The organism is Propionimicrobium sp. PCR01-08-3, from assembly GCF_030286045.1.
Lineage (GTDB): Bacteria > Actinomycetota > Actinomycetes > Propionibacteriales > Propionibacteriaceae > Brooklawnia.
This window is the reverse complement of record NZ_CP127390.1, coordinates 2,928,978-2,984,838: the sequence shown is the minus strand read 5'-3', so window position 1 is coordinate 2,984,838 and position 55,861 is coordinate 2,928,978. Positions and strand designations below refer to the sequence as shown.

General features: G+C 63.8%; 56 protein-coding genes (2 of these 56 only partly in view). 37 read left to right on the top strand and 19 right to left on the bottom strand.

Annotated elements, in window-relative coordinates; translation table 11 throughout:
- Both QQ658_RS13850 and QQ658_RS13845 read left to right on the top strand, forming a co-directional pair.
- Positions 1–780: the 3' portion of a zinc-binding dehydrogenase gene (locus QQ658_RS13850; RefSeq protein WP_286027123.1), read on the top strand. 96 nt of this gene lie to the left of the window's left edge; the window shows 780 of its 876 coding nt (coding positions 97–876); its start codon lies off the left edge, out of view; the stop codon is at positions 778–780.
- Between the two features lie 248 nt (positions 781–1,028).
- Positions 1,029–1,586 (top strand): YceI family protein, encoded by a 558-nt coding sequence (locus tag QQ658_RS13845; protein ID WP_286025424.1) that lies wholly within the window; start codon positions 1,029–1,031, stop codon positions 1,584–1,586.
- Positions 1,587–1,976: 390 nt separating this feature from the next.
- On the opposite strand, the gene QQ658_RS13840 is transcribed toward QQ658_RS13845, so the two are convergent.
- Positions 1,977–2,696, bottom strand: a complete 720-nt coding sequence (locus QQ658_RS13840) for a Fic/DOC family protein (protein WP_286025423.1) — start codon at positions 2,694–2,696, stop codon at positions 1,977–1,979.
- A 2-nt stretch (positions 2,697–2,698) separates the two neighbouring features.
- Positions 2,699–2,899 (bottom strand): hypothetical protein, encoded by a 201-nt coding sequence (locus QQ658_RS13835; RefSeq protein ID WP_286025422.1) that lies wholly within the window; start codon positions 2,897–2,899, stop codon positions 2,699–2,701.
- Positions 2,900–3,072: 173 nt separating this feature from the next.
- Here QQ658_RS13835 and QQ658_RS13830 point away from each other — a divergent pair, with 173 nt between their 5' ends.
- On the top strand, positions 3,073–3,423 hold the full coding sequence (locus QQ658_RS13830) for a metallopeptidase family protein (protein ID WP_286025421.1): 351 nt from the start codon (positions 3,073–3,075) through the stop codon (positions 3,421–3,423).
- A 221-nt stretch (positions 3,424–3,644) separates the two neighbouring features.
- Here QQ658_RS13830 and QQ658_RS13825 read toward each other — a convergent pair whose 3' ends face one another.
- Positions 3,645–5,066, bottom strand: coding sequence for a sodium:proton antiporter (locus QQ658_RS13825; protein ID WP_286025420.1), 1,422 nt, complete (start codon positions 5,064–5,066; stop codon positions 3,645–3,647).
- Positions 5,067–5,324: 258 nt separating this feature from the next.
- Here QQ658_RS13825 and QQ658_RS13820 point away from each other — a divergent pair, with 258 nt between their 5' ends.
- The 10 genes from QQ658_RS13820 to QQ658_RS13775 all read left to right on the top strand — a co-directional run bounded on the left by QQ658_RS13820 (position 5,325) and on the right by QQ658_RS13775 (position 14,889).
- Positions 5,325–6,020 carry a hypothetical protein gene (locus tag QQ658_RS13820; RefSeq protein WP_286025419.1) on the top strand — a complete coding sequence of 232 codons (696 nt, stop codon included), beginning with the start codon at positions 5,325–5,327 and terminating at the stop codon, positions 6,018–6,020.
- 171 nt (positions 6,021–6,191) lie between these two features.
- Complete coding sequence (locus QQ658_RS13815; RefSeq protein ID WP_286025418.1) at positions 6,192–6,878, top strand: SAF domain-containing protein; 687 nt, start codon at positions 6,192–6,194, stop codon at positions 6,876–6,878.
- On the top strand, positions 6,878–7,693 hold the full coding sequence (locus tag QQ658_RS13810) for a CpaE/TadZ family protein (RefSeq protein ID WP_286025417.1): 816 nt from the start codon (positions 6,878–6,880) through the stop codon (positions 7,691–7,693). Before QQ658_RS13815 ends, QQ658_RS13810 begins: the two co-directional genes overlap by 1 nt.
- Positions 7,680–9,140 carry a TadA family conjugal transfer-associated ATPase gene (locus QQ658_RS13805; protein ID WP_502928967.1) on the top strand — a complete coding sequence of 487 codons (1,461 nt, stop codon included), beginning with the start codon at positions 7,680–7,682 and terminating at the stop codon, positions 9,138–9,140. The genes QQ658_RS13810 and QQ658_RS13805 overlap by 14 nt, the downstream gene beginning before the upstream one ends.
- Positions 9,137–10,015, top strand: coding sequence for a type II secretion system F family protein (locus tag QQ658_RS13800; RefSeq protein ID WP_286025416.1), 879 nt, complete (start codon positions 9,137–9,139; stop codon positions 10,013–10,015). Before QQ658_RS13805 ends, QQ658_RS13800 begins: the two co-directional genes overlap by 4 nt.
- Positions 10,008–10,919, top strand: a complete 912-nt coding sequence (locus QQ658_RS13795) for a type II secretion system F family protein (protein ID WP_286025415.1) — start codon at positions 10,008–10,010, stop codon at positions 10,917–10,919. Before QQ658_RS13800 ends, QQ658_RS13795 begins: the two co-directional genes overlap by 8 nt.
- Positions 10,920–11,014: 95 nt before the next feature.
- The gene (locus QQ658_RS13790; RefSeq protein WP_286025414.1) at positions 11,015–11,308 is read left to right on the top strand and encodes a hypothetical protein; all 294 of its coding nucleotides are present in this window, start codon (positions 11,015–11,017) and stop codon (positions 11,306–11,308) included.
- Positions 11,309–11,333: 25 nt separating this feature from the next.
- Entirely contained in the window at positions 11,334–11,669 is a 336-nt protein-coding gene (locus QQ658_RS13785) for a TadE/TadG family type IV pilus assembly protein (protein WP_286025413.1), read from the top strand.
- A complete protein-coding gene (locus QQ658_RS13780; protein WP_286025412.1) occupies positions 11,666–12,109 on the top strand; it encodes a TadE/TadG family type IV pilus assembly protein in 444 nt (147 codons plus the stop codon). The genes QQ658_RS13785 and QQ658_RS13780 overlap by 4 nt, the downstream gene beginning before the upstream one ends.
- Entirely contained in the window at positions 12,106–14,889 is a 2,784-nt protein-coding gene (locus tag QQ658_RS13775; protein ID WP_286025411.1) for a LysM peptidoglycan-binding domain-containing protein, read from the top strand. The genes QQ658_RS13780 and QQ658_RS13775 overlap by 4 nt, the downstream gene beginning before the upstream one ends.
- On the opposite strand, the gene QQ658_RS13770 is transcribed toward QQ658_RS13775, so the two are convergent.
- A complete protein-coding gene (locus QQ658_RS13770; protein ID WP_286025410.1) occupies positions 14,876–16,285 on the bottom strand; it encodes an MFS transporter in 1,410 nt (469 codons plus the stop codon). The two genes, QQ658_RS13775 and QQ658_RS13770, sit on opposite strands and share 14 nt — an antisense overlap.
- Positions 16,286–16,416: 131 nt before the next feature.
- Here QQ658_RS13770 and QQ658_RS13765 point away from each other — a divergent pair, with 131 nt between their 5' ends.
- The 7 genes from QQ658_RS13765 to QQ658_RS13735 all read left to right on the top strand — a co-directional run bounded on the left by QQ658_RS13765 (position 16,417) and on the right by QQ658_RS13735 (position 24,014).
- Positions 16,417–16,866, top strand: a complete 450-nt coding sequence (locus QQ658_RS13765) for a hypothetical protein (RefSeq protein ID WP_286025409.1) — start codon at positions 16,417–16,419, stop codon at positions 16,864–16,866.
- 659 nt (positions 16,867–17,525) lie between these two features.
- Complete coding sequence (locus tag QQ658_RS13760) at positions 17,526–18,563, top strand: TRAP transporter substrate-binding protein (protein WP_286025408.1); 1,038 nt, start codon at positions 17,526–17,528, stop codon at positions 18,561–18,563.
- Positions 18,564–19,000: 437 nt separating this feature from the next.
- Positions 19,001–20,035 carry a TRAP transporter substrate-binding protein gene (locus QQ658_RS13755; RefSeq protein WP_286025407.1) on the top strand — a complete coding sequence of 345 codons (1,035 nt, stop codon included), beginning with the start codon at positions 19,001–19,003 and terminating at the stop codon, positions 20,033–20,035.
- A 179-nt stretch (positions 20,036–20,214) separates the two neighbouring features.
- Positions 20,215–20,748: a TRAP transporter small permease gene (locus QQ658_RS13750; RefSeq protein WP_286025406.1), complete on the top strand. Its 534-nt coding sequence runs from the start codon at positions 20,215–20,217 to the stop codon at positions 20,746–20,748.
- 2 nt (positions 20,749–20,750) lie between these two features.
- Positions 20,751–22,067 carry a TRAP transporter large permease gene (locus tag QQ658_RS13745; protein ID WP_286025405.1) on the top strand — a complete coding sequence of 439 codons (1,317 nt, stop codon included), beginning with the start codon at positions 20,751–20,753 and terminating at the stop codon, positions 22,065–22,067.
- A gap of 102 nt (positions 22,068–22,169) precedes the next feature.
- Positions 22,170–23,189: an L-idonate 5-dehydrogenase gene (locus QQ658_RS13740; protein ID WP_286025404.1), complete on the top strand. Its 1,020-nt coding sequence runs from the start codon at positions 22,170–22,172 to the stop codon at positions 23,187–23,189.
- A gap of 42 nt (positions 23,190–23,231) precedes the next feature.
- The gene (locus QQ658_RS13735) at positions 23,232–24,014 is read left to right on the top strand and encodes an IclR family transcriptional regulator (RefSeq protein ID WP_286025403.1); all 783 of its coding nucleotides are present in this window, start codon (positions 23,232–23,234) and stop codon (positions 24,012–24,014) included.
- On the opposite strand, the gene QQ658_RS13730 is transcribed toward QQ658_RS13735, so the two are convergent.
- Complete coding sequence (locus QQ658_RS13730; RefSeq protein WP_286025402.1) at positions 24,011–24,766, bottom strand: SDR family oxidoreductase; 756 nt, start codon at positions 24,764–24,766, stop codon at positions 24,011–24,013. The two genes, QQ658_RS13735 and QQ658_RS13730, sit on opposite strands and share 4 nt — an antisense overlap.
- Positions 24,767–24,846: 80 nt before the next feature.
- Here QQ658_RS13730 and QQ658_RS13725 point away from each other — a divergent pair, with 80 nt between their 5' ends.
- On the top strand, positions 24,847–25,728 hold the full coding sequence (locus tag QQ658_RS13725; protein ID WP_286025401.1) for an NAD(P)-dependent oxidoreductase: 882 nt from the start codon (positions 24,847–24,849) through the stop codon (positions 25,726–25,728).
- Between the two features lie 189 nt (positions 25,729–25,917).
- Here QQ658_RS13725 and QQ658_RS13720 read toward each other — a convergent pair whose 3' ends face one another.
- Together QQ658_RS13720 and QQ658_RS13715 are read right to left on the bottom strand one after the other, a co-directional pair.
- Positions 25,918–26,577, bottom strand: a complete 660-nt coding sequence (locus QQ658_RS13720) for a response regulator (protein ID WP_286025400.1) — start codon at positions 26,575–26,577, stop codon at positions 25,918–25,920.
- 129 nt (positions 26,578–26,706) lie between these two features.
- A complete protein-coding gene (locus QQ658_RS13715) occupies positions 26,707–28,029 on the bottom strand; it encodes a sensor histidine kinase (RefSeq protein ID WP_286025399.1) in 1,323 nt (440 codons plus the stop codon).
- A 159-nt stretch (positions 28,030–28,188) separates the two neighbouring features.
- On the opposite strand from QQ658_RS13715, the gene QQ658_RS13710 reads away from it, so the two are divergent.
- On the top strand, positions 28,189–30,015 hold the full coding sequence (locus QQ658_RS13710; protein ID WP_286025398.1) for a hypothetical protein: 1,827 nt from the start codon (positions 28,189–28,191) through the stop codon (positions 30,013–30,015).
- A gap of 10 nt (positions 30,016–30,025) precedes the next feature.
- On the opposite strand, the gene QQ658_RS13705 is transcribed toward QQ658_RS13710, so the two are convergent.
- Complete coding sequence (locus tag QQ658_RS13705) at positions 30,026–30,154, bottom strand: DLW-39 family protein (RefSeq protein ID WP_286025397.1); 129 nt, start codon at positions 30,152–30,154, stop codon at positions 30,026–30,028.
- 221 nt (positions 30,155–30,375) lie between these two features.
- Between QQ658_RS13705 and QQ658_RS13700 the strand changes: the two genes are divergently transcribed.
- On the top strand, positions 30,376–30,825 hold the full coding sequence (locus tag QQ658_RS13700; protein WP_286025396.1) for an HIT family protein: 450 nt from the start codon (positions 30,376–30,378) through the stop codon (positions 30,823–30,825).
- Positions 30,826–30,827: 2 nt separating this feature from the next.
- Here QQ658_RS13700 and QQ658_RS13695 read toward each other — a convergent pair whose 3' ends face one another.
- The 3 genes from QQ658_RS13695 to QQ658_RS13685 all read right to left on the bottom strand — a co-directional run bounded on the left by QQ658_RS13695 (position 30,828) and on the right by QQ658_RS13685 (position 33,021).
- Positions 30,828–31,460 (bottom strand): ABC-2 transporter permease, encoded by a 633-nt coding sequence (locus QQ658_RS13695; RefSeq protein WP_286025395.1) that lies wholly within the window; start codon positions 31,458–31,460, stop codon positions 30,828–30,830.
- Complete coding sequence (locus QQ658_RS13690) at positions 31,457–32,401, bottom strand: ATP-binding cassette domain-containing protein (RefSeq protein WP_286025394.1); 945 nt, start codon at positions 32,399–32,401, stop codon at positions 31,457–31,459. The genes QQ658_RS13695 and QQ658_RS13690 overlap by 4 nt, the downstream gene beginning before the upstream one ends.
- A 146-nt stretch (positions 32,402–32,547) precedes the next feature.
- Positions 32,548–33,021, bottom strand: a complete 474-nt coding sequence (locus QQ658_RS13685) for a GntR family transcriptional regulator (RefSeq protein ID WP_286025393.1) — start codon at positions 33,019–33,021, stop codon at positions 32,548–32,550.
- A 243-nt stretch (positions 33,022–33,264) separates the two neighbouring features.
- On the opposite strand from QQ658_RS13685, the gene QQ658_RS13680 reads away from it, so the two are divergent.
- The 6 genes from QQ658_RS13680 to hydA all read left to right on the top strand — a co-directional run bounded on the left by QQ658_RS13680 (position 33,265) and on the right by hydA (position 39,729).
- Positions 33,265–33,924: an MASE1 domain-containing protein gene (locus QQ658_RS13680; protein ID WP_286025392.1), complete on the top strand. Its 660-nt coding sequence runs from the start codon at positions 33,265–33,267 to the stop codon at positions 33,922–33,924.
- Positions 33,925–34,046: 122 nt separating this feature from the next.
- Positions 34,047–34,973 carry an energy-coupling factor transporter transmembrane component T family protein gene (locus QQ658_RS13675; protein ID WP_286025391.1) on the top strand — a complete coding sequence of 309 codons (927 nt, stop codon included), beginning with the start codon at positions 34,047–34,049 and terminating at the stop codon, positions 34,971–34,973.
- A complete protein-coding gene (locus QQ658_RS13670; RefSeq protein ID WP_286025390.1) occupies positions 34,970–35,842 on the top strand; it encodes an energy-coupling factor ABC transporter ATP-binding protein in 873 nt (290 codons plus the stop codon). The genes QQ658_RS13675 and QQ658_RS13670 overlap by 4 nt, the downstream gene beginning before the upstream one ends.
- 59 nt (positions 35,843–35,901) lie before the next feature.
- On the top strand, positions 35,902–36,744 hold the full coding sequence (locus tag QQ658_RS13665; RefSeq protein ID WP_286025389.1) for an energy-coupling factor ABC transporter ATP-binding protein: 843 nt from the start codon (positions 35,902–35,904) through the stop codon (positions 36,742–36,744).
- Position 36,745: 1 nt separating this feature from the next.
- A complete protein-coding gene (locus QQ658_RS13660; protein ID WP_286025388.1) occupies positions 36,746–38,332 on the top strand; it encodes an N-acyl-D-amino-acid deacylase family protein in 1,587 nt (528 codons plus the stop codon).
- Entirely contained in the window at positions 38,329–39,729 is a 1,401-nt protein-coding gene (hydA, locus tag QQ658_RS13655; RefSeq protein ID WP_286025387.1) for a dihydropyrimidinase, read from the top strand. Before QQ658_RS13660 ends, hydA begins: the two co-directional genes overlap by 4 nt.
- Positions 39,730–39,902: 173 nt before the next feature.
- Here hydA and QQ658_RS13650 read toward each other — a convergent pair whose 3' ends face one another.
- Entirely contained in the window at positions 39,903–40,667 is a 765-nt protein-coding gene (locus tag QQ658_RS13650) for a GntR family transcriptional regulator (protein WP_286025386.1), read from the bottom strand.
- Between the two features lie 250 nt (positions 40,668–40,917).
- Here QQ658_RS13650 and QQ658_RS13645 point away from each other — a divergent pair, with 250 nt between their 5' ends.
- Genes QQ658_RS13645 through QQ658_RS13635 form a run of 3 tightly spaced genes read left to right on the top strand, consistent with a single transcriptional unit; the run spans position 40,918 to position 44,162 of the window.
- A complete protein-coding gene (locus tag QQ658_RS13645; protein ID WP_286025385.1) occupies positions 40,918–42,114 on the top strand; it encodes a diaminopropionate ammonia-lyase in 1,197 nt (398 codons plus the stop codon).
- Positions 42,115–42,117: 3 nt separating this feature from the next.
- The gene (locus QQ658_RS13640; protein ID WP_286025384.1) at positions 42,118–43,395 is read left to right on the top strand and encodes a M20 family metallo-hydrolase; all 1,278 of its coding nucleotides are present in this window, start codon (positions 42,118–42,120) and stop codon (positions 43,393–43,395) included.
- Complete coding sequence (locus QQ658_RS13635) at positions 43,392–44,162, top strand: aspartate/glutamate racemase family protein (RefSeq protein ID WP_286025383.1); 771 nt, start codon at positions 43,392–43,394, stop codon at positions 44,160–44,162. Before QQ658_RS13640 ends, QQ658_RS13635 begins: the two co-directional genes overlap by 4 nt.
- Before the next feature lie 11 nt (positions 44,163–44,173).
- Here QQ658_RS13635 and QQ658_RS13630 read toward each other — a convergent pair whose 3' ends face one another.
- The 5 genes from QQ658_RS13630 to QQ658_RS13610 all read right to left on the bottom strand — a co-directional run bounded on the left by QQ658_RS13630 (position 44,174) and on the right by QQ658_RS13610 (position 48,226).
- Positions 44,174–44,779: a response regulator transcription factor gene (locus QQ658_RS13630; RefSeq protein WP_286025382.1), complete on the bottom strand. Its 606-nt coding sequence runs from the start codon at positions 44,777–44,779 to the stop codon at positions 44,174–44,176.
- A gap of 14 nt (positions 44,780–44,793) precedes the next feature.
- On the bottom strand, positions 44,794–45,906 hold the full coding sequence (locus QQ658_RS13625; protein WP_286025381.1) for a sensor histidine kinase: 1,113 nt from the start codon (positions 45,904–45,906) through the stop codon (positions 44,794–44,796).
- 37 nt (positions 45,907–45,943) lie between these two features.
- Entirely contained in the window at positions 45,944–46,702 is a 759-nt protein-coding gene (locus QQ658_RS13620; RefSeq protein ID WP_286025380.1) for an ABC transporter permease, read from the bottom strand.
- A 1-nt stretch (position 46,703) separates the two neighbouring features.
- A complete protein-coding gene (locus QQ658_RS13615) occupies positions 46,704–47,795 on the bottom strand; it encodes an ABC transporter ATP-binding protein (protein WP_286025379.1) in 1,092 nt (363 codons plus the stop codon).
- 125 nt (positions 47,796–47,920) lie between these two features.
- On the bottom strand, positions 47,921–48,226 hold the full coding sequence (locus QQ658_RS13610; protein ID WP_286025378.1) for a helix-turn-helix domain-containing protein: 306 nt from the start codon (positions 48,224–48,226) through the stop codon (positions 47,921–47,923).
- A 130-nt stretch (positions 48,227–48,356) separates the two neighbouring features.
- Here QQ658_RS13610 and QQ658_RS13605 point away from each other — a divergent pair, with 130 nt between their 5' ends.
- Entirely contained in the window at positions 48,357–48,593 is a 237-nt protein-coding gene (locus QQ658_RS13605) for a FitA-like ribbon-helix-helix domain-containing protein (protein ID WP_286025377.1), read from the top strand.
- Positions 48,594–48,702: 109 nt separating this feature from the next.
- Here QQ658_RS13605 and QQ658_RS13600 read toward each other — a convergent pair whose 3' ends face one another.
- Positions 48,703–49,575, bottom strand: a complete 873-nt coding sequence (locus tag QQ658_RS13600; protein WP_286025376.1) for an HAD family hydrolase — start codon at positions 49,573–49,575, stop codon at positions 48,703–48,705.
- Positions 49,576–49,803: 228 nt separating this feature from the next.
- On the opposite strand from QQ658_RS13600, the gene QQ658_RS13595 reads away from it, so the two are divergent.
- From QQ658_RS13595 to QQ658_RS13580, 4 genes are all read left to right on the top strand, one after another.
- On the top strand, positions 49,804–50,049 hold the full coding sequence (locus QQ658_RS13595) for an AbrB/MazE/SpoVT family DNA-binding domain-containing protein (RefSeq protein ID WP_286025375.1): 246 nt from the start codon (positions 49,804–49,806) through the stop codon (positions 50,047–50,049).
- The gene (locus QQ658_RS13590) at positions 50,046–50,438 is read left to right on the top strand and encodes a type II toxin-antitoxin system VapC family toxin (RefSeq protein WP_286025374.1); all 393 of its coding nucleotides are present in this window, start codon (positions 50,046–50,048) and stop codon (positions 50,436–50,438) included. The genes QQ658_RS13595 and QQ658_RS13590 overlap by 4 nt, the downstream gene beginning before the upstream one ends.
- A gap of 46 nt (positions 50,439–50,484) precedes the next feature.
- The gene (locus QQ658_RS13585) at positions 50,485–51,222 is read left to right on the top strand and encodes a 5'-methylthioadenosine/adenosylhomocysteine nucleosidase (protein WP_286025373.1); all 738 of its coding nucleotides are present in this window, start codon (positions 50,485–50,487) and stop codon (positions 51,220–51,222) included.
- A 159-nt stretch (positions 51,223–51,381) separates the two neighbouring features.
- A complete protein-coding gene (locus QQ658_RS13580) occupies positions 51,382–52,167 on the top strand; it encodes a hypothetical protein (protein ID WP_286025372.1) in 786 nt (261 codons plus the stop codon).
- A gap of 124 nt (positions 52,168–52,291) precedes the next feature.
- On the opposite strand, the gene QQ658_RS13575 is transcribed toward QQ658_RS13580, so the two are convergent.
- Positions 52,292–55,861, bottom strand: the 3' portion of a protein-coding gene (locus QQ658_RS13575) for a DEAD/DEAH box helicase (RefSeq protein WP_286025371.1). 393 nt of this gene lie beyond the right edge of the window; the window shows 3,570 of its 3,963 coding nt (coding positions 394–3,963); its start codon lies off the right edge, out of view; it ends in the stop codon at positions 52,292–52,294.

Below are 55,861 nucleotides of genomic sequence, written 5' to 3'. Positions count from 1 at the left end.
GTCACGGGTAATCCGTATTACAACTGCGGCCACTGCTATTCATGTGCGCGGGGCTTCGTGAACTGCTGTACCTCGAATCAGACCCTGGGTGCGCAGCGTGACGGCATCTTCCGCGAGTACTTCGCGATGCCTGTCGAACGTATCTATTCAGGAAAGGGGCTGGACGCCCAGGTTCTTGCGGCGATCGAGCCGTTCTGCATCAGCTACCACGGTGTTCAGCGAGCGAGAGTGCAATCAGGCGAGCACGTGCTGGTCATTGGTGCCGGTCCGATCGGGCTGATGGCGTTGCTGGCGGCCAAGCTCAAGGGCGCCGAGGTGACGATCGCGGACATCACTCAGCCCAGGCTTGACAAGGCACTCGAGCTGGGCGCCGACCACATCATCAACTCCGGCGTCCAAGATTTCGATGAGGCTTGTAAAGAACTGACCGGTGGCAACGGCTTCGATGCCGCGTTCGAGTGCGCCGGGCGTCCGAACACCTTCTTGAACTGCATGGAGGCGGTGGCATTCCGCGGACGCGTGGTGATGATCGGCATCGGCAAGCAGAACCTGGATTTCGCTTACGCCATGATTCAGACCAAGGAACTCGACATCTTCGGCTCGCGCAATGCGCTGAAGAACGACTTCCTCGAGCTCATCGACCACGTAGATCAGGGCAGGGTCGATCTGAGCAAACTGATCACCCGGGTGGCCGACATCGATGAGGCGCCCGAGGCATTCCGCGAAGCGTCCGAAGAGCCGGAAAAGGTCATCAAGACGTTGGTGGCTTTCAACGAATAACGAAACATCGGGTTCGACCTGGTGAAAGTTCAAGCGACACAAGAAGACACGGGTGGGGACTTCGCGAACAGGCTCGGCTATTGCAGCCGACCAGGCCTAGTGGCAGATCAGCTAGCACCGGAACGCGTCCGATCGCATCGCCAGCCTGGCAGAAATTTTGCAGAGCGGAAATAGTTTAGGGTTCAACTAGGTTGTGTCTATCGTGAGCGCTACGGAAACGCCGCAGGCGCCCGAGAGGAGAGATCATCATGGTAGACGCCGCAGCTTTGACCGGTAACTGGACGCTGGACCCCGCACATAGCCGCCTGGGCTTCTCGGCCCGTCACGCGATGGTGACGAAGGTCCGCGGAAACTTCGATAGCTTCGAAGGAACCGCTTACACCGACGCCACGAATCCCGGCAATTCGCACGTCGAGGTCACCATTCAGGCCGACTCGATCAACACCAACAACGAGGCGCGCGATCAGCACCTGCGCACCAACGACTTCCTGGAGATCGAAAAGTACCCCACCGTCACCTTCAAGTCGACCGGCGTCGAGAAGCTGGACGATGAGCACGTTCGCATCACCGGTGACCTGACCATCAAGGCCACCACGAAGCAGGTCAGCATCGACTTCGAATTCGGTGGCGTTGCTCAGGACCCGTTCGGTAACACCCGGATGGGCTTCGAGGGCTCGACCTCGATCAACCGCCAGGATTACGGTGTGGCATTCAACGCCGCGCTGGAGACCGGAGGCGTTCTGGTCAGCGATAACGTCAACATCGACATCGAGATCTCGGCTATCAAGGTTCCCGACGCCGAGTGAGGTGTTTCCACTCGTAGCCGATGCTGCGAGCTATTCACAGACTTTGGCCCGGATCTGTCGATGGGTGGGTGTCACAAAGCACCGACCATGATCGCCGGAGCCGGGCGCACGGGTAGGCCATCGAAGCTGTATTGCCGGTAGCGTGATCTCGGCAGCTTATGCAGCTGATGGAGACCAGCCCGAAGCGTCAGTTCCCGCGTCCCCCGCCTTATTTGGCGAGGTCGGACGCGGGAACTTTTGCGTTTGCTGCCCCGAACCGCGGCAGAGCGCGGGGCAGATGGCCGTTGCCGGTTCCCCCGCCGGACGCCATGCGGAACAGCACTTTGAGAAAACCGGCCAGGGGTGCTCCGTGTTACCTTCTTCTGGTCTGGGTCTGGTAGTCGCGGCGCCTTAATCGGCGCCGTTGGGCCCGCGATAGAAAGGCGCGATCGCCTTTCCCAGCACAGCGCTGAGGCGCTCATTATTACCGGTCGCCTGGCTGTAGAACCGTGCAAACACAAACTCATCACGCAGCGGTCCGCCCATGATGAAGTGGGCGGCGTCGATCTGATAGCCGGCCTGCTCCGCGAGCTGGCCGAAGAACACAAACTGGGATCGGGTGTTTCCCTCACGGAAGCTGTGAATGACGTTCAGTTCGCCCCAACTCTCCGCCAGCTCGGCGACAAACTCATCTTGATTCAGTCCGCGCAGCAGATCGTGGTCAGCGAGCCGCTGATACTCTGCCTCAGCCGCGGCGATCATCGTTTCGTCGCCTGGATAGTACCCGTACACGGCCGGTTCAGGATCGCTCGGATCGAGCACATTCGGTCCGCTCTTCGTCATCCGGTCTGGCCAGACCGGCCCGACGCGTGGCTGTCCAGCCCACTCGTACACGTCCTGAAAGATATAGGCGTGGACCGCCTTCATGTGTTCGTAATCGAACCGGCCGGCGATCGGGTGCGCCCACAGGTCGATCAGCCGAGCCCTCGTGTGATACTCCTCCAGAGCCGTGAGCTTGTCCTGGTCGGTTTCTCCGTAGGGTTTGCCAGGCTCGGTGAACTTGTTCCTCAGCACGGACGTACCTGGGATGAAGTAGTCATCCCAGGTACGGAAAGTGTTCTTGCGTGCCATCCTCAGCGGCCGAGGATGTGCTTCCGGCCCAGCTCACGTGCCACGTCACCGGAGATCTCGCCACGCGCCTGGCGGGCGAACAGTTCGTTGAGGTACGGATCAGCGATCTCGTGACCGGCTAACGCCAGCGCCGCATTGGCGAATGCCATGGCCTCGTCTGCGTCGGTCGATAACGAGCGAGCTGCGGCTGTCGCGTGAGTCATCATCGCTCTCCCTTCGTACGGCTGGTCCGATCTTATCGGACGAGTCTCGAACACGGTCTAACGGTAGTCTTTGCAGCCGCTGCCGGATGCAGTGCCGAGCAGCAGCTTGAGAACGCCGGACGGTTGTCCACCGCGTCTCGGGAGCCTATGTACCGACGCTCTACACTCGGGGCATGCCCGTACAGCTGAACTCGTCCGAGTTCGAACGGTGCGTCGACGAGGCGCTCGACTCCATTCCGGACGAGTTGCTCTCGCTGATCGACAATTGCGTCGTGCTGGTCGAAGATGAGCCGCCGGACGGCGAGGAGCTCTTCGGCTACTACGACGGCATTCCACTCACCGAACGCGGATTCGACTACGGTGGCGTGCTACCCGACCGGATCGTGATCTTCCGGGGCCCGCACGAGCGGAACTGCGGCTCCCTCGAGGACGTCGTCCGCGAAATCCACGTCACAGTGGTGCACGAAATCGCCCACCACTTCGGCATCGACGACGACGCGCTGGACGAACTCGGTTACCGGTGAGTGATGCTCTGCGATTCTGCAGATCCGCTCTCCGTTCTTGATGGACGCTCGCCCTCGTGCAGGCCGCTCGCCCAAAGTAAGTTCGCTTCCGTTGCGACAGCGGCAATCTTGCTCGGCGCGAGCGTCTGGAATCTGCGGCGAGCGCGGCGCCCGAAGACCCTGACCGGAGCATGCGAAACCGGCCGCTGCCGCCCGTGGGGCGCCCACGCCCGAGCGTCCGATCAGAGCTCGGTGATGACGTGGCGGTGTTTGTGCCAGATCACGGCGGCTTCGATGATCAGGGCGCCGGTGATGGCTGCTCCGATCGTTTTGCCCCACCAAGGCTCCACAAAGAACAGGCAGACCATCGCCGCGAGGGTCGGGATCAGGTACCGGACGGTCCACACGATGTAGCCGCCGAACGAGGGCATCTCGACCCCGCGTGACTCGGCGACCGATTTCACCATGAAGTTCGGGCCGTTACCGATGTAGGTGATCGCGCCACAGGTGACCGCACCCAGCGAGATGGTCTCCAACCACACCCAGGGCACGCCGGCCACCCGGGCCATTTCGGGCAGCACCGCGGGATCGGCGCCCAGGGTGTGGGCCATCTCGAAGAAGGTCGCATAGGTGGGCGCGTTGTCCAAGAAAGCCGACAGCACGCCGGTGAACACGAAGAACGTGATCGTGGTGAGAGGCATCCTGTCGGCGACCTGCGACAAAAACTCCAGCGCGGGGATCATGGTCAGGAAAATACCGATGAACAGCACCGCGACCTCGCGGATCGGCCCCCAATGGAACTGGTTGTACTCGAAGCGGATCCTCTTCGAACTGGTCAGATACGATCCGGCAGCCGCGATCAAGAACACGATCTCCCGCCACGGAACAAAGTCATGCCAGGCCGCATGGCCTTCTTCGATCAACTCCAGGTCCATCGAGGGAACCAACGCGACCGCCACGATCACCAGCGCGAACCAGCCGATATTGACCAAACCCATCAGCTTCACCGGCACGGTCTCGGTGTCATCATGCACCAGATCAGCGATGTCTTCGGCGGCGTACGCCCGGGTATCGAGCGCAAAAAAGATCATCAACAACATCGCGTTGATGAACGCCCACATCGGCAGCAGATGGAACGTCCAAGTGAACGGCACTCCCCGCAGGAAACCCATGAACAGCGGCGGATCACCCAACGGAGTCAACAAGCCACCATTGTTCGCCACGATCAGAATCGTGAAAATAACCGTGTGGACTTTGTTCTTACGCTCCGAGTTGATGTTCAACAACGGACGGATCAGCAACATCGCGGCACCGGTCGTCCCGACAAACGACGCGACCACCGCCCCGATCGCCAACACGATCGTGTTGTTCTTCGGAGTGGCACGAATATCGCCCGCCAGGAACAGCCCACCAGAGACCACGAACAACGCGAACAACAACAAAATGAACTGGACGTACTCGAATACCGCATGCCCGACCCGCGCCCAACTCAACAAGAACCCGATCCACACCGCGACCGGCACACCCAAAACCCCGGCAATCCCGAGCTGAAACTTCCAATTCTCCCAATGCCGCGCCGTCGCCGGTATCAACGGCATCAACGCGATACACAACAACATCACAGCGAACGGCACAATCCCCCACCAAGGGACAACTGCCTCCATACGTACTCCCCCATGAGATGAGGGCAGGTCACCCTCGGCCAAGGCGCGATCAAGAGTCGGATCAACCCGAACGATGCGAGCGCCTACATCCTAGGGCCTCCCGATCTGTCGTCCTACGGCAGGGTTGTGGATAACTTCTCTGAGATCGGTGGGTTATCCACATAGTTGTGCACAATGGCTTAGTCACAGGGATGTTGCCCGGCCCCGTGGTTGTGGTCAGCGGATTGCAGCCGGCCGATTCGGCCTAGGCTGAGATCCATGAATCACCCGGACCAGTCAAGTGAATGGACGGCACGGGATCAGACTTTGCTGAGAACTGCGCAGATCATGTACGCCCTGGGGCGCGGTGAGTACGACCGAATCGATCCGCTGTCCGTGAGCTTTGCGGTCGGGGGAAGCTACCCCGATAACAAGATCGTTCTCAACGCCCCGTTCACGCTGTATTCATTCGAAGCGACCGGAGACGGCAGCTATCAACACAATTCGGGCTTCTTTTTCGCAACCGGTGGTGTCGGGCTGGCGCTGACCGGTGCCTACATGGTGGGCAGAGCCATTGGAAATGCCAATCGCCGCAATGCTGCGGCGCAGGCAGCCACTCCCACCTGGCATCCGATCGACACCGGATTCATCTTCGTCAATCAATATGGCTTCTATCTGCGGACGCCGGTGAACCTGCTGTGGTGGAACTGGGCATCGATCGCCGAGGCACAAATGATCGCCCCGCGGCAGTTTGCAATGCTCGGCGATGCCGGCAATCGCGGACGCGTCAACTATGTCATCGACTCGGACGCGGCCGAGTTGGTCTTTGCCTTGTGGGCGAGTGCGCAAGTGCCCCAGCACGCACAGCTGCGTCAACGCATTTGGCTGATACCTGCCTGGTTCGAAAAGTACCGCGCCATCTTCGGCACCCGGTCGTTCAACTTCATGTCGGCCGAGAGGGAACTGCCGCGATAGACGCAATCGGTCACGTCGAGAGGCGGGCTGGCCCAGTCGAAGACGACGAGACCGCAGACCAGGCGCCAACTCACCAACGAGCCGAGTTATCCACAGATTTTTTCTAGGCCTAGTCAAAGGGGAGTGCTGTAGCATAGGGTGCTTTTCACCGCGACCCCACACCCTGCCGCGGTGAAAGGGACAACGATGCTCCGGCTAGGATCTCGTCCCTCGGCATCGTTGCCGGCGGACTTACCTGAGGCGCCGACGCGCCCGGCCGCGGTTCAGTTGCGCGCCCGTCGCAGCAACCGCCTGGTCGTCCTCGGTGTCCTGTGCGCCTGCCTGGGTGCCCTCATCATGGCCTGGGTGTGGACCAGCACCCAGCAGTCCCAAACCGTCGTGGTGATGGCCGCCGATGTGGCCAGGGGTGAACAGATCGAGGCGTCCGATCTCGGTAGCACGACACTCGGCCGGGCCGACGGAGTCATGGTGATACCCGCAGAGCAGGCCTCGGAGTTGGTTGGCAAGCATGCACTGGTGGATCTTCCCGCGGGTTCACTGCCGGGCCCGCAATCGGCTGGGCAGCATGTCGTGCAGCCGGGCATGGCGCACGTCGGGTTGAGACTCACCGCGGGCCGATTGCCCACACAGCCGATGCCCGCCGGCACCAAGGTTTGGCTGGTAGCCGTCCCCAGCGCCGTGAACGGGGAAACCGAGCCGGGCAGCCAGTATGCGGCGATCATCGTGAGCGCGGTTCAGCAATCCAGCGATGGCGCTGCTTGGCTCGTCGACGTCGAGGTGGACGAATCGTCGGCCGGTGAAGTCGCAGCGTTGGCCGCGGTCGACCAGATCGCGCTGGTGCGCCGAGGTGAGGCGTGATGCTGATCATCTGTGCCTCGGCCGGTGGATCTCCCGGTGTCACGACCACTGCTCTCGGGCTGGCCCTCACCTGGCCACGAGATGTGCTGCTCGCCGACTGCGATCCGCATCCGAATCAGGCGGTACTGGCCGGCTATCTACGGGGAATATCCAGCGGCGGCCGCGGGCTGGGTACCTTGACCGAGAACTATCGGGCGGGCACCGCGCACGCTCTCGACGCCCTCCTCGAACAGACCATTGCTTTGGACGCCTCCGCGTCCATCTCCCGGCGCTTCCTGCCCGGTTTCACCCATCCGCGTCAAGCACCGCTTTTCGTCGGCTATTGGGATCAGCTGGGCGCTCAACTCGACGATCTGCAGGCGTCCGGGACCGATGTGATTCTCGATGTCGGACGCCTGGATGCTGCCGGGCTCGCCACCGGGCTCATCGAACGAGCACGATTGATTCTGCTCGTCACGCACTCGAATCTGCCGGCATTGGCGATGCTGAAACTTGCTCTGCCCGACCTCGTGCAGGCGATCTCGCCCGGCTCCGCAAAGCTTGCCCTGCTGGTTGCCGGTGCCGGACGGCCCTACTCGGCGTCCGAGATCGCCACTCAACTCGGGTTGCCGCTGCTCGCCGAGCTGCCCTGGGATCCGGCAACCGCCGGGGTGCTCAGCGACGGCGATCTACCCGGCCGCAAACTCACCGAGCAGCCTTTGTGGCGGGCATTCCGGAGCTTGTCAATGCAACTGAACGGGCAAACCGAAGCCCGAAGACTGCAGCCGAGTGGCCGGCATCGAACCGGACCGGGCGGCGGCGATGAATATGCGTAATCCGCTTCCCGCCGCTGCCGGACCACCGCCGCTGGAACTTGCCGACGCGCTGGTGGCGCTCGGCCCGCCGAACGACCGGCCCCCGCTATCGCCCCAGATCAGCTCCGGAAGCAGACGCGGCGCCAGGCGAGCGGAGAAACACGAACCGGTGGACTGGCAGCTGGTCGTCCAACTGCGGCGGCAGGCGTCCGAGATCATCGCAGAAAACTCGCAGCATTGGTCGACCGAGCATGGCCACACCATGTCGGGTGAGGATCGCCGCATGATGGGGCGGTCGGTGATCGGCACGCTCGTGCGTGACTACGCCGGAAATCTGAGTCAATCGGGTGACCAGCTGTGGGAGCTGTCGACCGAGCACGCGTATGCGCAGGCAGTGGAGAACGCGATATTCGGCTACGGACGCCTGCAACCGCTGTTCGAGATACCCACCGCCGAGAACGTTGAGATCCATGGCTGGGAATCGGTGGTCGTGCAGCATTCGGACGGCCATCGCGAGGACTTGGCGCCGGTGGCCGACAGCGATGCCGAGCTCGTCGAGGCCATCCGTTTCCTGGGATCGAGCGCCGGTCCGGCCCGCGCGTTCGATGATGCTCATCCCACGATGACCTTGGCCCTTGGGGATCGTTTCCGGCTGCATGCCATCGGATTCGGATTGAGCTATCGTCCCTCGGTCGTGATCCGTCAGCATCTGCTGACCGATGTGACGCTCGGCCAACTCGCCGACACGGGCATGATGCCGGGCGAGGTCGCCGATTTCTTGGATGCCAGTGTGCTGGCCCGCAAGTCGATGGTGATCTCCGGCGATCAGGGAGCGGGGAAGACGACGCTGCTACGGGCTCTGGTCGCGTCGGTTCCCGAGAGCGAACGCATCGGCACACTGGAAACCGATTATGAATTGCTGACCCACCTGCTCCCCGGGCGCCGCAACATGCTGGCGTTGCAGGCAAAGACCGGATTGGGCGAATACCACGATGGACGCAACGTCGGCGAGTACACGATCGCCGACCTCATTCCGGAGGCTCTGCGGCAGAATCTCTCGCGGCTGATCGTCGGTGAGGTCCGTGGCGGTGAGGCGGGCGCCATGTTCGAGGCCATGCAGGCCGGCGCGGGCACGATGTCGACCACCCACTCGCATTCCGCAGCGTCCACCATGGACAGGCTGGCTGCGCGAGTAGCTCAGGGCGGCGTCCTCGGTGTGAACGAGGCCTACCGGCAAATCGCGCTCAATCTGCACCTGCTCATTCACGTCACGCTGACCGACGACACCTGGCGCGGCGGCGTCCGCAAGCGTTTCATCAGCGAGATACGCGAGCTCATCGGAGCGGTCGAAAACGATCGTCCGGTCACCCACCTGGCCTACCAGGCCGATGCCCAAGGCCATCCGCTCCGTTGGCAGCCCAGCGCAGAGCTCCTCGCCGAACTGCGGGGCTTCCGGAGGCGGCCATGAGCACCGGCTATGTCGCGTTGGCCGCAGCGATGATCGTCGGTGGCATCTTCATGACGATTCGAGGGCTGCGTCCGGGGGCGGTCAACGAGTCCGGCTCTGGGGGATGGCGCAACCGTACGAGAACGCGCTGGCGGGGCGTTCCCACCCGACTGCGCTGGAGGCTGGCAGGCGGGCTGGCCGCCGGGATCGTCGTGCTGGCCTTCACCGGGTTCATTCCTGCGCTGGTGCTGGTGCCTGCCCTGGTCGTGATCCTGCCCGAACTGCTGCGAGCCCAACCACAACCCGAGATCGAGATCATGGAGGCTCTCGACCGCTGGATCCGGGTGTTGACTGCCTCGGTGCGCACCGGCAAATCTGTCAATCAAGCTCTGCGATCGACGCAGCATCAGGCTCCCGCCCTGCTCGCCGATCCCCTGGCTGGCCTGATCAGGCGGCTGGACGACAGGTGGGCGCTGCGCGACGGTCTTCAGCAGATGGCCGACGATCTCGATTCGGCAGACGCGGACGCCGTGCTGGCCGCACTCGTGCTGGTCGGCGAGCGCGGCGGCGTCGGCGCGACCGGCACCTTGCAGGCACTCAGCGACAGCCTCCAAGACCGCCTCCGGGCGGCCCGCGAGATCGCGACCGAACGGGCCAAACCGCAGTTCGTGGTGCGCCAGGTGAGCGTGATCACCCTGGCGGCGGTCGGTCTCGGCATGGTCTTCGCGCCCGACTACTTCCGCCCGTTCTCGACTCCGCTGGGCCAGGTACTGCTGCTCGTGTTGGGCGGCTGCTATCTCGGCTCTCTGTATGTCTTGCGCAAGATCGCCATCCCGCCACGCCGGGAACGCATCCTGGTCAGGCGAGCCGGCCAGGAGGTGATGGCCGATGCCTGATCCGTTGTTCGCCGGCGCCTTGGCCGGTGCCGCGCTGGCCGCAGTGGGAATCTGGGTGGTGACCTGCGCGGTGCTGCCGCGTCCGATTCGATTGGACGATGCACTCGCCCTCCTGGACGCACCTCAGCCGGGCAACCTCGGTGACCCCGGTCCACGGCTGGTGGACGATGCCACCTCGAAACTCGAACTGTTCGGTGCCTGGTGCTACCAGCACGCCCGGCTACCGCTGCCGGCCAGAACCGCTCGCGCTCTCGTGCTGCAGGGCCGGACCGTTGGCGACTACTTCTGCAACAAGCTCATTCTGGCCGGCGCGGGACTGGTCATGCCGTGGCTGCTGGCGCTGGCGTTGCGGCCCCTGACCGGCGCCATCACCATGATGCCGATGGCGTTCGGTCTCATCGCTGCCGTACTCGGCTGGTTCTGGCCCGACCTTGCGATGAGATCGCACCAAAACCAGACCAACGCCGACGCGGCGGAAGCGGTCAACACCTACTTCGATCTGGTCATCTTGGAAAGACTGGCGAATCTATCGGCAACACAATCGCTGGAATCCGCCGCGGTCCTGTCCGATACCCCCGTATTCGTTCGTATAGCAGGAGCCCTAGAGCAAGCAAGACTTGAACAGAGACCACCGTGGAACGATCTCTACCGACTGTCACGTGAACTCGAACTGCCGGCCATCGCCGACATGGCCGACGTCATGCGGCTCGACGATCAGGGAGCGGCGCTGGCCGATGTGCTCGGTTCCAGGGCGAAGGAACTGCGGGACGCGCATCTGACCGACGAACGCACCCGTGCCCACCAGACGAGCGAGCGAATGACCTTGTGGATGTCGATACCGGTGATCATCTTCGCACTCATATTCCTGGTGCCGCCCCTCCTCACCATCTCGGGGGCGCCATGACGAACCAGATTTGCGGCCCGCGCACTGCGTCCGGGCCCGTCGACAGCCGAATCACCGATCAGCAGGCACCGACTCCCGGCAGAAAGGGAAATCCGATGAACGATATTCAACCTTCGATCTCCGCAGACGACGCCTCCAGCGCGACTGCCGACCGGTCCGGGTCACTACTACCCGAGGCACCGGCGCTCGCCGGCGGGCCGCAACGCATCATGCATCGGACGCTCGGCACAGCCCTGGTGCTGCGTAATGCGATGCGGCAGGGCAATCAACGCGGCTTGTCGCAATCGACCGAAAACGCCGTGCTGCTCACCGGAGCAGTCGCAATCGCGCTGACAGTCATCGGATTGGTGGGAAATTATGTGGCCACGAAGCTCGGGGAACTCGCGTGATCCGAGGCCGGGTACCGAGCGCGGAATGACCGGCTCGGTGCAGTTGGCGATGCTCATGCCCCTGGTGCTGGCGGTGATCTTCGCCATCATTCAGGCCAGCATCTGGTTTGCCGGGCGCTCGTGCGCGCAGCAGGCGGCCATGGCCGGTGCCGAGCGCGCCGCCTATGCGTCCGGGCTTGCGGACGATGCCTACCAGGTCAGTGCCGAGGTCGCCGAACGTGGCGGATTGCAGCAGGTCGATATCGGCTTCGCTCAGCTGGCCGACACGATTCAGGTGAACATCGTAGCCAGCGTGCCGGCATTGTTGCCGGGGCCGTGGTCAACGGTCGAAGCCTCCGCTGCCCGGGTAAAGGAGGCATGATGCGCCCGAACCCGCACCCTGCCGACCAACGCGGCGCCGCAGTCGTCGAGGTGGCCTTGATCGTGCCCCTGCTGGTGGTGCTCGTGCTCGGTCTCGCCGGAGCCTGGCGAATCGGATGGGCCCGAACCCAGCTGCATGAGGCCGCTGCTGCCGGCGCCCGGGCAGCGACACTGGCCACCTCGGCCCCGGCCGCCGTCGAACAGGCGGTCAGCACCATCGAATTTGATCTGGCAACGGTAAACGTAGCGTGCTCCGACCTTGTGGTCGACGTGGATACCGCTGCATTCCTCAACCCACCCGGACAACACGGATCGGTCATCGTCCGACTCGGCTGCCGGCTCGACTTGGCAGATGTCATGGTTCCCGGGCTGCCCGGTTCACTGTGGCTGGACGCCGAAGCAAGCGAGGCTCTCGACGTATTGAGGGAGCGCACACCATGAAAAAGATCATGAAAGGCATAGCGGCCCTCCTGGTGGTGCTGGCCGTCGTCGCGGGCGGCGCCTGGACCCTCGTCCGATTCGGCAGGCCGGAGGCGTTGTGGACGACCAGCTGGAGCCAAATCGTCACGACGCCCGACGACGGCAGCCTGCTGTTGGCCATCATTACTCTGGTCGGCTGGATCGCCTGGGGGATGGCGGTTGCCTCGTTCGCAGGTGAATGCCTTGCCGCCGTCACCGGTGGCCGCCGCCGATTGAGGTTCCCCGGCTGGCAGGTGTTGGCTCCGGCCAGTGCAATCCTCATCACCGCGATCATCGCCATGACGGCCGGCAATGCCGTCGATGTGGGAGCTACCAAGACCCACGCGCAACCCCCGCTGCCACCCGAGCCGCCCCAGATGACCACGGTGAACGCCCACGACAAGCAAGCCGATGAGGAGCAGCAATCCCCCGTCATGGCCACCCATCTGGTGCAACCCGGCGATGATCTGTGGTCGTTGGCCGAGCGCTACTACCACGACGGAACGCTGTGGCGCCAGATAGCCGAAGCAAACGATTCGCAGTTGCTCATCTCCACCGATCACCTCGAACCCGGCATGCTGCTGGTAATCCCGGATCTTGGGGTCCTCGAGGACGATCAGCCCGGCGAGCACGTCGTCGTCGGGCCGGGCCAGACACTCAGCGACCTGGCAGACGAACACCTCGGCGATCCCGGCCGCTGGCCCGAGATCGCAGCGCTCAACCCGCAGATCATCGATCCCGATCTCATCCATGCGAACGATGTGCTGAAGCTGCCGGCCTCGGATGCCGATGCCTGGACCGCGGAGCCGGTTGTGCCACAAGCCGAGCCCGAACTGGAATGGGAACTCTGCCCCATCCCAGCAGATACCGATCCCGGCCCGTCCGCGGCGGCGAGTACCAACCGCACGCCCGGGCCGGTATCCGACCACTCGCACCAGAGGTTCGTTGAGACGAACACCGTCGAGATTAACGCTGCTCAGACCAGCCCGTTTGTGGCATTGGGTGCTTTGGTGACCAGCACCTTGGCGGCGGCTTTCACGGCGCACCGACGCAGGCAGCGAGTCAAGCGTCCGCTCAGTACCGTGCTGCCTTCCTTGGGCTCAGTGGCGCGCGCCGCCGGTATCGAACTCGCTCACCTCGCCGAGGCCAACCCACCGGCAGCGAAGCCCGATCTGACGGCACTGCCCGGCCAGCTCATCGAGAGCGCAGACGAGCCCGACGATCCGGAGGCGAGTCCGGGAATGGTCCCGATACACCGTGACAGCACCGATACGGATCCGACCGACGGCGCGACGATCATGCCGCTGCCGGAAGACCCGGTCGGCAGCGCGACCGAGATTCCGTTGGGAACACTGGCCGACTCGGCCGCCCGCGAGCAACTGTGGTGCGATGTGGAGCTTGAGCAGGTCACCTGGCTGAGGGGCCCGGCCGCTGCCTGTCAAGCGATGGCTGCGGCCATGGCGGTCGAGCTCAGTGCCTCTCCGCTCAGCCAGGTCGTCGTGGCGGGTGCGGAGTTCGCGTGGCTGGCCAGCATCGACGAACCACATATCGAGAGCTATCCCGACAGCCGGTCTGCCGTGGAGTGGCTGGACACGTTGGCGAACCAGCGGGCCGGCAACCGTGGTGACGAGGTCTCGTTGATGCAGTTGCGCGACGATCCGCTCCGGTCGGAGGCCTGGGCGCCCGTGGTGGTCATTCTCGATGAGGCCCCCGCCCGGATGCCCCGTCGGCTGGCCGGCCTCGGATTGTCGATGGTCATCTGCTGCGCCGAAACCGAACCGCCGGAGGGCTCCGTGGTCATTCAGGTGGACGACGGCCGGGCCGAATATCTGCCGACCGGCGAACAATTCCGGCCATATCAAGTGAAACCCCCGGTCCGCGAAGCATTACAGGAGCTCTTCGAGGTGGCGACGAGTACGGATTATCCACTGGCCCCATGGTGGGCCACATATGAGCCGGCAGGCCTGCCGATCGTCCTGCCTACGATTCCCCGGCCCGAATCGGCAAAGGGAGGCACGATGGCAGTCCTGCCCGAGCATCCTGTGGTGCGAATCTTGGGCACGATCGAATTGGTTGGCGCTCGCGGTGCGCCACCGTCGCGCGCGATCAAGCAATGCATCGAATACTGCGCCTGGTTGCTGGAGCACCCCGGTGGGACATCATTGTCGATGTCGAAGGACCTGATGGTCGCCGAGCCCACCCGCCGCTCCAATATGAGCCGGTTGCGAGGCTGGCTGGGCGCCGATGCGAACGGCGCCGCCTATCTTCCCGAGGCCTACTCGGGACATATTTGCCTGCATCCCGGCATCACGTCCGATTGGGAAGAACTTCAGACCTTGGTCAGCGGAGGCGTGAACAGGGTTGCCAACGCCTCGTTGGTGCAGGCTCTTTCGCTGGTGCGAGGGGAACCACTGGCGGACGCAGCACCCGGGCAGTGGTACTGGGCCGAACAATTGCGGCACGACATCGCGGCGATGATCAGCGACATCGCGGTGGTGCTGTCACGCCGGGCGATGCAGGCCGGCGATCTGGATTCCGCACAATGGGCGATCGACCAGGCGGTGCTGGCCGGCGCCGACGACGAGTTGCTGGCGGCCGCGCGAATCCGGCTCGCACATCTGCAGGGCGATGACGCGTCGGCCGACCAGTTGATCCTGCAGCTCACCAGGTCTGCCCGTAGCCTGGGCGTCGATCTCGAGGACGAGACCGTGGCACTGCTGCAGGAGGTGGCAGAAGGGCGGGTTCGTCTCAGGCACGCCTGACAGTGCCCTTCTGGTAGTCGTCCTTGTCGCTGCTGACCAGGGCGAAAACTGCCGCGCAGACCGCGAACAGTATTGCCAACCCGACGAAGAACGGAACCCGGTGCCCGTCGAAGGGCAACAGGGCCGCGGCAATCACCGCGCCCACGACATAGCCGAGATTGTTGATGATGTCGTAGATGACCATCACGCGGCCGCGCAACTCGTCGACGATATGGGCCTGCACCACGGTGTCCGCGCAGATCTTGACCGACTGCAGGCACAAACCGAGCACGAACCCGGAGACGAGCAAACTGGGCCGGGTCAGCAGACTGCCCGGAACCAGCTGAACCACCGCCGCCACCGCGAATGCTGCGATCAAAGTTCGGCGCACGCCTATGCGTCCGGACGCAGGAGTGGCGACTGCACCGGATAGCGCAAACCCTGCCCCAGAAACCAAGAACCAACTACCCATCTGCACCATCACGGACTCCAGGTCGGCGTCCGACCCGAAGTAATGCCGGTAGAGCACGATGATGGCCGTCATCAGCGCGCCATAGCCGAGCCGTGCGAAGAACACCATGATCATCGAAACCGCGGCGGGCACCTGTTGGCGGATCTCGCGTCCGGCATCGGCCAATTCGGCGAACACCTTTGCCCAGGTGCTTGCCGTCGTGCCGCCTGCGGGACCGAGTTGGCCGCGCTTGAATCCGAGAGCGGTGCCGGCTGCCGCGGTGAAGAGCAGCGAAGCCAGCAGGAAGACCAAGCCATCGGCCCACTGGGTGGCCAGCAACCGTCCCGACGCCAGCCGGGCAAGGCCGGCGAACGCGCCGCCGATGATTCCGGACAGCGGTCCGAGAACGGGCATCAGGGCAGCCGCGTCGAGATATTCGTCGTCGTCGACGGTGAGCGGCATGCCGGCGCTGAGCCCGGCGATCTGCAGCCGGTTGAGGCTCAGCGCGACAAGCAGCAGGACCATCAAGAGTGCCTGCCAGCTCGCCCCGGTGCGTCCGGTCACCACCAGCACGGTCATGCCGGCGGCGAGCGTCATCCTGGTGAGGTCGCTGATCACCACGACGCGGCGCCTGTCATGTCGGTCGAGGATGGGGCTGACAAATGGTCCGACGACCGAGAAGGGCAGCATGACCAGGGCGATGACTGCGGCGACGGCCCACGCATTGGGCTGGGATTGCGGGCTGAAAAGCAGGTATGTCGCCATCCCGACCTGGACGACCGCGTCCCCGCCTTGGGAAAAGGTGCGGACGATCACCAGTCGCCGGAAGCCGGGGTGGCGAAGCAGCCGCTTCAGGCGACGCAGGGTGTACATGACGACCCATCGTAGGTCAGGGTCGATTGCCGCGGGCCGGTCGGGCGGCTCTCCGGAACCGGGCACATATTCCTGTTCCGGCGAGTCGACCACGTTCGGCTGCTTTCGCGCGCCGGCGGCTGTGTCATGAAGCCGAACTGGAAGTCGCCCTCGCGGCCGGGGTGAATGAACTTCTACCTGGCCCATGGTTGGTGGCAACAGGGTATGGTCGAAGAGTGCCCGAGATGAGTCACGATGATGTGACCGCCCCTCCACCTCGCCGAGATACTCATCGCCGTGAACAGGCGTTACTACGCGAGGCGATGGCTGCTGCCGCCGCACAACGAGAGGCGGGAGAGGCTCAAAGACTCATCGATCAATTCATCGCGGACGCAAGAAGCAGCGGCATCGAGCCGGAACCCTTGCGCATGCATCTATCGGGCGGCGGCACGGCCCGTACCGACAAACTCGGCTGGTACATCAAGATCGATCAGACCGTGGCCATCGGCAATGACGGCGGGTACTACCTGCTGTCGATGCCCGGCGGCCTGCGCGAGCGCCTTTCTGGGGTGAAACTCAAGCCGAACCAGCCCAGCATGCAGGTGAACAAAGGCGGACGCGACGGTGAATCCGGTGAGCTTGCCGACTTCCTGACCAGGAGACTGGCCGATTCCGGTTATGACGAACCCAGATGAGTCCGCCAGCGACCGCCGCGGCTACCCGCAGACAAAGTATGGGAACCGCGGGTGAGAGCCCGAATATGCACCAGACTCCGCCGACGGTGGCAGATCAAGCGATTGGCTTAGCACTAGGGGGCTGATAGTCACCCCTACCAACCCCCTAGGCTATCTGGGAGATGAATATAGCTTCGTGCGACGATGATGCAGAAATCGGGTGGCTGAGGTTGCCGGATAGTTGCAGCATGGTTATCAAACCGTGACGTGATTCGGGTGGCTCACCCGGACCGGCCGGACCCCAAAAAACGAACGCCCCGAAGACCGCCGGACGCAGACGAAGCACCGAGTGGAGCCGCATGGGGCGCACAGAACGTACCGCTGAGGCGACCAGAAGAGAAGCCCGGGCGGAGGCGCCTGAAGGGCTCCTGATAGCCGATGCAGCGTGAGTGCGGCGAACCCGGCGAGATAACGATTCGATCAACCAGGTTGCCGTGTTGCCAGCTTTGGTTGACCGCTTGATTAGCACGTTCATACACTCCAAACATCGAGTGAGTTCGTGTCTGGATCGCGGAACTCATGGTAGAGACATTGACCATCGGCCTCGAAGCCGAGCGCCCGAACGGTAAATCCGGCCAGGTCGCAGTGTCACTGGAAGAACAGTTCCAAGGAGGAACAACATGAAGTTGTCCAAGGTGATTTTGACCGGCGCCGTCGGCCTGATGTCACTGAGCCTCGCCGCCTGCGGTGGCGGCGATGGTGACGGCGGCGGCAACGCCGGACAGACCGTTTTCAAGCTGGCTTTCAACCAGACCGAGGAGCACCCGCAGTACGCCGCCGGTGTCGCGCTGGGCGAGAAGCTCGAAGAGGCCACCGACGGCCGCTACTCGGTGAAGGTCTACCCGAACGAGCAGCTGGGTAGCCAGGCCGACGTTTTGCAGAACGTCTCGGACGGCACCGTCGAACTGACCTGGACCGGCGCTCCGACGCTGGAGAGCTACAACCCCGATTTCGTGGTCTTCAACCTGCCGTACATGTTCGATTCGACCGAAGCGCAGAATGCCGTGCTGTCGAATACCGACGCACTGCAAGACCTGTACACCTCGATGGAGGAGTCCAAGTCGTTCACCGTGCTGACCGGTGTGAATGCCGGCACCCGCAACATCTACAACAGCAAGCACCCGATCACCACTCCTGCCGACCTGCAGGGTCTGAAGATCCGCGTGCAGCAGTCCGACTCGCAGGTGCAGATGATCGAGGACATGGGCGCCATCTCGTCCCCGATGAGCAACGGTGATGTCTACTCCGCGCTGCAGACCGGTGTGCTTGACGGTGCCGAGAACAACGAGGTGACCTGGGATGCTCTGAAGCAGAGCGAGGTCGCGAAGTACTACTCCTACACCCGTCACCTGATGCTCCCCGACTACCTGATCATGAGCACCAAGGCGCTCGACAAGATGAGCGAAGAGGATCAGGCCGCGCTGCTCGAGATCATCCCCGAGGTTCAGCAGATCGCCAATGACGGATTCGCCGACTTCACTCAGAAGTCGATCGATCACGCCACCGAGATCGGCGCAGAGTTCAACGACGATGTCGACATCGACGCGTTCAAGGCCACCGTCCAGCCGTTGGTCGAGGCCACCGTCGCCGAGAGCGAGACTCGTCAGGAGCTCTACCAGCTGGTTCAGGACGCCAACGCCGCGAATCCAGCCAAGTAGCCAGACGCTCATCCAACCGGTTCGGATGTGCTGGTAGTTGAGTTGAGACAGAGGGCTTGGGTCCCCGAATATGGGGATTCAAGCCCTCTGTGGCGTCCGGCATGCCGGACGTCCGGGAAATACCGCACGGTGAGCGGGTCCGCAGATGTATTTCGCTTGACAAAAGCACCGGCATCCGGCTTTCGCCGGCATAGTTCGGGTGCGACAATTCATGCCTGTCAGATCACGATTTGGTGCTAATTGTTGCCAGGTTGCCACGACGTCTTGACCCTGAATATTCCCGCTTCTTAGACTCCTTTTCGTCGGGCTGAACTGTGTTTGGTTTGACGAACACCGTCAAGATTGTCCACACGAGACTGACGAAGGTCCGTGAGTGTTCGGGTGGCAGTCATCTCCGCAAGGTTGCATTGCTTGTTCTCCAAGAAAGGACTTCAACAATGAAGTTGTCCAAGGTACTACTGACCGGCACGGTCGGGCTTCTGTCGCTCGGCCTGGCCGCATGTGGTGGCGGCTCGGGCGAGGGTGGCGGTGGTGGCAGCCAAACCGTCTTCAAACTGGCCTTCAACCAAACCGAAGAGCATCCGCAATACAAGGCGGCCGTGTCCCTCAGTGAAAAGCTCGAAGAGGCGACCGATGGCCGCTATTCGATCAAGGTGTACCCGAACGAGCAGCTGGGCACCCAGTCCGACGTCGTTCAGAACCTCTCCGACGGCACCGTCGAGATGATGTACATCGGAGGCCCGGTGATGGAGGGATTCAACTCCGACTTCATCGTCTACAACCTGCCGTACATGTTCGACACCTACGAAGCCCAGCAGCAGATCTTCAACGACGACGAGCTCAACGCCGATCTGTTCGCCTCGCTCGAAGACTCCAAGAACATTGACGTGCTGACTGCGCTCTACGCGGGTGTTCGCAATATCTACAACTCCAAGCAGCCGATCCAGACTCCCGAAGATCTGCAGGGTTTGAAGATCCGGGTGCAGCAGTCCGATTCGCAGGTGCAGATGATCGAGGCCATGGGCGGTATCGCTTCCCCGATGGGTCAGGGCGATGTCTACTCTGCCTTGCAGACCGGCGTGCTCGACGGTGCCGAGAACAACACGACCGTCTTCCATCAGCTGAAGCACGACGAGGTCTCGAAGTACTACTCGTACACCAAGCACCTGATGATTCCCGACTATCTGCTGATCAACTCCGATGTGCTGGCCGGTATGGACGATGCCGATCGCGAGGCCTTCCTCGCCCTGATCCCCGAGACTCGCGAAGAGGCCAACTCCGGGTTCTTGGAGTTCGAGGACGAATCCCGCACCGAGGCCGAGGGCATCGGGGCAGAGTTCAACGAGGATGTCGACACCGCCGCTTTCAAGGAACTCACGCAACCGGTAGTGGACGCGGCCGTTGCCGAGAACGACGTCCGCAAGACCCTCTACGACGCCATCCAGGCAGCCAACGAGGCCAACCCGGCATAGGTCAAATTTCCCGCCGAAATATGGGAAATAAATAACGTGTTCCGCGGGGCCGGGCAGGGCCGAATCGCCCCGCCCCGCGGCTCACAAGTGAAGATTCCGGACCCGATTCAGTGACGGATCTGATTCGGTCGCCTGCGGGCAGTCTTCGAAAGTAACCGACAATCAAAAAGGCTCACGGCATGAAAGCATTAAATGCATTTCAACGCGTGATGGACGTGATACTGAGATGGATCTGTATCTTGTTGTTCGCGGCGTTGGTCATCCTGGTGGTGTACCAGGTGGTTATCCGATCGTTCGGCGGCGGTAACGCTTGGACCGAGGCATTGGCCCGGATCGTCTTCATCTGGCAGGGCATCATCGGTGCCGCTTATGTCATCGGTGAGAATGACGATGTGGCGATCGACTTCCTGGTCCGGAAGTTCCCGGCCGCGGTCGTCAAGCTGTTCGAGGTGCTCGCTCATTCCATCGTGGCCGGCTTCGCCATTTGGGTCATGATCTGGGGCGGCTGGGAACTGGCGTCGTCCGCATTCGATCAGACCGTCGAGTTGTTGCCGTTCTCTCAGGGTCAGATCTATCTGATTCTGCCGGTCGCCGGCCTCCTCATCACGATCTACTGCCTCTTGCATATCGTCACCACGATCACTGGTGAGGTGAAGGAGATCGTTCCCGAGGAAGAGATCGATATCGCAACGTTGCAGGAAGAGGGCATCTGATTATGGGTGATGCAGGACTTGTTGCTCTCATCCTTGTGGTGGGCATGTTCGGCTTGATGGCTATCGGCGTGTCGGTGTCGGTTTCGATCGGTTTGCCGTCGGCTATTTGTTTGGTGATCCTGATGGGTCACGAGTCCGGAATCTTTACTTCTGCTCAAAAGATCTATAACGGCGTCGACTCGTTCGCATTGTTGGCTATTCCACTGTTCGTGCTCGCCGGAGCGATCATGAACCAGGGCGGTATCGCGTCCCGGCTGATCGATTTCGCCAAGGCGATCGTCGGCCCGATGCCGGGCGCGCTCGCGCAAACCAACTGCGTGACCAACATGTTGTTCTCGACCATTTCTGGTTCGTCGCTCGCCTGCGCGTCCGCAGTCGGCGCGATCATGAGCCCCGAGATGGAAAAAGATGGCTACGACATGCGTTTCGCTGCTGCGGTCAACATCGCCTCGGCCCCGGCCGGCATGATGATTCCGCCGTCGAACACGGTGATCGTGTACGCGCTGGTATCGCAGGCGTCGGTCGGCGCGCTGTTCCTGGCCGGCTACATTCCGGGCATCTTGTGGATTCTGACCTGTATGGTGCTGGTGCACATTTACGCGCGTAAGCGTCCCGAGCTGAAGGGCAAGGGCTTCCCCCCATTCAAGGACGGCCTGAAGGCGTTCTTGCGGGCACTGCCCAGCCTGGGCCTGATCGTCGTGGTCATCGGTGGTATCACCATCGGCGTGTTCACCGCGACCGAGGGTGCCGGCATCGCCGTGGTCTACGCGTTGGTGTTGTCGCTGATCTACCGCACGGTGCGCGTCCAGGACATCCCGCAGCTGCTGCTGACCGCTACCCGTACCGCATCGGTCGTGGTGTTCTTGATCGCCTTGTCGTCGATCATGAGCTACGCGATGGTGTTCGCGAACATCCCCGTGCTGATCGCGGACTGGCTGACCGGATTCACCTCGTCCAAGATCGTGTTCTTGCTGATCATGGCGATCATTCTGCTGATCATCGGTATCCCGCTGGACGCCACCCCGGCCGTGTTGATCTTCACTCCGATCTTCCTGCCGATCGCCGTCGAGTACGGTGTGCACCCGGTTCACCTGGGCATGATGATGATGTTCAACATGGGCTTGGCGATCATCTCGCCGCCATCGGCGCCGGTGCTGTTCGTCGGTGCCCGAGTGGCAGGCAAGAAGGTCGAAGACGTCATCGGCCCGCTGATGCCGTTCTTCATCGCCCTGATCGTGATGCTGCTGGTCGTCCAGTACGTTCCGGCGCTGTCGCTGTGGCTGCCAACCGCGGCCGGCATGATCGTCGCCCCGGCGTAACCTGGCCCTGTGATAAGCCCGGATCCATCAATGAGGACACGCACACCGCGTTCCCCCGGTGGATCCGGGCTTTCGATCTAACCCCAATCAAGGAGGACGGCGATGAAGGCCGTATACATCAAAGGTAAAGAAGATCTCGAGATCGCGGACGTGCCGGTACCCGAGCCGGGTCCCGATCAGGTTCGGCTCAAGGTGGCCTATGTGGGCATCTGCGGGTCGGATCTGCATTACTACTTCAACGGCGCCAACGGCACCTTCGTGGTGCGCGAACCGCTGATTCCCGGACACGAGATGTCCGGCTACATCGATCTGGATCCTCAGGGCGAATGGAAGCAGGGCACTCCGGTGACCGTGCATCCGGCCACCTTCGGCCCCGATGTGCCCGGCATGGAGAACCTGCGTCACCTTCGCCCGGGCGGCTCCTACCTGGGCAGCGCGTCCACCTGGCCGCACACCCAGGGCGCGATGGCCCAGTACATGCTGGTCGGACGCGACATGGTGCGCGTGCTCCCGGATTCCGTCTCGGTCAAGAACGCGGCACTGGCCGAGCCACTCGGAGTGGTGCTGCACGGCATCAACATGGCCGGTGACCTGACCGGCAAGAACGTGCTGGTGTCGGGTTCGGGCCCGATCGGTTTGCTGGCCGCCTTCGCCGCCAAGCATCGCGGTGCCAGCAAGGTCACCTCGTCCGATGTGCTGGACGGGCCGCTCGCCCGCGCCAAGCAGGTCGGTGCAGACGAAGTCATCAATGTGGCCAAGGACGCCCTGCCGGAGAACACCTACGACGTGATCCTGGAATGCTCCGCCGCCGCTCCCGCGGTCAACGGCTGCATGAAGGCGATCAAGCCGCGCGGCACCCTCGCCCAGATCGGTATGTTCCCCGGCACTCCGGTGTCGGTGGAGCTGGCGGCTCTCGGGCAGAAGGAGATCACCTGGGTCGGTACCTTCCGCTTCGACAACGAGGTGGACGAAGCCATCGAGATGATCGCCGCTGCCCCGTCGGTGGCCGACGTCGTCACGCATGTGTTGCCCGTCGACCAGGCAACCGAGGCCTTCACAACGGGCAAGAACTCGGAGATCTCCGGCAAGGTGCTGGTCGCGCTGGACGGCGCACAGGCATGATCGTCCATCGCGCCGGACGATCACGAGAGTGAAGCCGCCGCGATGCGCGCCTCCTCGATAGAAGTCCCACCGCGCGGGTCGCCATCGGTGACCCGCGCGGTGGCGGTTCTGAACTTGATCGCCGGCCGGCCGGGAGGATGGTCACTGACCCAGATCTCCTCCAGCCTCGGGTTGGCGAAGTCGTCCGTGCTGACCATCCTCACTTCGCTGGAAGCAGCCGGCATGGTCAGCCGGACCGACAACTTTTACGAACTGGACATCGGCGTCCTGACCCCGGCAGGAGGGTTTCTGCGCGGGACCGATTCGATCAGCCAGTTCAAGCGGGAAGTGGCGGCCGCGCCCCTGCTGTCGGGCGAGTTGGCCCATCTGGCGGTGCTCGCCGGATCGGATGTGACCTATATCGCCCGCCATGTCGGACGCGAACCTTTGCCGGTCACCGCCGGGGTGGGAGACCGGTTTCCGGCGTCCATCACGGCTGTGGGGGTGGCATTGCTCGCCCAGCTGAGCAACGAGACGATCGCCCGGCTGTACCGCGGGCCCGACCCGATGCCGCGGTGGTCGGCCAAGTCGACCCGTGACCTGCCAGGGCTGCTCGACAAGCTGGCCCGCACCCGCGAGCAGGGCTATTCGGTGGACGACGGCGAGACCTATCACAACGTCTTCGCCTACGGCCTCGTGGTGCATCGGGTCGGCAACCATGCCCAGGACTTCTCGATGAGCGTCTCTATGCTGCGCGATCAGACGACCGCCAAGCGAAAGGCCCAAGCGCTCGAAGAATTGATGGGCGTGAGGGACGCGCTGGAGGCCGGCAACGACCTGCGCTAGCGGGCCAGCCAGCCGCCGTCGACCGGGATGATCTGGCCGTGAATGTAGTCGGACGCGGCCGAGGCCAGAAAGACGGCGACGTTGCCGATGTCGTCGCCGTTGCCCCAGCGTCCGGCCGGAATGCGCACCATGATCTGCTCGCTGCGCACCGGGTCGGCGATCAGCGCCGTGTTCATCTCGGTGTCCATATAGCCGGGCGCGATCGCGTTCACATTGACCCCGCGCGGCGCCCACTCGTTGCACAGCGCCTTGGTCAGTTGCGCGACTCCGCCCTTGGACGCAGCGTAGGCCGGCACGTTCAGCCCGCCCTGAAAGCTCAGCATGGACGCGATGTTGATGATCTTGCCGCGGCCGCGCTCCAGCATCGGAGCCCCGAACAGCTGGCAGGCCTGAAAGACCGAGCGCAGGTTGATGTCGATCACCCGGTCGAAGGAATCGAGCGGGAATTCGACAGCCGGATGACGCTCCTGAGTACCGGCATTGTTGATCAGAATGTCGATCCGGTCCTCGGCGAGAATCTCATCGGCGAGCCGGTCGAGCACTTCCCGGTCGCCGAGATCGGCCTCGTGATGGATGAGCCGGCGTCCGGCCTCGGCCGCCTGATCGATCACCTCGTCGAGAGGCGGACGCCGGCTGATCACGTGCACATCGACCCCGGCGTCCAACAGCGCGCTGGTGATGCCCAGCCCGAGCCCTCGTCCGCCGCCGGTGACCACCGCTGTGAGCCCCGAAACGTCGAATGCCGATGCCATCTCTTCTCCTCCGCGAATCCCCATGGCTCGCCGGTCCATTCGCATCGTCCATGAGGTCGCTGGTCCCATATTCTATGGGCATGACGACTACTCGCGTTGCGCTGCTGGGCCCGGGCAAGATGGGCGCCCCGATGGGACTTCAATTGATCGAGGCCGGGCACCGGCTCACGGTGTGGGCCAGGCGTCCGCAATCGGCTGAGCCACTGGTTGCGCGGGGTGCGGCATTCGAGCCGACCCCTCGGGCGATCGGCGAAACCTGCGACGTCATCATCGACATGCTGCAAGACCTCACCCAGCTGATTCCGTTACTGGAGGGTCCCGACGGCCTGCTCGCCGGCATCGCCTCACCGACCGTCCTGGTCGTCAGCTCGACGGTGGCGCCGGGCGATGTCCGAGAACTGGCCACCCGTGTCGGCAAGCAGACCGATGGCTTGCTGCAGGTGGTGGACGCCCCGGTTTCCGGTGGCGAGGCGGGCGCGCAGGCGGGCACCCTGTCGATCATGGTGGGTGGCGATGAAGCTCCCGCGCAGGCCGCGATCGAGGTGCTGAAGGCTTGCGGCACACCGGTGCTGTGCGGTCCGCTGGGGGCCGGCGAGGTGGTGAAGGCCTGCAACCAGATGATCGTCGGGGTCACCATGGCGGCGCTGTCAGAGGCGGCGCTGCTGGCCGAGGGAGCCGGCGTCGACGTCGCGCTGATGTATGCGATGCTCGCCAAAGGCTGGGGCGGCAGTGCGGTACTGAATGCGAAGCACGAGAAGGTCGAGAATCGCGACTACTCGAATACCGGTGCCGCGAAATTCATGGTGAAAGATCTCACAATTGCGCTCGGCGAGGCGGCCTCGTCCGGCCGGACGCTGCCGATCAGCTCGGCCGCCTTGAAGATCTACCAGAACCTCACCGAAGCCGGCTTGGGGGACGACGACCTGGCCGTCGTCCACAAGTACCTGGAGCAGAACTGCTGAAGTGGCAGGCGGCAGAAGCGTGCCCCGGGGAAGAACGCTCGCCGTAGGTTTCAGCAGCTCGCGCCAGGCAAGTCCGCTGCTGTTGAAACACGAGCGGACTTGTTTTCGGTGGGCTTTCTGCACGGTGCCGGGCGTCTGTGGTTTTCGGTGAGCGGACTCCGCAGGTGAGCGGGCGAACTCCCAGGCAGCTCAGTCGACCAGGCCGGTCTCGAATGCGATCAGGACGAGATTGACCCGGTCGCGCGCCCCGAGTTTCGACAGCAGGCGTCCGACGTGGGTCTTCACGGTGCCTTCGGCCATGAACAGGTTCGCCGCGATCTCGGCGTTCGTGGCGCCCTTCGCGATCTCGACCAGCACCTCGCGCTCGCGATCGGTCAGCACGTCGAGGCGGGGATCCTCGCGTCCGGGGGTGTCCGGCAGCCGGGGCACGACCTGCTCCAGCAATCTGCGGGTGGCGCTCGGAGCCACCACGGCGTCCCCCCGGGCCACCGAGCGGATGGCGCTCAGCAGGTCGTCCGGGCGCGCATCCTTCAGCATGAAACCGGCTGCGCCCGCCTTGAGCGCCGCGAAGACGTACTCGTCCAGATCGAAGGTGGTGAGCACCAGCACCTTGGTGGCGAGGCCGGCCTCGACGATGCGGCGGGTCGCCTCGACGCCATCCATCTCGGGCATCCGGATATCCATCAGCACCACATCGGCCGGGTTCGCGCTCAGCGCCTTCACCGTGCCCAAACCATTGGTGGCTTCGCCGACCACCGTCATGTCGTCTTCGGCGTCGATCAGCATCCGGAATCCGCTGCGCACCAGCGACTGGTCGTCGGCCAGGAAAATCTTGAGAGGTTCGGTCATATCGGCTCACCATTCTGTTGGACGTCAGGGCGTGCCTTTAGAACCAGCGCACCGCTAACTCGTGGTCGCACCCTTCGTCCATTGTTCCCCATCGCCGAGGTTGCTCGCCGCTGACCGTGCCCGGTGCCCCTACTGCCGCTGACTGCGGTGGTTATCGAACGCTGCCGGTTTTGCTTTCGCCGGGCCGGTGAGCGGCAGCGTGGCGCGCACCTCCCACCCGCCGGAGCGGCGCGGTTTGGCCGAGAGCTTTCCGCCCATCGCGGCGACCCGCTCATGCATGCCCTGCAGCCCGTAGCCGGAACCCTCCACCGGAATGGCGGCCTTGCTCTCGGCGGTCGTCTCGGCCGGGGGTGCGTCGTTGGAGACCTCGATGCTGATCGTGGTCGGCTGGTAGATCAGGGTGACATGCGCGTGCGAGGTGGGGCCGGCGTGCTTGAGGAAGTTCGTCAGCCCCTCTTGGACGATCCGGTAGGCGGTCACCCCGATCGCAGGGGTCACGGTCGGCTCACTGCCGGTGATCGACAGTTGGACGCGGTCGCCCGCCTTCGCGACCATCGCCGGAATGTCCGCCAGCCCGGGAGCGGGCCGGAACTCGGCCGGTTGCTGCTCCGAATCGGGGTCGGATCGCAGCACGCCGACGATGCGGCGCATCTCGCCGAGGGCCTCGCGTCCGGTCTCGGAAATCGTGTCGAGTGCTTCGATGGCGGTTTCGGGACGTTTGCGCGCCACGGCCTTGCCGCCGTCGGCCTGCACGATGATCACGCTCAACGAGTGCGCCACCACATCGTGCAACTCGCGGGCGATGTCGTTGCGCACCCGTGCCTCGATCATCCGGGTCTGCTGCTCGCGTTTGACGAGCTCAGATTCGTAGCGTTCCCGGGCGGCGAGCTCGCGCTCGTGGCGGGCGACCACGGTCTCGCGGTCCCGGCGTCCGAGCAGATAGGGGGTGACCGTCCAGGCCAGGCAGAACGCGATCAGGGGTGCGGCCAGTGAGAGCAGATCGGAGCCGGGCAGCGCCAGGGGATCGTCCACCGACCAGCGGATGGGACCGAGCAGCGAGCCTATGCCACCGGAGATGACGATGAGCCGCGATTCGTGACCGGCGACCCAGCGCGCCACCGAGTAGCTGGCGATCGGGACGGCGATCAGCGCCCAGGTGGGGGTGGGGACGAGGAGGACCTGGAGCAACCCGCCCAGTGAGATCAGGCCCGTCATGATCAGCGGATGTGTGCGGCGCAGTGCCAGCGGCAGCACGATCGCGATCGAGGTGAGCACCGAGGGCAGATAGAAGGGCGCTCGCGCCCCGCTGCCGACCAGGTCTCCCCAAAACGACGTGCACCCGGTGAGCACGATCGCGACGGCCAGATCTATCCGCCAGATCGACCCGTTGGAGGAGTCGACGGGGCCGTCCTCGAAGGCGGTCTGGGCGCCACCGGTTCGATCTGACTGCACTCCTCCAGAATAGGGACCGCGCCAATGCCCGCAGTGCCGCGCCGGCGGGCATTCGGACAGGTCAAGATCTGGTAACCGGCGCTTTGGCCTGCGGCTGATGGCCGGTGAGGTCAGGTAGCATGTTCGTGGGTCACCTCCACCGTTGTTAAGGACTTATTCATGGCCACCTCGTCCGCTGATCAGCGTCAGTTGACGCCGTGGCCGAAGTTCGGTTCGGGTGGCTTGGAGGCCCCTTACGTCAAACGCCTGATCGACTTCGTGAACGCCCGGCTCTATATGGCCGACCACCGGGCGTTGCTGCTTCTCAAATGCATGATCGCCGGCGATCTACCGCCCCGGCTCAATGATCAGGCGGTCGACGCCATCCTCGGGTTCCGGTTCTCGATGCTGGAGGCCGGGACCGATTCGATGACGTTGTGGACGGAGAACCATCAGGTCACCGCCGCCGTGGCCGAGTACCTTGCCGGGCAGGTGTTTCCCGACCGGATTTTCACCAACGATGGACGCTCGGGCGTCCGTCACCAGCGTGCCGCCCGGGCACAACTGATGATCTGGATGTCGGACCGATTCCGGTTCGGATTCAGCGAGTGGCTGTCCAACACCTACTACGCCTATGACATCGCCGCGCTGGCGATGCTCGCCGACCACGCCGACGATCCGGGCATGGCAGAACGCGCCGAGATGGTCATCGATCTTGCCTTGCTCGATCTTGCCTTGAACAGCTTCGGTGGACGCGTCGCGCCGTCGATGGGGCGTGCGCATTCGGAACAGATCCTGCATCCGGATGCCGCCGAGATCATGCCGGTGTGGCACAGCGCGTTCGGCGGGAATCCCGAGGTGGACATCGACAAGCTGACCAGCCTTTTTGTGGTGCGCGAGCGGTACCGGGTGCCCGCGGCGATCACCGAATTGGCAACCGAGCAGCCGGTGCGCCGGGTACTCAGCTCGCAGGGGCTCGATGTCAACGAGGTTCGCGATGAGCTACGGAATCAGCCCTTTCACCCGCGCAGCCAGAGCCTCGACCTGATCCGGTTCTGGTGGGGGCAGCAGGCCATCACCACACCGGAAACCATCGTCGACACGGCGCGGGCGATGCGCGTCCTCGAATTGCAGGATTCGCGAGTGCTCGCTCCGCTGCGCCGCTATGTCAAGCTGCCGAACCCGGTGCTCGTCTCCACCTTGCGCACCATCAACCCGATCACCACCGGCAAGGCGCTGAACCGGGCCAATGTGCAGACCGTCACCACCGGCAACTATCTGCTCAGTAGCGTGCAGCGCTACCAGCCTGGTTGCTTCGGCGACCAGCAGCATATTTGGCACGCCTCGTTGCCCGGCGAGATCGAGGTTTTCGGAACCCATCCGGGATCGTCCCAGCTGAGCCAGGACCATCGTCCGCCGACCCCGTCCAGGTGGGTGGGCAACGGCGTCAACCCGGACGCCGCTCAGCACCACAACGTGCTGCTCGTTCAGCACAACCTGCGTATGCGGCGCGGCTACTTCGAGGGGCCGCGCCAAGAGATGGCGCACATCCACTTTCCGTTCGTCCTCTTCGATCAGACCCGGCTCGGCCCGAGCTGGGTGGCCGGACGCCGCGAGAACAGCTTTATCGGCATTTTGGGGACGCACACTTTCGAGCTGGTCAGCGAATCCGAGATCGTGCAGCGTGGTCAGCACACCGGCTATGCGGTGATGGTCGGCGACGACGAAGAATATGCCTCGTTCGCCGATTTCTTGCAGCAGCTTCGGCAATACCGGTTGCGGCTGAGTGGCGACCGGTTGACATTGAGCAGCCCATTCGGACGCTTCGAACTCACCTGGTGCAAAGAGTTTCGTGTCAATGGCCGCATCGTGGAGAGTGACTACCCGCGCTACGACGCGCCCGGCGTACAAGTTCCGCGTAACCCCACCGAGATGACCGTGCGCGGCACACGGCACCGGCTGCGCCTCGACTGGTCGACCGGAAAGCGCATCTCGACTGCCGGCTGACTCGCTCGGTTCAGACCTCGTCGGTTGCGGCCGCCCACAGGTCGGCTTCCGCTTGTGCACGCTGGTGTCCGCGCCAGGCGAGGACACCAGCGATGACGGCGATGATTGCGGTAATGGTGAGGACCGGATGTTTTCTCATGAATCCACCCTAGATGAGTTTCTACAGGGTGGGTCTGCGCGGCTTCGGGCAGGTTATACACGGTCTTGTGCGCAGGAAACCGCGCGCTATCCACAACCCTGCACGGTTATCCACATCGGGTGTGGATAACCGTGCAGGTGATGAGAGGCTCGTGCTGAAGCAACCGGTGCCTCCGGGGAAAGAGGCCGGTGCGTCCGGAGCAGTTGTGAAACCATGGAGCCATGTCGACTGTCTTCAGCAAGATCATCAGTGGCGAGTTTTCCGGAATGTTCGCCTGGGCAGACGAGACCTGTGTGGTCTTCGCCACCATCGAGCCGATCACCGATGGGCACATGCTGGTCGTCCCTCGCGAAGAGGTGCCCTCGTTCACCAAGGCTCCGGACGACTTGCTGGCCCATCTGATGAAGGTGGCCGCGATCATCGGACGTGCTCAGGAAGTTGCGTTCGAGGCTCCGCAGACCGCGATGATCATCGCCGGGTTCGATGTGCCGCATCTGCACCTGCACGTGCTGCCGGCCTGGGGTGAGGCCGAGTTGACGTTCGCCAACGCCGATCACGACGCCCCGCCCGACAAGCTGACCGCGGCCACCGAGCGGCTGCGCGAGACCCTGCGGGCCCAGGGCCACGGCGCCAACGTGCCCGTTCAGATCGATCATCCCGATCTGGGATGACGCTAGAACTCGCGGGCTTGATACCACTTCAGCGAGAGTGCTGCGGAGGCGAGATAGAGCAGCACCGCGATCACCGGCAACGCGATGAGGGCCGCCGCTGATACCCACGGCACGGTGGCGATCTGGAATCCCAAGAGCGAGACCATGCCTACCAGCAGCGCCATGGCCACGACGATGATGGCGATGCTGAGGATGCGGGCCCTGGTGTATCCGAAGCGGTAGTAGACCGGCATTTGGATGGCGTTCAGCACGAGCGCGCAGGCGATGCCGCTGATGGCACCGAAGCCTATTCCGTCGAGCGAGTTGCCGGTGATCAGCCCGGAGGCGATAGCGAAGACAAGGCCCAGTATGGTGCCGGCGAAGGTGAAACCGAGCGTGTCGAGGTAGCGTCCGATGACCGCGTCGCGCCGGCTGATGGGTAACAGGCCGTACAGAATGTCGAGCCTGGCGTCCTGCGAGAAGAGGTAGCTCATCACCGTTATCGGGCCCATGAGAGCCCCGGTGACGACGAGGGTTTCGGGCACCATGGAGGTCGCGGTGAAGACGAGCAGGATGAAAAGAACAGCGAGGAACGACCGCCAATAGGGCCGCATAGTTCGAAAGTCGAGCCCGATAAAACGCAGATAGTTGGTCATTTTGATGCTCCTTGGGGTGCGGCGGCCTGGGCTGTGGTGACGGCGAGGGCCTTGACGATATCGTCGACATTCGCCTGCTCGACGACCACCGAGGCGGGCAGCCCGGCGGTCTGGTCGGCGCGCACCACGGCAGTGAAATTGGACGCCGTCGTGCGCGTCCCGATCAGGTGGCCTTGGATGGCGGGCAGATCGGAATTGGCGCCGTGCACGGCGAAATAGGATTCGGTGAATTCGTCCATCGGGCCCTGATGCGCGACGGACCCTTCGCGCAGAACCAGGATCGAGTCGGCGATCGTGCTCAAATCGGAGGGGATGTGGGTCGACAGCAGCACGCTGTGTGATTCATCCAGCATGAATTCCCTGATCACCCGCAGAATCTCCTCGCGAGCCAGCGGGTCGAGACCTGAAGTCGGCTCGTCCAGAATCAGCAATTCGGGCGCCGGGGCGAGCGCGAGCAGTAGCTTCAGCTTGCTGGTCTCGCCGCGGGAGAGCTCCTTCACCTTGGCCTTGACCGGAATGTGGAATTGCTCCAGCAGTTCGCCGGCGAGCACCTGATTCCATCTCGGGTAGAAGCGGCGCACGGCCGCGCAGGCTTGCTGCACTGTCCAATCAGGGAGCAGGTAGTCGGTGTCGAGGGCAGCACAGACGTGTTCTTTGACTGTGCCAGGGCTCGAACCGAGGACGGCAGTCTCGCCCGCGTCCGAGGCGATCATGCCGAGCAGCAACTTGATCAGGGTGGTTTTGCCCGAGCCGTTCGGGCCCACCAGCCCGAGCACCTGGCCGGTCGGCAATTCGATGTCGAGCGGGCCGAGCCTGAATCGCCCGCGGTCTTTGAGTAGGCCACGCGTGTGGATCGCCGAACTCGAAGGTGCGAATGCGTCCTTCGAATTGGGCTGAGGGCCCGGAACTTGAGTTGCGAGGGTTTGGTCATCGGGATTCATGACGGTCACTTTCATCTGGATACTGACTGAATGCCGGGTTCACTGATCAATTGAGAAGGGGCCGGACGCGTCGTCTTGGGGACCCCTCCGGGTCGATGGTCATGACGGGGCACCTGCAATGGCGCCGACCGGATGTGGTTTGAAGGTCAGCCATGCCCCGCCGTCCGTCGCTCGGTGACAGTCGGGTGCCGATCTCTGCCGCCCTGGTCCTTGGCGTGGGACCGCGATCTGGCCGGTATTTCACGAGGAGACCCATTCCAGAGTTCGGCAAGAGTCGTTTGGAGGTGGTCAAGCGAAAGATCGCCGAGTCGAGCAGCCTCAATGGCATCTTGCAGGGCCGTGGTGATGCGGGTATTGAGCCTTTCCTGCATCCGGGACGCGTTCACCGGCAGCACGAGAGTTCCGCGTCCTTGCCGGGTCGCGATCACGCCCTCGGCGGCCAGGTCGTTGTAGGCGCGGGTCGTGGTGATGACGCTGACCTGCAGGTCGCGGGCGAGCTCCCGAAGCGAGGGCAGCGCGTCCCCTTCGCGAAGCTCGCCGGAGTAGATCTGCGACCGGATCTGGTCTTTGATCTGCTCATACATCGGCTCCGCCGAGGTGTTCGATAGGACGATGTGCACATACTGTTTATATCGCGTATGCACAGTAAGTGCAAGCAGGATCGCAATGCCGGTTTCGAGCGGGGTGGCGGTTGATGGTCGAAGGCGACTGCTGGCATGCGGAGCGTTCAAATCATGCTGATTGACGGTTTTACTTGATCGTCACAGCTGTGTAACCCCTGTCGCACGGACACGTGATTCTATCTTGTTAGTTCTCATACAAGTTCCGAGATGGCTCGGAGAAACTAGCGAGAAAGGTGTGACATGACCTCCACCACCGCATCAAAGGCCACCCCCGAAGCCACCGCCACCGACACCAAGAGGCGCGAGAGCGTCTGGGCCATCCGGCCGGGAGAGGTTCGTAAATCCGGCCTCAACCACTTCGTGATGGCGGCCCTGTTCACCGGCATCGGTATCGTCGTCGGAACCTTCGGCAGCCTGGCGATCCCGCTCGGATACATCACCGCATTCTGGCCCGGCCAGGCCATTCAGACCGTCGGCGGCATCTGGTACGGCGGCTGGGGCGGCATCGCCGGGGCCGTCTTCCCGATCATCTCCAATGCGATCGCAGGCTCCGCCCCGCTGCCGGTATCGCTGGCGTACCTGCCCGGCAACCTGGCCCAGGCCATCGTCGGCGGCATCGCCTTCCGTGCGTTCAAGGCCGATCCGCGCCTGAAATCAGGACGCGACTGGATGGTCTTCACCGTGTTCGGCATCATCGTCTCCAACCTGATCGGTGCCGGATGGGGCTGCGTCGTGCTGCTCATGTTCAACCTGGTCACCCCGGGTGCCTTCTTGGTCACCTTCATCGGCTGGTTTCTCGGCAACTCCATCGCCTCCTGGGTGCTGGGCGCCGTCATGCTGAAGTTCATCTCGCCGATCGTGTTGAAGTCCAAGGCCTTCGTCAAAGGCATCTGGGCTTGATCGGAACGCTAGCCGTCTGGGTCTCCCGGGGTCGCCAGCGCCGGGAAACCCAGATCTCAAGCGGACATATGCCCGCATGCCCCGGGCATCTCAAACACCCTTCCAAAATCAGGGAGCAGATCATGACTTCGGTTGTCGTCAGCAGTCCGCCGGCCAAACTGGTCGTCACACCGGCCAGCACCAAGCCGGCCATGCAGAAAACCATCATGGGCTATGTTCCATCGGAGTCGCCGATGTACCGGCTGCATCCGGCGACCCGGTTGGTCATCTACCTGGTCAGTTCGCTGGTTCCGTTGTTCATCGAGCGCCCGGAGTTCAATCTGGTCGTGATCGGCCTCACCTTGGCGATGTTCTCGGTGGCAAACGTCAAGATGGGCAGGCTCAAGATGTTCCTGCCGATGCTCGTGACAGTCTTCGTGATCCTCAACCTGACCTATATCTTCTTCCCCCGCGAAGACGTCTCGGGATCCAGCTGGCAGTTCGGTCCGGTGACGGTCTGGGCACAGTCGCTGCTCTGGGCATTTTGCACCTATTGCCGAATCGCCGCGTTGGTGCTGGCGTCCATCTTCTACTTCAGCACCAACCGCGAGTCGGACATTCTGGTCGGCATGCGGACGTTGCGTGTCCCGTTCGTGGTCTCCTATTTCGTCGGACTCGCATTGCGTTCGGTCGGCATCTTCATGGAGGACTACCAGGTGATCAAGGAGGCCGAGATCGCTCGCGGCCTCGACACCCGGGATCTCAGCTTCACCGGGAAGATCAAGCATTTCGCGATGAACCTGATTCCGTTGTTCTCCCTGTCGATCAGGCGCAGCGAAGACATCTCGATGGGACTGTTCGCCAAAGGGGTGCGCATCTCCAACAAGGTCAACGGCCGGTCCAGGCCCGATTGGCTGCGCACTCAGTTCCGGATGAAGCCATTCGACTGGACGCTCGCGATCGGGCTGGTCGCACTCTTGCTGGGTGCGGCCGTCATCGCCTTCGCTACGCCGCTGCTCAGCCTCGGCGACTCCGTGTTCGCCCTGCTCATTCCGGGAGGATTGTCGTGAACCAGCCGGCGATAGAGATCAAGGATCTCACCTGGAGCTACGGCGAATCGGAACATAAGGCCCTCGATGGGGTTAACCTCACCCTCGACCAGGGCGAATTCGTCGGCATCGTCGGGCCCAACGAGGCCGGCAAGACCACGCTGGCCGCGGCGATGAAAGGCATCATCCCGCAAAGCTTCAACGGCATCTATCTCGGCACCGTCGACCTGTTCGGTCGTCCGATCGTCGACTACGACGCCGCCGAATGCGCGAGCCTGGTCGGCCTGGTGTTCTCCGACCCGGACGCCCAGTTCACCACGATGAGCGTCGAAGAAGAGATCACCTTCGGCCTGGAAAACATCGGCACACCGATCGAAGTCATCCAGGAGCGCCTGCATTGGGCCTGCGAACTGGCAGGGCTGGAACGGCTGCTGCAAAAGTCGCCGTTCGAACTCTCCGGCGGGCAAAAGCAGCGGGTGGCGATCGCCGGCGTGCTGGCTATGCGTCCCAAGATCATCATCTTGGACGAACCGACCTCGATGCTCGACCCGGTCTCGAAGAAGGGCGTCTTCTCGCTGCTGGCAGAGGTGAAACGCAGCCTCGACTTGACCGTGGTGGTCATCGAACACAACCTCGAGCAACTCGTCGAGGTATGCGACCGGATGATCCTGATGGAACATGGCACCATCGCGGTCGACGCGCCACTCGGCACGTTTTTTCAGCAGATTCCTGCCTCGGCCCGTGACTCGATCCGAGTGCCCGGCACGGTCACCTTCTTTGACCAGATCGAGCCGTCCGGTGAAATCACGCCGGAAGACCAGAGCGCACATCGCCCAGTGCGATTCGCAGATGTCGCGCGAGTGTGCGGGGGCATGCTGGCAGGCGTATGAGCCGGCCGAGTCTAGCTTGACCAACCATCCATCTTCTTAAACGTGACTTTGGAGATTTCATGAGTGAACCGATCATCAGCGTCGACCGGCTGGGTTTTCGCTATCCGGACGGCACCCAGGCGCTGGAGGGCATCTCGCTGGAGATCCGGCCCCAAGAGATGGTCGGCCTCATCGGCACGAACGGCTCTGGCAAGACCACGCTGTCGAAATGCCTGAACGGTATCCTCAAGGCGACTTCGGGAAAGGTCGTGGTCGACCAGATCACGGTGGACGCGAACCTGCGCTCGTCCAAGCTGATCAGCTCGATCGGTTATGTCTTTCAAAATCCCGACCATCAGCTGTTCAACAACAAGATCTACGACGAGATCGCGTATGCGCCGAAAAACCTCAAGCTATCTGCCGATGAGGTCGACCGACGAGTGCGGGAAGCAGCGCAGATCGCAGGCATCTCGGAAGACCTGTTCGACGAACACCCGTTCTTTCAGACCAAGGGTATTCGGCAGCGCATCGCGATCGCCTCGATCCTGTCCCTCCGCCCGAAGGTGATCATCGTCGACGAGCCGACCACCGGCCAGGACTACCGGCAGTCACGCGAGGTGATGGAGTTTCTGCGCGACCTGAATGCCAACGGCCACACCATCATCGTGATCACCCATGACATGGACATCGTTGCCGAATACACCGACCGCGTCATCGCGATGACCCACGGCAAGATCATCTTGGACGGGCCGACCCGCGATGTGCTGTCGGCCACCGACGTGATTGCCGAAGCCGATCTGCTGCCACCGTTGGTCACCCGGCTAGGGCAGCGGTTGCCCGGTGCCCGCTTCAGTGGTCGGGCGCTGTTTCCGGACGAGCTGGTCGCCGAATGGCAAGGAGAATCGGTGGGGGCGAACCGCTGAGATGTCGGCTGATCTTGTTATTCGTGGCGCGAAGGTTCACACCCCGGCAGGATTCGTGCCCGCCGATGTCGTGGTGGCAGATGGACGCATCGACGGTCTGGTGTCGCCCGGCGAGACCGTGGCGGACGCCGCGACCGTGCTTGGCGCCGGATGCTGGCTGACCCCGGGATTCATCGATTTGCATGCCCATTCTGCATTGCGCAGCTTCGACGAACCCCAGATGGCGGCCAAGGTGTCGCAGGGCTTTACCACCCAGCTGATCTGCCCGGACGGGCTCGGCCCGGCGCCGGTGGACGACGCCCATCTGAACGATCGGCGCGACTATCTGGCGGGGCTCGAACCCAGCACCCTGGGAACCTGGAGCTGGCGAACATTCGACGAGTACCTCAGTGTGCTGGACGCGACGGTGCCCGCCACCGACCTTGTTAGTTGTGTGCCGCACAGCGCGCTGCGCCAGGTCGTGATGGGAGATGATGACCGGGACGCCACCGTCGGAGAGCTTCGGGCGATGCAGGAGCTGGCCGATGTCTGCCTCTCGGCAGGCGGCGCGGCGATCAGCTTCGGCATGATCTACGCACCGGGAATGTATGGGCACGGACGCGAACTCCGGGCGCTCGCCCAAATTGCCGCCAAGCACGGCGTCGCGCTGATTCCGCACGTGCGCAACGAGGCAGGTGAATCACTGGCGGCGATGAGCGAGTTCATCGATGCCTGCCGCGGCACGGGCGCCCGGCTGCATATCTCGCACCTCAAGCTGATCGGCAACGAGACCTTGTTGGACGAACTGCTGGGTCTCTTGGAGACGGCCGCTTCCAGGATCGATCTGAGCGTCGACCAATATCCCTACGGGGCAGGCTCCACGCTGCTCACCGCGCTGCTGCCGCCCTGGGCGATGGACGGTGGACCCTCGGCGGCGCTTGCGAGGGTCAACGATCGGGCCGTACGCAAAAAGCTCGCTGCTGACATGAACCATGGCTTGCCCGGCTGGGAGAACCTGTTCGGCTCGTGCGGCCCGGAGCAGGTCACCATCACCCAGGCCAGGGGCCTGGACGAGGTCGTCGGATGCACCGTGGCGCAGGCCGCAGACATCCTGCACTGCGACCCGGCCACCGCCGTCATCGAGATCTGCGCTCGCACCGATCTCGACGCCGCCATGATCGATCACTACTCGAGCGAACGGGTCGTCCACGAGATCTACCGCAGGTCGGGGTCGATGCTGGGCAGCGATGGCGTGTTCAACCCGTCACCGCATCCCCGGCTCTATGGGTCGACCGGGCGGTTCCTCGGACGCTTCGCGATTCGCGGCAATCTCGCCCCGGTGACCGAGGTCATCGAGCGGATGACCGCTCGTCCGGCAGCCATGCTGGGCCTGGCCGATCGTGGGGTCATCGCACCAGGCCGGCGCGCGGATCTGGTGCTGTTGAACCCGCAGGAGTTCGTCGACACTGCCTCCTTCGAGAACCCGTGCAGTTACACCACCGGCGTCTACGGGGTCTGGGTTGCGGGCCAAAAGGTCTGGACCGGCGCCACCCCGACCGGAGCCAGGCCGGGTCACGTCGTCCGCATCGGAAAGGGAGACACACTGTGAGCACCATCATTCGTAGCGGAACCGTGGTTGGGCCGTATGGCTCGTCCGTCACCGATCTGAGGATCGACGGCGAGCAGATCACCGCGCTGGGCTCGGTCGTCGAGAGCCCGGACGACCAGGTGATCGACGCCACCGGATGCCTGGTGTTTCCCGGTGGCATCGACACCCACACCCATCTCGACCTGGCCACTCAGGGCACCACCACCGTGGATGATTTCAACACCGGCACCAGGGCCGCAGTACTCGGTGGCACCACCCTCGTGATGGATTTCGCGACCGCGCAGAAGGGCGAGACGCTGGCCACCGGGCTGGCCAACTGGAACGCCAAAGCCGCCGGAAAGGCCTGGTGTGACTACGCCTTTCACATGGCGATGCTGGAATGGCCGGAAGGCCGGGCCGATGAGATGCGGGCAATCGCCGCCCAGGGCGTCACCTCGTTCAAGATGTATATGGCATACCGCCCGGCGATGATGGTCGAGGACGACGAGATCTTCCAGGCCCTGCAGGCCACCACGAGTTTTGGTGGCACGATCGGGTTCCACGCCGAGAACGGGCGGCTGATCGACGAGCTGACCAAGTCCAGGGTGGCGTCCGGGCAGACGGGTGCCTTCTACCACCAGCACACTCACCCGGTGGAGGTCGAGCGCGAGGCCATCAGCCGACTGGCGGCGATCAGCGAACTGGCGGGCCATGTGCCCTGCTATGCGGTGCACTTGAGCAGCGCGGCCGGGCTGACCGAGGTGCTGCGTGCAAACGGGCGCGGCGTGGCGATGCGAGCGGAGACCTGCCCGCAATACTTGTTGCTGGACTCTGGCTCGTACGGCTCGGCCGAAGGCAGTGAGCTGAACGAGATTTCCGGCTTTGTGATCAGCCCACCGCTGCGAGAAGTCTCGGATCAGGACAAGCTGTGGGACGCGGTGGCGACCGGTGCCGTGCAATTCATCGGCACCGACCATTGCGCCTTCAACGTGCACGGCCAAAAGGATGCCGGCGGCGACGACTTCCGGACGATCCCCAACGGCGCCCCGGGCATCCAGTTGCGCATGGAGTTGCTCTACACCTACGGGGTGCTGACCGGACGCATCTCGCTGGAACGTTACGTCGAATTGAACGCCACGAATGCGGCCCGCTACTTCGGGGTTTACCCGCGCAAGGGGATTCTTGCACCCGGTTCGGATGCCGACGTGGTGATCTATGATCCTCGCGGCATCCGTGTCGTGCACCAGAGCGATCTCGACGAGAACGTCGACTACACGCCCTACGAGGACTGGACGATTACTGGTCGCGTGCGCGACGTCTTCGTCCGAGGTTCGCAGGCGGTGCGTGATGGCGCACTGGTGGGCTCCCAGTCGGGCCAGTTCATCGGCTGCGGCCCGTGCGATGGGAGGATCCGGTGAGCGCCCGATCTCTGGCCCAGGCCGTGGCAGGGTCGACGATCGGTCCGGAAGCCATGGTCTTCCTATTCGCGAGACGTGAAGGCGGGCACGAAGTTCCAGTGGTGTTGTCGCATTTCGTTCGCTCGGAGGCTTGTGCCGCGCCGCCCGCTGCGGCGCACATCGGCGGGTTCAGTTCAGAACGAATCCCGGTTTCTGCGGAACGAGAACTCAAAGGCACCGGGCAACAGCCACGATTCGCTGCGGTCGATGAGGGTGCCCGCGCGGCTACACGTCATCTCGCTCATCTGCAGGGTCGGACTGCCGATCGCCGCATCAATGTGGCCGGCGAGCTGCTCATCAATGATGACCGGCTCCAGTGTGGAGTCGGCGAACTGGGCAAGGTCGCGTCCGATGAGGATGTCGAGCACCGAACCGGTGCGTCCGAACTCTTCGGACAGCTCGTCTCGGGTAAGCACCTGAGCGGGAACATAGTCGATGATCCAGGCGACCCGCTGCCCGCCGCGGGCCTTCGACCGGGAGAGCCTGGTGAGGTGTTCCTGCTGGTCGGAGGCGAACGATTCGCGTGCCGGGTCGTCGTCCGGGCAATCCTCGATGACCAGATCGACGGTGTCGAAGGCCTCGCCGGCCTGCTCGGCATAGCTGTCGAACGAGACGAGCCTGGTCAGGTGCGAGGCGATGGTCTTCGCCCGGGGCAGCACGATGGAGCCCGAGCCCCGGCGGGTCTGGATGAATCCCTGCTCAGCGAGCGACTGCAGGGCCGAGCGCACCGTCACCCGGGACGCGGCGTAGGTCTCGCACAACTCGGCCTCCGACGGAAGCTTGGCGCCTGCCGAAATCTCACCGGAAAGAATCAGGTCGTCGAGGATCGCATTGCGGATCTCGGTTTGCAGCGGCATTCGTTGCCGGATCCTGGCGGCGTTGGTTCCACGAGCGGCCATCGTTCTCCTTATATCAGGACCGCGAGCCGTACTGCCCGGGTTGTTGCGGGTGTCCCGGTCGGGTGTGGGCGTCCGATTGACGATGCTGCCGATCAGATGCTGCAGACATCGTCTGCACCACACGTACGTTGCGAAGCAGTCACCGAACACCTCGACCACGCTTGTCAGCCCGACATCACCACCCTAGTCATTCCTCTCATAAACCGCCATAATCAGTCTGCTATTAGTTGTCCTACAAAGGAGACCGCGCATGCTTCCCATTGCTGATGAAGCAGTTGGCCACGACCCATCCGCGCGCGCCCTAGCTGAAAGCCGGCAGATAGCGGCTCCGGGGGCCAATTATGTGCTGCGCAATCCTCTGGCAGATCGCACCGCGGCCGGTCTGCCGGATGCCGTGTGCCGCGGCTTTCATGCGTCGCTACCCGGCTTCGCGGCGACGCCGGTACGGGAAGCCCTGGCAACGGCCGAGGCCCTCGGGGTGGCGAAGGTGCTGGTCAAGGACGAATCCGACCGGCTCGGGCTGCCGTCGTTCAAGATCTTGGGCGCGGCCTGGGCGGTCTGCAGGGAGCTGGCCGAGCGCTGGAGGCTCGGAGATGCCGCGGGGTTGAGGTTCGATGATCTGGTGCGGGCAGCGGTCGATCACCCCGGGTTGACATTGGTGGCGCCGACCGACGGCAATCACGGACGCGCCGTCGCCCACATGGCATCTTTGCTCGGGCTGCCCGCGGTCGTCTTGATGCCGGCCGGGACGGCTCAGGACCGGATCGACGCCATCGCAGCTGAGGGGGCTGAAGTCCGGGTCACCGAATTCGGCTACGACGACACCGTCCGGATGGCCGCCGCGATGGCCGACGATACACACGCGGTGATCTCGGATACGTCGTGGCCCGAATACACCCGGGCACCCCAAGATGTGATCGACGGCTACGCGACCGTTGTCGGCGAGGTGACCGATCTCATTGCTGCCGGGGCGCTGCCCGAACCCGACGTGGTGGCCGCTCAGATCGGAGTCGGTGGATTCGCGGCGGCGGTGGCCCGAGGCTTCGCCCATCGTCCGGGCCGATTGATGGTGGGGGTCGAACCACTGGATGCGGCCTGTGTGACGGCATCCGTGGCCGTCGGGCGGATCATCTCGCTCCCCGGTGAACAGCGTTCGGCGATGGCCGGTCTGAACTGCGGCACCCCTTCGGATATCGCCTGGCCGGATATCAGTACCGGCTTCGACGCCTTCTCGGTGATCGACGACGCATCCGCCGAACAGGCGATGCGGCTGCTCGCTGAAGACGGTATCGCCGCCGGTGAATCAGGTGCCGCCGGCCTGGCAGGGTTGCTGGGCAACCGCGGAGACCTCGGCCTGACAAGCAGTGACACAGTGCTCGTCTTCCTCACCGAAGGACCGACCGATGCCCGGAACTATCGCCGAGTTGTCGGCGGGATGGAGGAATGAGCGATGACCATCGAACAGCAGCGAACCGAGACCGTGCGCATCGACCAAGAGCGGCTGTGGGCCTCTCTCACCGAACTAGGTGAGGTCGGCGCTTACTTCGACGCCGAGACCGAGCTAATGGGGGTACGGCGGCTGGCGTTGTCGGACGAGGACATCGCCGGACGACATCTGGTGGTGCCCTGGTTCGAGAAGGCCGGACTCGAGGTCAGCTTCGATCGGATCGGTAACGTGCGGGCCCGTCGTCCGGGTCTGGATAACACGCTGGCGCCGGTGGTCATCGGCTCGCACATCGATTCGGTCGCCACCGCCGGCAGATTTGACGGCTGCCTCGGAGTTCTGGGTGGCCTCGAGGTGATCCGGACGCTCAACGATCACCAGGTCGAGACCCTGCGTCCGATCGAGTTGGCGATCTGGACCGAGGAGGAGGGCTGCCGGTTCGGCACCGACATGCTCGGCAGCGCGGTCGCAGCCGGACGAATCAGCGAGGTGGACGCCCGGGCGCTCACCGATGCGCAGGGCATCTCAGTGGGATCCGAATTGGACCGGCATGGCCTGGTCGGTGATCGGCCCGTTCCGGTGGCACCGCCCGCCCACTACGTGGAATGTCACATCGAACAGGGGCCGATCTTGGAAGCAGGAGGGTATGAGATCGGTGTGGTCACCGGAGTGCAGGCCATTTTGTGGCATCGGCTGACCATTCGCGGCCGCGCCGCCCACGCGGGAACCACCCCGGACGCGCTGCGGCACTCGGCGGTGCTGGCGGCGTCCCTGGTGACCGTGAAGTTGGACGAGATGGTCAAGTCGGGCGACTACGGGGCTCTGCTGGCCAACGTCGGACGCTTCGACACCTCGCCCAATCTGGTCAACATCGTGGCCAGCGAGGCAATCATCACCGTCGATTTCCGCAATCCCGACGAGGAAGCCATCCAGCGTGCCAGCGCCGACCTGCTGGCCTACTGTTGGGAGGTCGAGGAGCGGTGCGGGGTGACCATCTCGTCCGAGATCACCGCGCACACCCCGCCGGTGGAGTTTTACGACGAGGTGATGGACGAGGTCGAGCAGGTCGCGAACCGGTTCGGGTTGAGCAATCGGCGGATCATGTCGGGAGCCGGGCACGATGCCGGTGAGATGGCGGCGATCTGCCCGACAGGCATGGTGTTCGTGCCGGGCAGGTACGACGGCATCAGTCACAACCCGCGCGAGTACTCGACGCCCAAGGCCTGTGCCGACGGCATCAATGTGCTGCTGCAGTGCGCGGTGACGTTCGCGAATCAAGAGTGAGAATCCTGGTTCTGAACCCGAACTCGTCCGCGGCGACCACCCGGGCGCTGGCTCGGGTGGCCGAGAACTGGGCGCGGGTCGCGGGCCATCAGGTGGTGACCGAGTACCTGCCAGAAGCTCCGGAATTGCTCATCACCCAGGCTGACAACGACCGGGTTGCCGGTGAGATCTTGCGCCGAGGTGACCGGCTCGGGGTCGAGGGATTCGATGCCATGGTGGTTGCTTGCCACGGAGATCCGGGGTTGCCGGCCGGTTGGTTGATCACCCCGGATGGCTGTCCGGTTGTCGGGATGGGCTGGGCGTCCATAACCGAGGCGGCGGGTAGCTCCCGGTGCACCGCTGTGAGTGATCTCCGGCCGGGATCATCTGATAGCCGCGTGCCGGACAAGGACTCTCATGCGAGCTATCAGACGTCGATTTGCGGACCAGGCGCAGCGACGGAGCAGCAACTCTGGGGTGTGCTCTGCGTCAGCGCCGATATCGCCGATGACAAGCTGCAGCAGGTCGTCGGTTACGGGTTGACCATCGACAAGGCGGTCGTCCGGGGTGCTGTCCGGCGCGATTATGAGTCGGGCAGCACCGTGGCCTTGGAGTCGCTGCTCGGCGAGGTGAACCAGTTCGCCGATCTTGGCGTGAGGGTGGTGCTACTCGGTTGCGGGGCGATGTCCGGCCTTGCCGATCAGGTGCGCGCACGAACCGGCATCGAGGTGATCGAGCCGCTCACCTCGGCCCTCGACCGAGTCGTCCTCTTGGGTCGTGCTGCCTGAACGTGCCCGCCTCAGAGCCAGCCGTTGGCCTCGGCCTGACGGACTGCCTCGGCGCTGGTGGAGCAGCCGGTCTTGCGGATGGCGCTCGATAGGTGGTTGCGGACGGTGCCTTGCGACAGCGAAAGGCGTTTGGCGAGGGCGGACGCGGGTGCCCCGTCCTTGGCGGCACGCAACACCTCCTGCTCGCGGTCGGTGAGCGGATTGGCGCCATGCGTCAGCGACTCGACGGCGAGTTCGGGGTCGACCACCCGAAGTCCTGCGTGAATCCTCCGCACGGCGTCCGCGAGTTCGGACGCGGGAGTGTCCTTCACCACGAAACCTTGCGCCCCGGCGTCCAGTGCGCGGCGCAGATAGCCCGGCCTGCCGAACGTGGTGACGATCAGACACCGGCAATCCGGCAGCGCCGAACGTAGCTCGGCCGTGGTCTCGATACCGCTCAGCCCCGGCATCTCGATGTCGAGCAACGCAACATCGGGACGCGACTCGAGGGCGGCCTGAACGACCTGATCGCCACGCCCCACCTGTGCCACCACCTCGATATCGGGCTCGAGGTCGAGTAGCGCGGCCAGCGCGCCGCGCACCAGTGCCTGGTCGTCAGCCAACAAGATCCGGATCATGCTGCGTCCTTTTTTTATAGCGCGACCGTGAGCTTGGTGCCGCCCTCGGCTGGTGTGACCAGAGTGACGGTTCCACCGGCCTCTTCGACCCGTTCCCGCAGACCCCGCAGGCCGTTGCCGTCGTGGGTGCCGGCCAGCCCGCGTCCATCGTCGGTGATTGCCAGCTGCCGCGCGCCGACCTCAACCCGGCACCGGGTGGCACCGGAGTGCCGCACCACATTGGTGACGGCTTCGCGCACCACCCAGGCGAAGAGCACGCGGAATCGCGGATCCACCTGGGCCACCTCGCCGGTGATGGTGGCCGAGACGCCGGCGTCGGTGAGCACATCGTGCGCGGCGTGCAACTCGTCGTCCAGCCGCCGGGCGCGGAGCGAGCCGACGGTCGACCGCAACTCGGCGATGGCCTCCCGGGACAAAGCCTGGATCTGGGCGACCTCGTCCTTGGCGCGTGCGGGGTCGGTGTCGATCAGCCGGCCGGCGAGCTCCGCCTTCATCGAGACGACGGTGAGCGAATGGCCGAGGATGTCGTGCACGTCACGGGCGACCCGTTCTCGCTCGCGGGCGATGAGTAGTTGGCGTTCGGTCTCTTCGTGGGTGGTGCTCACCTGGATCACGTAACGGGTGACTCCGGTGAACAGTCCGACGATCGCGGCGATCAACAGAATCGACCAGGCGTATCCGAACTGCCCGCTGAACCACGCCGCGGCCACCATGACCGCCAGCACGGCTCCGGCGGTTGCGAACGCCGTACGCAGCGGCAGATGGAAGATCGAGAAGGCCATGATGAAGATGCCGCAGCCCAGCGTGTTGATGCCGATGACCGGGCTCACCACGGCTGCGATGAGAATCAGGACGCCGAGCACGACCCATTGCCGCGCGTACCTGTCCGCGTCCGCTATCGAGGTGAAGAAGACCACGTAGATGACCGCGAAAGCGACGAGCAGCGCCACGCACGCGTAGCGCAGCCAGGGTGCCACCGGGGCCTCCAGGGCAGACATGATCGGGTAGGCGAGGAAGAAGATCCAGGCGCCGCCGAGCATGCGGCCCCACCTGGGCCACGGGTCCGTGCCGATGGTCTGGGGCGCGGCGTGAGCGGGTGGTGCAGCTGGGTCATCGTGATCTGACACGCTCGCTCCTTGTTCGATGCCTCCCATTATCGGTGAATCACTGCCGCTCGCGTGACCTGCGCACCAGCAGAATCGCGGCGACACCGAAGATCAGCAGCCAGGCTCCGACGTTCGCGAGAATCTGCCACAGCGGCTGGACGATGAGTTCGCCGGTGCTCTGATCGAGGTCGTTGCCCTCGGTGAGCGGACGCCGGGCGAGCGCGGCCAGGCCGTACAGCGGCGTGAACTTGGAGAAGGTCAGCATCGCCCCGCTCAGCGGCATGAACACGTTGCCGAGGAATCCGAAGATCACCACCATGCCGGAGGCGATCCCGACGGCGTTCTCGGAACGGAACAGGAATCCGACCATCAGGCCGTACAGCGAGAACAGCATGGCGCCGAGCAGCACCAGGCCTGCGCTGGCCGGCCACACCCATCCGATCGCTTGCGCGTCGGAGAAGTAGCCGATGAGGTAGATCAGCGCGATCGGCAGGGCGGCGACCGCGGTGCCGACCAGTGCCTTGGTGATCACGAACCGGCTGTCGGGCATCGGGGTGAGCCCGAGTTGGCGTCCCCAGCCCTGCATCCGCTCGACCGCGGCCAGCCCGCCCACCGAAGTGGTGGCGGTCACCGCACCGTAGGCGGCCATGTTGATCATCACGTACATCGACACGTTGCCATTGCCGATGTCGTAGGTGCCCCACTCCATCGAGACGCCGAAGATGTAATACATGAAGGCCGGGATGCCGATGGTGAACATCAGCGCGGACGGGTCGCGCAGCGCCCGCTTGAGTTCCAATGCGAAGTAGGTTCCCATGTCAGGCCTCCTCGGTGCCGCGTGCGGGTGAGGTTCCGGCGGCTGGTGCGGGTGCGCCGTGGTCGCCGCTCGTGCGGCTGTCTCCCGGGGTGAAATCGGACGCAGGCCCGGCACCTGGCATCGGCCCCTGTCCTGGGTGAGCGTCTAAATCGGACGCGGTTCCCGCATCTGGCGCGGGTCGTTGCCGTGAGTGAGCGTCGGAATCGGATTGGGTGAGTGCCATGAACGCCGCTTCCAGGCTGGGCGCGGTCACCTCGATGTCGTGCCCGCCCCAGGCGAGCACGTCGGCGAGCAGGGCGTCCGAATCGCTGGTTTCCGCCGTGATGGCGCGAGTGTTGGTGACGACTCGTGTCACGCCCGGGTGGGCAGCCAGTCTCGGTTTCACGGACGCTGGGTCGTCGTGGACGAACGTCACCGTTCGGACGTTGGTGAGCGCGCGGATCTGCTGGGTGGTGCCGTCGGCGATGATCTCGCCGCGGTTCATCAGCACGATCCGGTCGGCGAAGGACTGCGCCTCCTCGAGATAGTGCGTCGCGAAGAGCACCGTCCGGTGAGATTCGGTGCGCATCGCGTCCCAGAACGTGTGCCGGGCATTGACGTCCATACCGGCGGTGGGTTCGTCGAGGATGAGCAGGTCGGGGTCGGGCAGCAGGGCCAGGGCGAAACGCAGCCGCTGCTGTTCGCCGCCCGAGCATTTGGAGACTCGGCGTTTGGCCAGGTCGGTGATGCCGGCGCGCTGCATCACATCGTCGACTTCGAGGTGGCTGGGATACTGCGCGGCGATCACCTCGACCGTCTCTTGCACGGTGATGTCCCGCAACAGCCCGCCAGTTTGCAGCACGGCGGAGACGTGGCTGTGAATGATTGCCTGCCGGGGCGCCATCCCGCAAACCGCGAGCGTCCCCGAGGTCGGCTGGGTCAAACCGAGGATCATGTCGATGGTCGTGGTCTTGCCCGCACCGTTCGGGCCGAGGAAGGCGACGAGCTCACCCTCACCGACGGCCAGGTCGATGCCCGCCACCGCGTGCACCGGAGAAGACGAGCGGACGCGGAACGTTTTCGAGAGGTTGTGCGCCTCGATGACGGTGTCCATGCGTCCATCGTGACCGGGATCGGCGTCAGGTGCCGATAGGCGCTGTCACGACCTCACCATGACAGTTGTCACGGGCGCAGTGCCGGTTCGATCTCCGCGTTCAGGTGCCGTTGATGCGTCCGGAATCAACCAATGAGATAGCGGGTATCGCCGAACGAGGCTTCTAGAGTGAGGGTTCCCCCGAGAGCTTCGACATAGCGGCGCAAGGTGTCGACCTGTGCCTTATCAACTTCTCCGATTTCGATCTGAGAAACACGGTTCTGCGAAACATTCAGCTGATTCGCGAGCTCTTTTTGAGTGATGTGTTGTTCGTCGCGAAGCTCACGGAGCCGTGCAGCCCGCACCCGCTTGCGCATGTGCTCAGCGATCTGCTCAACGACTTGTTCGTCAATGGGACGGCGATCGAGTTGTTCGGTCAGAGTACGTGTCATTTCCTCAGCCTAGGGGCAGTCGATTGGGCTCAGATGTTGAGTCAGATGCGCCGCGCTTCTTCATCCGCGACGAGGCGAGCGACTTCGGAATCACAAGCAGTGCGAGCATTGCTGTCAGGAGGTGTTTGATGTGAGCACACTAATCATCCGGCAGGTGAAGGATCAGACGTACGAGCGGCTACAGGCCCGCGCCGCCAAACATGGACGATCGGTGGAGGCTGAAGTCCGCGCCATCTTGGACGCGGCCGTGGACACACCTCAAGACAACTTTTTGTTGGCCCTCCATGAGGCGATGCGCACCGCGGGCGAGGTCGGTCTTCCGCTCGTCGGCCGCACCGACATGCCACGGGAGGTGGACCTGCCGTGATCTTCGCCGACACGAATGCCGTATCCGAGTTCATGAAGACCGGCTCCGATCCGGTGTTGATGTGCTGCGGGTCGTCAATCCATTCGAGACATGAGTCCGAATTGGTGAATCAGGCCCCTGCTGTCTGGCTCTCCGCGCCGCTTTGGCTGCGGGACCCGTCTGCCGCGAGGGAATCGCCCCGCGCGACCTCGGCGAGGACCTTTTGAATGACCGCGACCACCCCGAACTCGTCGTTCGATGCGGCCTGGAAGCGTGCCCGGTCGCGCACCTCCTGCTCGGCGTTGGCGACTGCGTAGGAGTAGTAGGCCTCGTCCAGCATCTCGATGTCGTTGAACGTGTCGCCGAAGGCCATCATCTGCTCGGGCGTCAAACCGAGATGGGACGCCAAAACCCGTAGTCCGTGACCCTTTGATACACCTGGATTCATGATGTCGACCCAGACTCTGCCGCCGATGGTGACGGCGAAGTCGCCCTCGTAAGCCGGGCGAAAGACGCGGTCGGCGCGCTCGATCGCGTCCGCATCGGGACAATAGACGGTGAACTTGTCGGCTTTGGCGCTGACCGTGCCGAGGTCGTCGACGAAGGTGAGTTCGGAGTAGAAGGTGCGCAGAAACTGTTCGTGCGTCCGGAAGTGGGATTCGACATAGGCAGTCTCGATGCCGCAGATGATCGGGACGCCATGAGTCTGCTCATGGGTGAGGGCGATCATCGCCTGGTAGTCGGTGGTGGGCATCAACGACTCGAAAAGCACCTTGCCGTCAAATGTGACGGTTCCGCCGTTGTCGCCGATGTAGGCGATGCCCGGCCCGCCTTTGGGGAACATCGACTTCAGCGTGAAGTAGGGGCGCCCGCTTGCCGCGACGAAAACGATCCCAGCCTGATTCAACCGCTCGACGTAACTATGGAAGTCCGGCGGCAGTTCGCTGGCTTCGGTAAGCAACGTGTGGTCCATATCGGACGCGATCAAGCGGATATCGGGCATCATCTGCTCCTGTGCTCGGCTACCCCCTCAGGGTACAGAGGGCGATCGCTGTTATCGCGGACGCGAATCCGGGACCCGCCGCAACACAAAGATGCCGATCACTGCGTAGATCACGAACTGCATCAGAGCCCAGTGCGGATATCGGGCAGCATCGGCTGTTGAGCGGTCCGTCAGAAGGCCACCTTGCGATGCGATAGAGACCTCCTTACCCTTGAGTAAGGAGGAATTATGGCGACAGGAACGATAACCAGCAAAGGTCAGATAACAATCCCGAAAAGCGTGCGCGAAGATCTCGATCTGAAACCCGGTAGCCGCGTCCAATTTGTGAAGACTGCCGATGGTGGATACGAGCTGCGCCGGGAGCATCGTCCGGTCAAGAAGTTAGCAGGTGCCCTTCGTTATTCCGGACCTGCGAAATCCCTCGAGGAGATGGACCAGGCGATTGCCAGCGGGGCTGAGGATTCGCAGAAGTGATAGGGCTTGACACCAATATCGTCGTGCGCTTTCTCACCCAAGATGATGCCGCCCAGGCTCAACGTGCGACGGCTGTTTTCGAACGGCTAACCGAAATCAGACCGGGATTCATTGCGACAGTTGTCTGGGCCGAGGTCTATTGGGTGCTGACCCGTGCCTATGGTTTTGCGAGGTTGGACGTCGTGGCTCAGCTGTCTGAGCTGTCCATGGCTGATGAGATCCGTGCTGAAGATCCGTCGTCCGTTGCATCGGCGATTGCGGCTGCCGGAAAGGGCGCGGACTTTCCGGACGCGTTGATCGCGTCCGTTGCCGCACGGGCCGGATGCGATGAGGTCGTGACCTTCGATCGCCGAGCATCGGCGAAGCTCGGCTGGCGATTGCTCACATAGTCGCCGTGGGATGATATGTACCAATTGACCCGAGGAGGCTGGAGAGATGCTCGCGATCATCGCAGCGTTGGAGGATGAGCTGTCGGCGATCGTGGCCGCCGCACGTGACGAGGGCGAGATCTGCTCCGAAAAGGTGGCAGGCGTCACGCTGCTGCACGCCCGGCTGGCCGGCCGTGACGTGCTGCTCACGCTGTCGGGGGTCGGTAAGGTTGCCGCAGCCACTACCGCAGCTGTGCTCGCCGAGCGGGCCTCCGGCATGATTCATGTCGGCACCGCCGGGGGTATCGGAAAAGACGTGAACCCCGGCGACATCGTGATCGCCACTGAGCTTCTGCAGCACGACCTGGACGCGCGTCCGCTGTGGGATCGCTGGGTTTCCCCGGTGGTCGGCAAGACGCGCATCCCCGCGGACGCCTACCTGACGGCGGCGCTCGCCGGTGCCGCCGTGGGCGCGGTTGCCGGTCACAGGGCAGCGCTCGCTTCACTCGGGTTGGACGACCCCACCGTGCGTCCGGGATTGATCATCTCCGGAGATGTCTTCGTGAACACTGCCGAAGGATCGGCGAAGTTGCGCAGCGAACTTCCGGACGCCCTGGCGGTCGAGATGGAAGGCGCCGCGGTCGCTCAAGTGTGCGCCATGGCAGGCATTCCATTTGCCGTAGCCAGGACAATCTCAGATCGCGCCGATCAGGATGCGAACGTCGACTTCCCGGCCTTTCTGCGCAAGATCGCCGCCCCCTACGCCCGCGACCTGGTGGTTGGTGCCCTGAAGGTGCTGGACTGAATCATCGCCGGTACCCGGGAAACGGTTCGACGCGCCTCCGGCATATGCATTCGCGGCCTCGCTTCGGCAGCGAGGGCCATCTGATCGGAGCCGGGCGCGGGAGATATCGAACGTGCTGGAGTTCGAGCGGCCACGGCCGCATCGTGTAAGGATGCGAGCATGAACTCGCTACTCCTTGTCGATCCGCAATTGGGCCGCTGGGGTCTGGGCGTCCTTTCTGAACACCTACCGGACGCAATCGTGGCTCCGGTCGCGGCGGTGAACTCGATCCTTGCATTGGCCCAAGCGGCCGACTCTCTCAAACTGATCAAGTCCGAACTGCCATCAATCCCGGCAATAGTGATTGCCCGCGGTACCGGGTGCAGCGTCGCAGCCCGATTCGCAGCCGACCACGACGTCAACAAGGCTCTGCTGATTGACCCGATTTCAACCTCGACGAGGGACGAGGGGTTTCACGTCGTGAACAATGCTGATACCCGACGACTGGAGAGAATCGCCGATGGACTGGCGAATCCGGCGGAGCCCGCGCAGGCAGACGTTGATGTGTGGACGGACCCTCGAATTGCTGAAGGTGTCTTTCCTGATGAGGCCTACGAGCTCCTGGCTCGTGGCCTGAGCGATAGGCAAGACGTTCGCGATCGTATCGAGCAGGCCTGGCGAGAATGCGAAAGCAAACGTCAGCCGTACGATGACGCGCGTTGGACGCCCACTCCGGAATCGATCCAGGAACTCGATTGGCTGGCAAGTGCACGCGAGGCGAATCCAGGCACTGTCACGATCTGGCTATCGCATGACGCGGAGGGACGGCCGCCGAGCGAGCAGGTGAAGTACCTCGCTCGCGAGTTGCCCGTGTCAACGGTCGTGGAGCAGCCGTGGGAAGAGTACGACTTCATGGTCGATCCCCAGCCGCTGGCTGACGCAATCAGCGATTGGCTGGTCGGTTAGTCAGGTGATCCTGCCAGGACGCCAAACCGGGCCGGTACGTCCTTCTGGACTAGCTGAGGCCAAGATGCCGGGATGCGACGGGCACGTGTAGGTCGATAACCAGCTACGCAGTCGTCCGTTTGCATCACTCCAGCAGGAGACGGACGTCCTCGGCGGTCAGGCGGTTGCCCCGTTCTCTGCCTCGCGTCGCCTCGAAGTCGTCGTCCGAGCCCAGCACTCCTGAAATGAGTTCGCGTTTCGCGTCCTGCAGGGCGACCACTTTCTCCTCGATGGTGTCCTTGGAGACCATCCGGTAGACATGCACCGGCTTGGTCTGGCCGATCCGGTGCGTACGGTCGACGGCCTGATTCTCGACCGCCGGATTCCACCAGGGGTCGGCGAGAATCGCATAGTCGGCCTGGGTCAGGTTGATGCCCGCGCCGCCGGCCTTCAGGCTGATCAAGAAGACCGGATCGTCGCCCGAGGTGAAGCCATCGATCACCTGGCGGCGGTGCGGAGTGGTGCCGTCCAGATACGAATAGGCGAGCTTCTCGTGATCGAGCCGCGCCGCGATCTTGCGCAGATAGCGGGTGAATTGGCTGAACACCAGCACCCGGTGGCCCTCACCGGCCGCCTCCTGAAGCAGCGGCACCAGGGCGTCCAATTTCGAGGAAGGCGCCTTCGACTCTTTGTCCCCCTGATCGACCAAGCTCGGATCAATGGCCAGCTGGCGCAACCGGGTGAGAGCGGCCAGCACCTCGATCTGGTTGTGCTCGATGTCGTCCGTCAACTGAAGCACACGCTGGCGTTCGCGCTGCAATTGCCGGTCGTAGATGCGCCGGTGCGCGGGCGTCAGCTCCACCGAGATGACCTGCTCCTGCTTCGGCGGCAGATCGAGCGCGACCTGGCTCTTCGTCCGGCGCAACAAGAAGGGCGCGATCCGGCGGCGCAGCACCGACATCAACTCGCGAGCCTCGTCCGCCTGCTTCTCGATCGGACGCTGGAAGCTCTCCCGGAACTGCTTCGGGCTGCCCAGCAAACCCGGCGCGGTCAGGGTGAACATCGCCCATAGCTCGTTCAGATTGTTCTCCATCGGGGTGCCGGTGACTGCGTAGGTAACCGGCGCGCCGACACCTTTCACGGCCGCGAACACCTTGGAGGCATGGTTCTTCGCGTTCTGGGCCTCGTCGGCGATCATGCCCGCCCAGCGTTCGGCCGCGTAGTCGTCGGCCTCCAGCCGCAGCAGCGCGTACGAGGTGATCACCACATCGGCCTCGGCCGCGATCTCGCTCAGCGGGACGCCCCGGCGGGTCTGGGTCGCCTCGATCATCACGACATCGAGATCGGGTGCGAACTTTCTCGCCTCGGACGCCCAGTTCGGCACCACGGAAGTAGGCGCCACCACCAGCCAAGGCGCGAGGTGGGGCTCATCGGCCCAACCAATTGCCCCGTGTTCGGTTGACACTCGAGGATCACCAGGCTGGCTGCCAGGAGAATTCGGAGAGGCAGCTGCCCTGGCGCTTTCAATGGCAGGCGACTCATCCGAACCGCTCGTTACTGGAACGTCGGTTTGCACCTGACTGCCGCGCAGGGCTGCCGGGACGGTGGTCCCGGAACTGGCGAGAGGATCATCGGACGCAGAGGGGTTTTCGGATAGCCCGGCGTGGCCGTCTGCCTGGGTCTCGTGGCCGGGTCCTCCGCTCTTGCCCTTGGCCCGGTAGGCGGCCAGATCGACGACCTTCTCATCGGGGATGCGGTCATCGTCCGCCTCGGGCAGGCTGGGGTGCTCCCGTTCGTCCAGGATCATCGCGAGCGCCTGCACGGTCTTGCCCAGGCCCATGTCATCGGCCAGCACGCCACCCAGCCCGGACCGGCGCAAATGGGCCAGCCAGCGGAAGCCTTCGAGCTGGTAGGGGCGAAGCCTCGCGTCCAGGCCCGCCGGCAGTTCGGCGGGAGCGGGCGGATTGTCGATCGATCGGCGCACCGCCTGAAACCACGCGTTGGCCTGGGTCTGCACGATGCCGAGCGAGAGCAGCTCTTCCCACCACGACAGCCGAACCTTGGGCACGCGAACGCCATCACGGCGCTGATCCCCGAGCTCGGACGCCTCTTTCAACAGTTCCTTCAGCCGGTCGAGATCGGGATCGTCCAGCTTGAGATAGTTGCCGTCGGGCAGAAACAGCGCCTCATCACCCGTAGTGAGCGAGGTGATCAGGGTTGAGATGGGCAGCTCGTGGCCGCTGACGACGACAGCGATGTTCAGGTCGAGCCAGTCATTGGTACTGGGTTCATTACTCAGCCCGATCTGGATTCTGGCTCCGGTGGTCTCCTGGAAATCGGGAAGCTCGGCGGTCTCGATGACCACTCCTAGTTCTTCGAGGCGCGGAAGCACATCGTCGACCAACTTAACCACGTCGAAGCCGACGAGATCGGCGTCCTGGCGCAGCCCCGGCGGCAGAGTGTCGCTCGGCCCGGTGGTAGCACTGCCAGCGGGCGTATCAGTGTTGAGCACGACACCATCGGCGGGGATGGCGAATTCGGCCCGGCCTGGCGTCGGCGTCTGTTTGCCGAGGCCGCCGACGTAGCCAGGACGGCCGTGCGGGCTGATGCCGCGGGCCAGCGCCGCCGGGATATCGCTGAGTTCGGACGCAACCGCGCCGGCAATGCGTCCCTCCTCATCGGTATCGCGCATCGGGTCACGCAGAGCGCCCTGCAATGGCAGCGGACCTCTGCCGCGTCCCTGCTCGTCGCGGTAATGCCAACCCCAATGCAGGTGTGCTTTCGGCTTGAGGTTGCCCGCCTTGGAATTGCCGGCCTCGACCGAAGCAACACCCAACTCGAGATGCAGCCGCGGGGCCGGTGGTGGCGGCGGATTGAAGCTCTTGTCCGGCGAGGCCCAGCCCACCCGCGAGATGCGCGGCAACACGGTCTGAACGAAGTCCTCGTAATCACCGGCCGGAATGTTGATCTTGTCGCCCTCGGCGGCCAGTTGTTTCCAGGACCGGTCGGCCGGCTGCTCGAACTTTGCCAAATGGACGCCCGCGTCGTCGCGCCAGGCCAGGCCATGCGGCGGATCGCCGAGCTTGGTGGACGAAGCATTCTCGCCGAGGCTCGGGTGTCGCATGGTGGCCTGCACATTGAGATCGCCCGCATCGTCCTGATGGATCTCGATCTCGGCCTGAGCCGGATCGGGTTCGAGCGTGACCGGCCGGTGCGAGCCCTCCTCGACCAGCGCGATTCCGGCGTCCTGAACCTCGCGAAGGACGCTCCACAAGGCCGGATGATTGATCCGCTCGAGCGCCATGACGTCTTGTGTTCCGATGTACGACTCGACATCGGTATACAGCCGGCGCAACTCATTGAGCGCATCGAGCTGCCCCGGATCGGCATCATGTGCGTCACCGGTGCGCAACCGCATCCAGGAAATTCCGGAGCGCACCCACTGTTGCCGCTTGCCGGCGCGCAGCGGCACCACGTGGACGAACCCAGGCCTGCCGGGATAGCTGTGGCCGAGCTCGGTCAGCCTGCGTCCAAAAGCAGTCGACGCATACCGCGACTGCTCCGGCGATTGCTCGCCGGGGGCCGTGTCGGGCCGGAAGGTGAACAACAGCCCGAGCGGCTGACGATCGGAGCGCTGCTGATCTGCAACAGGCACGAAGATACGGTCCAAAGTCCTGCGCCACTGCGGTATCTCAAGGACGTTGGCAGCGGAACC

Bases quoted from the DNA above. Each gene is read 5' to 3' on its own strand.
- QQ658_RS13600 (WP_286025376.1), bottom strand. From the start codon at position 49,575: ATGCCCGATATCCGCTTGATCGCGTCCGATATGGACCACACGTTGCTT.
- QQ658_RS13630 (WP_286025382.1), bottom strand. From the start codon at position 44,779: ATGATCCGGATCTTGTTGGCTGACGACCAGGCACTGGTGCGCGGCGCG.
- QQ658_RS13750 (WP_286025406.1), top strand. From the start codon at position 20,215: ATGAAAGCATTAAATGCATTTCAACGCGTGATGGACGTGATACTGAGA.
- QQ658_RS13615 (WP_286025379.1), bottom strand. From the start codon at position 47,795: ATGGACACCGTCATCGAGGCGCACAACCTCTCGAAAACGTTCCGCGTC.
- QQ658_RS13785 (WP_286025413.1), top strand. From the start codon at position 11,334: ATGACCGGCTCGGTGCAGTTGGCGATGCTCATGCCCCTGGTGCTGGCG.
- QQ658_RS13700 (WP_286025396.1), top strand. From the start codon at position 30,376: ATGTCGACTGTCTTCAGCAAGATCATCAGTGGCGAGTTTTCCGGAATG.
- QQ658_RS13800 (WP_286025416.1), top strand. From the start codon at position 9,137: ATGAGCACCGGCTATGTCGCGTTGGCCGCAGCGATGATCGTCGGTGGC.
- QQ658_RS13805 (WP_502928967.1), top strand. From the start codon at position 7,680: ATGAATATGCGTAATCCGCTTCCCGCCGCTGCCGGACCACCGCCGCTG.
- QQ658_RS13780 (WP_286025412.1), top strand. From the start codon at position 11,666: ATGATGCGCCCGAACCCGCACCCTGCCGACCAACGCGGCGCCGCAGTC.
- QQ658_RS13640 (WP_286025384.1), top strand. From the start codon at position 42,118: ATGACCATCGAACAGCAGCGAACCGAGACCGTGCGCATCGACCAAGAG.
- QQ658_RS13675 (WP_286025391.1), top strand. From the start codon at position 34,047: ATGACTTCGGTTGTCGTCAGCAGTCCGCCGGCCAAACTGGTCGTCACA.
- QQ658_RS13725 (WP_286025401.1), top strand. From the start codon at position 24,847: ATGACGACTACTCGCGTTGCGCTGCTGGGCCCGGGCAAGATGGGCGCC.
- QQ658_RS13595 (WP_286025375.1), top strand. From the start codon at position 49,804: ATGGCGACAGGAACGATAACCAGCAAAGGTCAGATAACAATCCCGAAA.
- QQ658_RS13755 (WP_286025407.1), top strand. From the start codon at position 19,001: ATGAAGTTGTCCAAGGTACTACTGACCGGCACGGTCGGGCTTCTGTCG.
- QQ658_RS13825 (WP_286025420.1), bottom strand. From the start codon at position 5,066: ATGGAGGCAGTTGTCCCTTGGTGGGGGATTGTGCCGTTCGCTGTGATG.
- QQ658_RS13650 (WP_286025386.1), bottom strand. From the start codon at position 40,667: ATGGCCGCTCGTGGAACCAACGCCGCCAGGATCCGGCAACGAATGCCG.
- QQ658_RS13835 (WP_286025422.1), bottom strand. From the start codon at position 2,899: ATGACTCACGCGACAGCCGCAGCTCGCTCGTTATCGACCGACGCAGAC.
- QQ658_RS13830 (WP_286025421.1), top strand. From the start codon at position 3,073: ATGCCCGTACAGCTGAACTCGTCCGAGTTCGAACGGTGCGTCGACGAG.
- QQ658_RS13845 (WP_286025424.1), top strand. From the start codon at position 1,029: ATGGTAGACGCCGCAGCTTTGACCGGTAACTGGACGCTGGACCCCGCA.
- QQ658_RS13840 (WP_286025423.1), bottom strand. From the start codon at position 2,696: ATGGCACGCAAGAACACTTTCCGTACCTGGGATGACTACTTCATCCCA.
- QQ658_RS13705 (WP_286025397.1), bottom strand. From the start codon at position 30,154: ATGAGAAAACATCCGGTCCTCACCATTACCGCAATCATCGCCGTCATC.
- QQ658_RS13680 (WP_286025392.1), top strand. From the start codon at position 33,265: ATGACCTCCACCACCGCATCAAAGGCCACCCCCGAAGCCACCGCCACC.
- QQ658_RS13745 (WP_286025405.1), top strand. From the start codon at position 20,751: ATGGGTGATGCAGGACTTGTTGCTCTCATCCTTGTGGTGGGCATGTTC.
- QQ658_RS13690 (WP_286025394.1), bottom strand. From the start codon at position 32,401: ATGAATCCCGATGACCAAACCCTCGCAACTCAAGTTCCGGGCCCTCAG.
- QQ658_RS13810 (WP_286025417.1), top strand. From the start codon at position 6,878: ATGCTGATCATCTGTGCCTCGGCCGGTGGATCTCCCGGTGTCACGACC.
- QQ658_RS13790 (WP_286025414.1), top strand. From the start codon at position 11,015: ATGAACGATATTCAACCTTCGATCTCCGCAGACGACGCCTCCAGCGCG.
- QQ658_RS13720 (WP_286025400.1), bottom strand. From the start codon at position 26,577: ATGACCGAACCTCTCAAGATTTTCCTGGCCGACGACCAGTCGCTGGTG.
- QQ658_RS13580 (WP_286025372.1), top strand. From the start codon at position 51,382: ATGAACTCGCTACTCCTTGTCGATCCGCAATTGGGCCGCTGGGGTCTG.
- QQ658_RS13740 (WP_286025404.1), top strand. From the start codon at position 22,170: ATGAAGGCCGTATACATCAAAGGTAAAGAAGATCTCGAGATCGCGGAC.
- QQ658_RS13820 (WP_286025419.1), top strand. From the start codon at position 5,325: ATGAATCACCCGGACCAGTCAAGTGAATGGACGGCACGGGATCAGACT.
- QQ658_RS13645 (WP_286025385.1), top strand. From the start codon at position 40,918: ATGCTTCCCATTGCTGATGAAGCAGTTGGCCACGACCCATCCGCGCGC.
- QQ658_RS13760 (WP_286025408.1), top strand. From the start codon at position 17,526: ATGAAGTTGTCCAAGGTGATTTTGACCGGCGCCGTCGGCCTGATGTCA.
- QQ658_RS13585 (WP_286025373.1), top strand. From the start codon at position 50,485: ATGCTCGCGATCATCGCAGCGTTGGAGGATGAGCTGTCGGCGATCGTG.
- QQ658_RS13665 (WP_286025389.1), top strand. From the start codon at position 35,902: ATGAGTGAACCGATCATCAGCGTCGACCGGCTGGGTTTTCGCTATCCG.
- QQ658_RS13730 (WP_286025402.1), bottom strand. From the start codon at position 24,766: ATGGCATCGGCATTCGACGTTTCGGGGCTCACAGCGGTGGTCACCGGC.
- QQ658_RS13765 (WP_286025409.1), top strand. From the start codon at position 16,417: ATGAGTCACGATGATGTGACCGCCCCTCCACCTCGCCGAGATACTCAT.
- QQ658_RS13735 (WP_286025403.1), top strand. From the start codon at position 23,232: ATGCGCGCCTCCTCGATAGAAGTCCCACCGCGCGGGTCGCCATCGGTG.
- QQ658_RS13660 (WP_286025388.1), top strand. From the start codon at position 36,746: ATGTCGGCTGATCTTGTTATTCGTGGCGCGAAGGTTCACACCCCGGCA.
- QQ658_RS13710 (WP_286025398.1), top strand. From the start codon at position 28,189: ATGGCCACCTCGTCCGCTGATCAGCGTCAGTTGACGCCGTGGCCGAAG.
- QQ658_RS13795 (WP_286025415.1), top strand. From the start codon at position 10,008: ATGCCTGATCCGTTGTTCGCCGGCGCCTTGGCCGGTGCCGCGCTGGCC.
- QQ658_RS13695 (WP_286025395.1), bottom strand. From the start codon at position 31,460: ATGACCAACTATCTGCGTTTTATCGGGCTCGACTTTCGAACTATGCGG.
- QQ658_RS13775 (WP_286025411.1), top strand. From the start codon at position 12,106: ATGAAAAAGATCATGAAAGGCATAGCGGCCCTCCTGGTGGTGCTGGCC.
- QQ658_RS13620 (WP_286025380.1), bottom strand. From the start codon at position 46,702: ATGGGAACCTACTTCGCATTGGAACTCAAGCGGGCGCTGCGCGACCCG.
- QQ658_RS13610 (WP_286025378.1), bottom strand. From the start codon at position 48,226: ATGACACGTACTCTGACCGAACAACTCGATCGCCGTCCCATTGACGAA.